This window comes from Collinsella sp. CLA-ER-H7, assembly GCF_040092345.1.
Lineage (GTDB): Bacteria > Actinomycetota > Coriobacteriia > Coriobacteriales > Coriobacteriaceae > Collinsella.
On sequence record NZ_JBBNLT010000014.1, the window covers coordinates 1 to 57671 of the forward strand.

The 57671-nt window shown below is 60.1% G+C and carries 45 protein-coding genes and 5 tRNA genes (1 of these 50 running past the window's edge); 17 read left to right on the top strand and 33 right to left on the bottom strand.

The features are described 5' to 3' along the window. Positions 1-380: 380 nt before the first annotated feature. From AAAX75_RS08485 to AAAX75_RS08510, 6 genes are all read right to left on the bottom strand, one after another. A complete protein-coding gene (locus tag AAAX75_RS08485) occupies positions 381-4856 on the bottom strand; it encodes a DNA-directed RNA polymerase subunit beta' (RefSeq protein ID WP_193221402.1) in 4476 nt (1491 codons plus the stop codon). Between the two features lie 6 nt (positions 4857-4862). After that, entirely contained in the window at positions 4863-8354 is a 3492-nt protein-coding gene (locus AAAX75_RS08490; RefSeq protein ID WP_349091875.1) for a DNA-directed RNA polymerase subunit beta, read from the bottom strand. Positions 8355-8861: 507 nt separating this feature from the next. Continuing rightward, positions 8862-9770, bottom strand: coding sequence for a UTP--glucose-1-phosphate uridylyltransferase (locus AAAX75_RS08495; protein WP_117745808.1), 909 nt, complete (start codon positions 9768-9770; stop codon positions 8862-8864). 314 nt (positions 9771-10084) lie between these two features. Continuing rightward, complete coding sequence (gene rplL / locus AAAX75_RS08500) at positions 10085-10462, bottom strand: 50S ribosomal protein L7/L12 (RefSeq protein WP_006235005.1); 378 nt, start codon at positions 10460-10462, stop codon at positions 10085-10087. A gap of 102 nt (positions 10463-10564) precedes the next feature. Beyond that, positions 10565-11086 (bottom strand): 50S ribosomal protein L10, encoded by a 522-nt coding sequence (gene rplJ / locus AAAX75_RS08505; protein WP_099432079.1) that lies wholly within the window; start codon positions 11084-11086, stop codon positions 10565-10567. Positions 11087-11591: 505 nt separating this feature from the next. Then, positions 11592-12728, bottom strand: a complete 1137-nt coding sequence (locus tag AAAX75_RS08510; RefSeq protein ID WP_349091876.1) for an aminotransferase class I/II-fold pyridoxal phosphate-dependent enzyme — start codon at positions 12726-12728, stop codon at positions 11592-11594. 93 nt (positions 12729-12821) lie between these two features. On the opposite strand from AAAX75_RS08510, the gene AAAX75_RS08515 reads away from it, so the two are divergent. Then, positions 12822-13478: a hypothetical protein gene (locus tag AAAX75_RS08515; protein WP_349091877.1), complete on the top strand. Its 657-nt coding sequence runs from the start codon at positions 12822-12824 to the stop codon at positions 13476-13478. Here the strand turns inward: AAAX75_RS08515 and AAAX75_RS08520 are convergent. The 5 genes from AAAX75_RS08520 to AAAX75_RS08540 form a co-directional block, all read right to left on the bottom strand. After that, positions 13475-14044 (bottom strand): uracil-DNA glycosylase family protein, encoded by a 570-nt coding sequence (locus AAAX75_RS08520; protein ID WP_349091878.1) that lies wholly within the window; start codon positions 14042-14044, stop codon positions 13475-13477. The two genes, AAAX75_RS08515 and AAAX75_RS08520, sit on opposite strands and share 4 nt — an antisense overlap. Positions 14045-14047: 3 nt before the next feature. After that, positions 14048-15424: an alpha-amylase family glycosyl hydrolase gene (locus AAAX75_RS08525; protein WP_349091879.1), complete on the bottom strand. Its 1377-nt coding sequence runs from the start codon at positions 15422-15424 to the stop codon at positions 14048-14050. 153 nt (positions 15425-15577) lie between these two features. Then, positions 15578-16774 (bottom strand): MFS transporter, encoded by a 1197-nt coding sequence (locus AAAX75_RS08530; protein WP_349091880.1) that lies wholly within the window; start codon positions 16772-16774, stop codon positions 15578-15580. 120 nt (positions 16775-16894) lie between these two features. After that, positions 16895-19306, bottom strand: a complete 2412-nt coding sequence (gene feoB, locus AAAX75_RS08535) for a ferrous iron transport protein B (RefSeq protein WP_196025767.1) — start codon at positions 19304-19306, stop codon at positions 16895-16897. Positions 19307-19620: 314 nt separating this feature from the next. Then, positions 19621-20523, bottom strand: a complete 903-nt coding sequence (locus tag AAAX75_RS08540; RefSeq protein ID WP_349091882.1) for an alpha/beta hydrolase — start codon at positions 20521-20523, stop codon at positions 19621-19623. A 242-nt stretch (positions 20524-20765) separates the two neighbouring features. Between AAAX75_RS08540 and AAAX75_RS08545 the strand changes: the two genes are divergently transcribed. The 10 genes from AAAX75_RS08545 (at position 20766) to AAAX75_RS08590 (ending at position 32812) form a co-directional block, all read left to right on the top strand. Beyond that, positions 20766-21329 carry a PTS glucose transporter subunit IIA gene (locus AAAX75_RS08545; protein WP_349091883.1) on the top strand — a complete coding sequence of 188 codons (564 nt, stop codon included), beginning with the start codon at positions 20766-20768 and terminating at the stop codon, positions 21327-21329. Between the two features lie 181 nt (positions 21330-21510). After that, entirely contained in the window at positions 21511-22914 is a 1404-nt protein-coding gene (asnS, locus tag AAAX75_RS08550; RefSeq protein ID WP_271745414.1) for an asparagine--tRNA ligase, read from the top strand. A 258-nt stretch (positions 22915-23172) separates the two neighbouring features. Continuing rightward, on the top strand, positions 23173-23961 hold the full coding sequence (locus AAAX75_RS08555; RefSeq protein ID WP_195568935.1) for a hypothetical protein: 789 nt from the start codon (positions 23173-23175) through the stop codon (positions 23959-23961). Between the two features lie 160 nt (positions 23962-24121). Next, a complete protein-coding gene (locus tag AAAX75_RS08560; protein WP_349091884.1) occupies positions 24122-25102 on the top strand; it encodes an ABC transporter substrate-binding protein in 981 nt (326 codons plus the stop codon). 203 nt (positions 25103-25305) lie between these two features. Next, positions 25306-26229, top strand: a complete 924-nt coding sequence (locus AAAX75_RS08565) for an ABC transporter permease (RefSeq protein ID WP_055309412.1) — start codon at positions 25306-25308, stop codon at positions 26227-26229. Next, positions 26222-27016 (top strand): ATP-binding cassette domain-containing protein, encoded by a 795-nt coding sequence (locus AAAX75_RS08570; RefSeq protein WP_055250279.1) that lies wholly within the window; start codon positions 26222-26224, stop codon positions 27014-27016. The genes AAAX75_RS08565 and AAAX75_RS08570 overlap by 8 nt, the downstream gene beginning before the upstream one ends. A gap of 158 nt (positions 27017-27174) precedes the next feature. Further along, positions 27175-29199, top strand: coding sequence for a 5'-nucleotidase C-terminal domain-containing protein (locus tag AAAX75_RS08575; RefSeq protein ID WP_349091885.1), 2025 nt, complete (start codon positions 27175-27177; stop codon positions 29197-29199). Positions 29200-29327: 128 nt separating this feature from the next. Beyond that, a complete protein-coding gene (locus AAAX75_RS08580) occupies positions 29328-30095 on the top strand; it encodes a mechanosensitive ion channel domain-containing protein (protein WP_349091886.1) in 768 nt (255 codons plus the stop codon). A 93-nt stretch (positions 30096-30188) separates the two neighbouring features. Beyond that, a complete protein-coding gene (locus tag AAAX75_RS08585) occupies positions 30189-32105 on the top strand; it encodes a BMP family ABC transporter substrate-binding protein (protein ID WP_349091888.1) in 1917 nt (638 codons plus the stop codon). Further along, positions 32102-32812, top strand: coding sequence for a metallophosphoesterase (locus AAAX75_RS08590; RefSeq protein ID WP_349091889.1), 711 nt, complete (start codon positions 32102-32104; stop codon positions 32810-32812). The genes AAAX75_RS08585 and AAAX75_RS08590 overlap by 4 nt, the downstream gene beginning before the upstream one ends. A gap of 125 nt (positions 32813-32937) precedes the next feature. On the opposite strand, the gene rplA is transcribed toward AAAX75_RS08590, so the two are convergent. The 11 genes from rplA to AAAX75_RS08645 form a co-directional block, all read right to left on the bottom strand. Next, a complete protein-coding gene (rplA, locus tag AAAX75_RS08595) occupies positions 32938-33645 on the bottom strand; it encodes a 50S ribosomal protein L1 (RefSeq protein WP_022093892.1) in 708 nt (235 codons plus the stop codon). A 117-nt stretch (positions 33646-33762) separates the two neighbouring features. Then, on the bottom strand, positions 33763-34191 hold the full coding sequence (gene rplK / locus AAAX75_RS08600; protein ID WP_022093893.1) for a 50S ribosomal protein L11: 429 nt from the start codon (positions 34189-34191) through the stop codon (positions 33763-33765). Positions 34192-34311: 120 nt separating this feature from the next. After that, positions 34312-34848, bottom strand: coding sequence for a transcription termination/antitermination protein NusG (nusG, locus tag AAAX75_RS08605; protein ID WP_349091890.1), 537 nt, complete (start codon positions 34846-34848; stop codon positions 34312-34314). 3 nt (positions 34849-34851) lie between these two features. Beyond that, a complete protein-coding gene (gene secE, locus AAAX75_RS08610; RefSeq protein WP_055285218.1) occupies positions 34852-35190 on the bottom strand; it encodes a preprotein translocase subunit SecE in 339 nt (112 codons plus the stop codon). A gap of 76 nt (positions 35191-35266) precedes the next feature. Further along, positions 35267-35342: transfer RNA gene (locus AAAX75_RS08615), tRNA-Trp, on the bottom strand. A 13-nt stretch (positions 35343-35355) separates the two neighbouring features. Then, the gene (gene rpmG / locus AAAX75_RS08620) at positions 35356-35505 is read right to left on the bottom strand and encodes a 50S ribosomal protein L33 (RefSeq protein ID WP_022093895.1); all 150 of its coding nucleotides are present in this window, start codon (positions 35503-35505) and stop codon (positions 35356-35358) included. Between the two features lie 279 nt (positions 35506-35784). Then, positions 35785-36975 carry an elongation factor Tu gene (tuf, locus tag AAAX75_RS08625; RefSeq protein ID WP_035137538.1) on the bottom strand — a complete coding sequence of 397 codons (1191 nt, stop codon included), beginning with the start codon at positions 36973-36975 and terminating at the stop codon, positions 35785-35787. Positions 36976-37071: 96 nt separating this feature from the next. Beyond that, a tRNA-Met gene (locus AAAX75_RS08630) sits at positions 37072-37148 on the bottom strand. A gap of 3 nt (positions 37149-37151) precedes the next feature. Beyond that, a tRNA-Thr gene (locus AAAX75_RS08635) sits at positions 37152-37227 on the bottom strand. A 10-nt stretch (positions 37228-37237) separates the two neighbouring features. Next, a tRNA-Tyr gene (locus AAAX75_RS08640) sits at positions 37238-37319 on the bottom strand. Positions 37320-37722: 403 nt separating this feature from the next. Then, positions 37723-38556 carry a hypothetical protein gene (locus AAAX75_RS08645; RefSeq protein WP_349091891.1) on the bottom strand — a complete coding sequence of 278 codons (834 nt, stop codon included), beginning with the start codon at positions 38554-38556 and terminating at the stop codon, positions 37723-37725. Positions 38557-38707: 151 nt separating this feature from the next. On the opposite strand from AAAX75_RS08645, the gene AAAX75_RS08650 reads away from it, so the two are divergent. Both AAAX75_RS08650 and AAAX75_RS08655 read left to right on the top strand, forming a co-directional pair. Beyond that, positions 38708-40126 carry a glycoside hydrolase family 1 protein gene (locus tag AAAX75_RS08650; RefSeq protein ID WP_349091892.1) on the top strand — a complete coding sequence of 473 codons (1419 nt, stop codon included), beginning with the start codon at positions 38708-38710 and terminating at the stop codon, positions 40124-40126. A 9-nt stretch (positions 40127-40135) separates the two neighbouring features. Further along, complete coding sequence (locus AAAX75_RS08655) at positions 40136-41536, top strand: PTS transporter subunit EIIC (protein ID WP_349091893.1); 1401 nt, start codon at positions 40136-40138, stop codon at positions 41534-41536. 532 nt (positions 41537-42068) lie between these two features. Here AAAX75_RS08655 and AAAX75_RS08660 read toward each other — a convergent pair. Next, positions 42069-42143: transfer RNA gene (locus AAAX75_RS08660), tRNA-Thr, on the bottom strand. Positions 42144-42367: 224 nt separating this feature from the next. On the opposite strand from AAAX75_RS08660, the gene AAAX75_RS08665 reads away from it, so the two are divergent. Next, the gene (locus tag AAAX75_RS08665; RefSeq protein WP_349091894.1) at positions 42368-43708 is read left to right on the top strand and encodes a DNA-binding protein; all 1341 of its coding nucleotides are present in this window, start codon (positions 42368-42370) and stop codon (positions 43706-43708) included. Between the two features lie 27 nt (positions 43709-43735). Here AAAX75_RS08665 and AAAX75_RS08670 read toward each other — a convergent pair whose 3' ends face one another. The 6 genes from AAAX75_RS08670 to disA all read right to left on the bottom strand — a co-directional run bounded on the left by AAAX75_RS08670 (position 43736) and on the right by disA (position 49224). Beyond that, a complete protein-coding gene (locus AAAX75_RS08670; RefSeq protein ID WP_349091895.1) occupies positions 43736-44413 on the bottom strand; it encodes an NYN domain-containing protein in 678 nt (225 codons plus the stop codon). A 3-nt stretch (positions 44414-44416) separates the two neighbouring features. Continuing rightward, positions 44417-45331 (bottom strand): 23S rRNA (guanosine(2251)-2'-O)-methyltransferase RlmB, encoded by a 915-nt coding sequence (gene rlmB / locus AAAX75_RS08675; protein ID WP_349091896.1) that lies wholly within the window; start codon positions 45329-45331, stop codon positions 44417-44419. A gap of 143 nt (positions 45332-45474) precedes the next feature. Next, positions 45475-46941 carry a cysteine--tRNA ligase gene (gene cysS, locus AAAX75_RS08680; protein ID WP_349091897.1) on the bottom strand — a complete coding sequence of 489 codons (1467 nt, stop codon included), beginning with the start codon at positions 46939-46941 and terminating at the stop codon, positions 45475-45477. Between the two features lie 3 nt (positions 46942-46944). Continuing rightward, positions 46945-47439, bottom strand: a complete 495-nt coding sequence (gene ispF / locus AAAX75_RS08685; protein ID WP_006234975.1) for a 2-C-methyl-D-erythritol 2,4-cyclodiphosphate synthase — start codon at positions 47437-47439, stop codon at positions 46945-46947. Then, a complete protein-coding gene (ispD, locus tag AAAX75_RS08690; protein WP_349091898.1) occupies positions 47429-48157 on the bottom strand; it encodes a 2-C-methyl-D-erythritol 4-phosphate cytidylyltransferase in 729 nt (242 codons plus the stop codon). Before ispD ends, ispF begins: the two co-directional genes overlap by 11 nt. Continuing rightward, positions 48157-49224: a DNA integrity scanning diadenylate cyclase DisA gene (gene disA, locus AAAX75_RS08695; RefSeq protein ID WP_022093923.1), complete on the bottom strand. Its 1068-nt coding sequence runs from the start codon at positions 49222-49224 to the stop codon at positions 48157-48159. The genes ispD and disA overlap by 1 nt, the downstream gene beginning before the upstream one ends. Before the next feature lie 346 nt (positions 49225-49570). Here disA and AAAX75_RS08700 point away from each other — a divergent pair, with 346 nt between their 5' ends. The 3 genes from AAAX75_RS08700 (at position 49571) to AAAX75_RS08710 (ending at position 52048) form a co-directional block, all read left to right on the top strand. Further along, positions 49571-50149, top strand: a complete 579-nt coding sequence (locus tag AAAX75_RS08700; protein ID WP_117745788.1) for a manganese efflux pump MntP family protein — start codon at positions 49571-49573, stop codon at positions 50147-50149. Between the two features lie 120 nt (positions 50150-50269). After that, positions 50270-50740: a helix-turn-helix domain-containing protein gene (locus tag AAAX75_RS08705; protein WP_158554567.1), complete on the top strand. Its 471-nt coding sequence runs from the start codon at positions 50270-50272 to the stop codon at positions 50738-50740. Positions 50741-50743: 3 nt separating this feature from the next. Further along, the gene (locus AAAX75_RS08710; protein WP_349091899.1) at positions 50744-52048 is read left to right on the top strand and encodes a type II toxin-antitoxin system HipA family toxin; all 1305 of its coding nucleotides are present in this window, start codon (positions 50744-50746) and stop codon (positions 52046-52048) included. A 126-nt stretch (positions 52049-52174) separates the two neighbouring features. On the opposite strand, the gene AAAX75_RS08715 is transcribed toward AAAX75_RS08710, so the two are convergent. From AAAX75_RS08715 to AAAX75_RS08730, 4 genes are all read right to left on the bottom strand, one after another. Then, on the bottom strand, positions 52175-53632 hold the full coding sequence (locus tag AAAX75_RS08715) for an aminoacyl-histidine dipeptidase (protein ID WP_349091900.1): 1458 nt from the start codon (positions 53630-53632) through the stop codon (positions 52175-52177). Positions 53633-53846: 214 nt separating this feature from the next. Then, positions 53847-56489, bottom strand: coding sequence for an ATP-dependent Clp protease ATP-binding subunit (locus tag AAAX75_RS08720; RefSeq protein ID WP_349091901.1), 2643 nt, complete (start codon positions 56487-56489; stop codon positions 53847-53849). Positions 56490-56681: 192 nt separating this feature from the next. Beyond that, complete coding sequence (locus tag AAAX75_RS08725) at positions 56682-57371, bottom strand: TetR/AcrR family transcriptional regulator (RefSeq protein WP_055309426.1); 690 nt, start codon at positions 57369-57371, stop codon at positions 56682-56684. Continuing rightward, positions 57355-57671, bottom strand: partial view of an acyl-CoA dehydratase activase gene (locus AAAX75_RS08730; RefSeq protein WP_349091902.1) — the 3' portion only. Its footprint extends 4123 nt past the window's final position; only the last 317 of its 4440 coding nucleotides appear in the window; the start codon falls outside the window, past its right edge; its stop codon occupies positions 57355-57357. The genes AAAX75_RS08725 and AAAX75_RS08730 overlap by 17 nt, the downstream gene beginning before the upstream one ends.

The window sequence follows — 57671 nt, forward strand, 5'->3', positions numbered from 1 at the left end:
ACGAGCGTCGGTAAGACACGCCGAGGTCGCCGCGGACGGGCTGATATAGGGAGAGGGCCTGACCCCATATCGTTGGGGCCAGGCCCGATTTTGCCTCTTGACAATGTCCTGCTCATATTAAAAGGAATCCCCTTCTGTGCGCGTGGGCGGATTCCCGGTCCGGGCGGCACAGGGGTTAAGTTTGCTGCTCTACAGTCCTGGCTCGCACGGAGGCCACATTAAGTGGCCTCCGGCTCGTGCGGAACTCGCGACAAACTTAACCCCTGTGCCGCCCGGCCCGGGAATCCGACGTGCTCTTCGGGGCAACGTTCCTCACCAAAAAAGACCCGCTCCCCTGTTGGGAAACGGGTCTTTGGAAGGGAGGTTAACGTACTAGGAAATTACTCCTCGTCGTTGTCCTTGGCCTCTTCGGCGTCGTCAGTGTCCACGAGCTGGTTGAGCAGCTCGTCGAGGGAAGCCATGTCCTCGTTGATCGCGCCGTTGGCGGGAGCCTTCTTGTCGTCGATCGGGGCGCCCAGGAGCTCCTCGTCGGCGTCGGCGTGATGCGTCGGAGCGGAGGTACCCAGCAGGATATCGTCCGGACCGTCGGGGCTAAAGACCATCTGCAGCAGCTGCGAGAGGTCTTCCTCGTCGGCAACGTCGTCGTTGTTCTCGAGGATGTAGAGCAGATCGTGGGCCTCCAGGCCGTCACGGAGCTCCTCGATCGCCTTGGCACCGATGCCATCGATGCGCAGCAGATCCTCCTCGGACTTGCCAACCAGGTCGCCAACCGTCTCGATGCCGACCTCGCTGAACTTGTTGGTCCAGCGCTGCGACACGCCCAGGTCGTCGAACAGGTACAGACGAGCCTTCTCGGCGGAGATGGTGTGGCCGTTGCGGGTGAACGAGCCGTCAGCACCACCGAACTCGTCGTAGCCGGCCCAGTCGAGCTGCTGCGGGAGCTGCTCGTCCAGGTCCTTGAGCTCCACAGGAGCCCACTCGGGCAGCGACTTGGCGTTGGGCGAAGCCGGGCCGTCGATGTCCACGTAGCCGTCGGCCGTGCGATACGTCAGCTTGGCGTTGGCGTACGGCTTGAGACCGGTACCAGCCGGGATCTTCTTACCGACAATGACGTTGGACTTAAGGTCGAGCAGGTGGTCGACCTTGCCCTCAATGGCAGCCTCGGTAAGGACGCCGGCGGTACGGATGAACGAAGCGCTCGACAGCCAGGAGTCGATGTTGGACGCGACCTTGAGCGTACCCAGGATGACGGGCTCGGCCACGGGAGCCTGACCGCCCAGACGGGCAACGCGCTCGACCTCGTCGGCGAACTCGTAGCGGTCGACGTACTGACCAAGCAGGTACTTGGAGTCGCCGGGGTTGGTGATCTGAACGCGACGCAGCATCTGACGTGCGAGCACCTCGATGTGCTTGTCATTCAGGTCGACGCCCTGGCTGGTGTAGACGTCCTTAACGCTCTCGACGAAGGTGTGCATCGTCGACTCGATGTCGGTCAGCTTGCGCAAGTTGCGGAAGTTGACGAAGCCCTTGGTGATCTGGTCGCCGGCGCGAACCTCGCAGCCGTCCTCGATCTCGGGCATAAAGCGCACCGAAGCGGGGACGCGACGCTCGTCGAGGACACGGGTGTGATCCTCGGAGTCGGTGAGCGTCAGCACGTACTCGGACTTCTCGGGCTTAATCGAGAGGTGGCCGGAGTACGGAGCCAGCTCGGCCTCGCGACCCAGGATCTTCTCGTTGACGTTGCCGACGATATCGAACATACGGCTGACCGTAGGCAGACCCTGCGTAATATCGTCGACGCCAGCGACGCCGCCGGAGTGAATGGTACGCATCGTAAGCTGCGTACCGGGCTCGCCGATGGACTGGGCGGCAATAATGCCGACGGCAGTACCGATGGCGACCGGACGACGGGTGGAAAGATCCCAGCCGTAGCACTTCTGGCACACGCCGTACTTGGAGCGGCAGGTGAGCAGCGCGCGAAGCTTGACCTTCTTGAGGCCCGCATCGACCATCTTCTGGATGTCGGCGACCTTCTCGATGTAGCCGTCCTGCTCAAAGAGCACGGTGCCATCGGGAGCCACGACGTCCTCAATGAAGCAACGGCCGACGAGGTCGGTGTTGAGGTCGGTGGTGCCGGGGATGATGAGGTTGTAGGTAACGCCCTCGTGCGTACCGCAGTCCTCCTCGCGGACAATGACGTCCTGGGCCACGTCGACCAGACGACGGGTCAGGTAACCAGAGTCCGAGGTGTGGGATGCGGTATCGACCAGGCCCTTACGGGCGCCGTAGGTCGAAATGAAGTACTCGAGCGGCAGCAGGCCCTCGCGGAAGTTCGCCTTAATGGGAAGGTCGATCGTCTCGCCGGACATGTCTGCCATCAGGCCACGCATGCCGCCGAGCTGACGCAGCTGGGTCTTAGAACCACGGGCGCCGGAGTCGGCCATCATGTACAGTGGGTTCTCCTCGTCGAACATGTCGAGCATGAGCGCTGCGACCTTGTCGGTACAAGCGGTCCACTCGTTAACGACTTCGATGTGGCGCTCCGTCTCGTTGATGAAGCCCTCCTCGAAGTACTCGTTGATCTGGTCGACGTTGGCCTGGGCGCGGTCGAGCAGCTCCTGCTTCTCGGCAGGGATGAGAGCGTCCCACACCGAGATGGTGAGGCCGGCGCGGGTAGCGTAGTGGAAGCCGGAGTACTTGATGGCGTCGAGGATCGGGCCGACCTTGGCCTCGGGGTAACGATCACAGCAGTCCGCAACCAGCTTGGCCACATCGCCCTTGACCATCTTGTAGTTCATGAACTCGTAGTCTTCGGGCAGGCACTGGCGGTTGAAGATGATGCGGCCGATAGAGGTCTCGAAGCGCGCGGTCTTATTGCCGGTGACATCGTAGTCGACAAACTCGTTCTTGCCGTTCTTGACGCGGAAGATACGGGTGCCGTCCTCATTGATGACGTTGGCATCGGCAGCGGACACGCGGACCTGGATCTTGGCCTGCATGTCGACCTCGGAGCGGCAGTCATAGGCGTGCAGCGCGTCGTCGAAGCTCGAGAACACGTGGTTCTCGCCCGGCAGACCCTCGCGGACCTGGGTCAGGTAGTACACACCGATGATCATGTCCTGCGAAGGGATGTTGACCGGCTTGCCGGATGCCGGCGAGCGCAGGTTGTTCGCAGAGAGCATGAGCACGCGGGCCTCGGCCTGAGCCTGGCTGGACAGCGGCACGTGGACAGACATCTGGTCGCCGTCGAAGTCGGCGTTGAAGGGCGAGCAGACCAGCGGGTGCAGGTGGATAGCCTTGCCCTCGACCAGCACCGGCTCAAAGGCCTGGATGGACAGACGGTGCAGGGTCGGTGCACGGTTGAGCAGCACGACGCGGCCGTCGATGACCTCTTCGAGGATATCCCACACAAAGGTGGCACCGCGGTCGATAGCGCGCTTGGCGCCCTTGATGTTCTCGACCTTGCCGAGCTCGACCAGGCGCTTCATAACGAAGGGCTTGAAGAGCTCCAGCGCCATGGTCTTGGGCAGACCGCACTGGTGCAGCAGCAGCTTGGGGTCGGTAACGATAACCGAACGGCCGGAGTAGTCGACACGCTTACCCAGCAGGTTCTGACGGAAACGACCCTGCTTGCCCTTGAGGGCCTCGGCGAGCGACTTGAGCGGGCGACCGCCACGGCCAGAGACCGGGCGACCACGACGGCCGTTGTCGAACAGGGCGTCCACGGACTCCTGGAGCATGCGCTTCTCGTTGTTCACGATAATCGCAGGGGCGTCCAGGTCGAGCAGGCGCTTGAGTCGGTTGTTACGGTTGATCACGCGACGATACAGGTCGTTGAGGTCGGACGCGGCGAAGCGGCCGCCATCGAGCTGGACCATCGGGCGCAGATCGGGCGGAATGACCGGGATGACGTCCAGGATCATGTTCGCGGGGCTGTTGCCGCCCTTCAGGAAGGCGTCAACGACCTCAAGGCGCTTGACGGCCTTCTCGCGCTTCTGCTTCTGGGAATCCTCGTCGGCGATGATGGCCTTGAGCTTCTCGGCCTCGGAGGGGAGGTCGATAGCAGCGAGCAGGTCGCGGACAGCCTCGGCACCCATACCACCCTTGAAGTACATGGAGTAGTAACGGGTCATCTCACGGAACAGCGGCTCATCGGAAATGAGGTCGCGCTCGGTGAGCTTCATGAAGGCGTTGAAGGCGTCCGTACGGAGCTGCTTCTCGTCCTTGCACTCTTCCTCGATGTCGACGATGCCGGAGGCGATCTCCTCGGGGGTCAGCGGCTCCTCGTCGGAGAACTCGTCAAAGTTCTCGGGGTCGCCCTGCTCCTTGAGGGACTCGATCTGGCGAGCGCACTCGGCATCGATCTCTTCCAGATCGGCGGCGAGCTCCTCGCGCAGGTCGTCGGCGTCGGCCTCGCGAGCCTCGTAGTCAACCTCGGTGATGATGTAGCTGGCAAAGTACAGAACCTTCTCGAGGTCCTTGGACTTGATGTCGAGCATACGGCTCATCGGGAAGCTCGTGGGGCTCTTGAAGTACCAGATGTGGGACACGGGAGCGGCGAGCTCGATGTGACCCATGCGGTCGCGACGCACCTTGGCCGAGGTGACCTCGACGCCGCAGCGCTCGCAGACGATGCCCTTAAAGCGGATGCCCTTGTACTTGCCGCAGGAGCACTCCCAGTCCTTGGCGGGACCGAAGATCTTCTCGCAGAACAGGCCGTCCTTCTCGGGCTTGAGGGTACGGTAATTGATGGTCTCCGGCTTCTTGACCTCACCGTGCGACCAGGAACGGATCTGGTCGGCGGAGGCAAGGGAGATCTTTACCGAGTCAAAATCAGTAGCTTCGAAATCTGCCACAGTCAACTACTCCTTATCAGTGGTCGTGGCGGCGACAGCCTCGGGTGCCTCGGCGGTCTCGGCATCCTGGGCCTCGACGTCGGCGTCAACGCCGGCGAGCGCAGCCAGGTCGTCGAGAGCAGAGGTCTCCTCGGCGGTCACAGGGGCGGAGGCGTCCTCGTCGGCATCGTGCATGGGCTCGATGTCCAGTGCGAGCGAACGAATCTCCTTGACGAGAACCTTGAAGGACTCGGGGATACCCGGAACCGGGACGTTCTCGCCCTTGACGATGGACTCGTAGGTCTTGACGCGGCCCACGGTATCGTCGGACTTGACGGTCAGGATCTCCTGCAGGACGTTGGAAGCACCGTAAGCGTACAGTGCCCAAACTTCCATCTCGCCGAAGCGCTGGCCGCCGAACTGGGCCTTGCCGCCCAGAGGCTGCTGGGTAACCAGGCTGTAAGGGCCAGTCGAACGGGCGTGGATCTTGTCGTCGACCATGTGGCCGAGCTTGAGAATGTAGGACGTACCCACGGTAATGGGCTCGCGGAACTCCTCGCCGGTGCGGCCGTCGAACAGGCGGGTCTTGCCGCGCTCGTCAAGCTGGGTGACGAACTCGGGACGCATGTGATTGCCAAAGGCAGCGGTGGCCTTGTTGAGCATGTTCTTGTTGGCACGACGAATGACCTCGGCGATCTCGTCCTCCTTGGCGCCGTCGAAGACGGGCGTGGCGGTGAAGAACGGACCGGGGACGTACTTGTCGGAGTCGGCCTGCTCGGTATCCCAACCGCAGGCAGCAGCCCAGCCAAGGTGGCACTCGAGCAGCTGGCCAACGTTCATACGCGAAGGAACGCCCAGCGGGTTGAGGATAACGTCGATCGGGGTACCGTCAGCCATGTAGGGCATGTCCTCGACCGGCAGAACGTTGCAGATAACACCCTTGTTGCCGTGGCGGCCGGCGATCTTATCGCCCTGCTGAATCTTACGACGCTGGGCGACGTAGACGCGCACCTGCTCGTTGACGCCGGGGGCCAGGTCGTCGCCGTTCTCGCGGCTAAAGCGGACGACGTCGATGACGCGGCCGTAAGCGCCGTGAGGCATCTTAAGGGAGGTGTCGCGGACGTCGTGGGCCTTGGCACCGAAGATGGCGCGCAGCAGGCGCTCCTCGGCGGTCAGAGCGCTCTCGCCCTTAGGCGTGACCTTGCCGACCAGGATGTCGCCAGGGCCGACCTCGGCGCCGATGCGGATAATGCCGTCCTCGTCGAGGTTGGCAAGCATGTCCTCGGAGAGGTTCGGGATCTCGCGGGTGATCTCCTCGGGGCCGAGCTTGGTGTCGCGGGCGTCGATCTCGTGACGGGTGATGTTGATGGTCGTCAGCAGGTCCTCGGCCACCAGGCGCTCGGACACGACGATACCGTCCTCGTAGTTGAAGCCTTCCCACGGCATGTATGCCACGGTGAGGTTCTGACCCAGTGCGAGCTCGCCATGATCGGTCGAAGGACCGTCAGCCAGGGGCTCGCCCTGCTCAACGGTGTCACCGACGCGCACGAGCGGACGGTGGTTGATGCAGGTGGACTGGTTGGAGCGCTGGTACTTGGCCAGGTGATACTCGTCCATGCCGCCGGCATGCTTGACGATGATCTTGGCGGCGTCGGCAAAGATGACCTCGCCGGCGTTCTTGGCCAGGGTGACCTCGCCAGAGTCCAGAGCGGCGCGACGCTCCATGCCGGTACCGACATAGGGAGCGGCGGGGTGAACCAGCGGCACGGCCTGACGCTGCATGTTAGCGCCCATCAGCGTACGCTTGGCGTCGTCGTGCTCGAGGAACGGGATCAGCGTGGCTGCGACGGAGAGCATCTGACGCGGCGAGACGTCCATGTAGTCGACGTCCTCGACAGGCACGTCGGCGGGAGCGCCGAAGGAGCCGTCGAAGTCGCGGGTACGGGCGATCACGGTGTGCGGACGGACCAGCTTGCCCTCGGCATCGGTCGTGATGAACTCGTTGGTCTTGGGATCGAGCGGCGTGTTGGCCGGCGCGATGACGTGCTTCTCTTCCTCGTCAGCGGTCATCCAGTCGATCTGGTCGGTGGCAACGCCGTTTTCGACGCGGCGGAACGGAGCCTCGATGAAGCCGTACTCGTTGACGCGGGCGTAGAGGGCGAGCGAGCCGATCAGGCCGATGTTGGGGCCTTCGGGAGTCTCGATCGGGCACATGCGGCTGTAGTGCGAGTTGTGGACGTCGCGGACGGCCGTCGGCACGTTGGTACGGCGGCTGGAGCCGGACTTGTGGCCGGCAAGACCGCCAGGGCCGAGTGCGGACAGACGGCGCTTGTGGGTCAAACCGGTCAGGGGGTTCGCCTGGTCCATGAACTGCGAGAGCTGCGAGGAACCGAAGAACTCCTTGATGGAGGCAACGATCGGGCGGATGTTGATGAGCGACTGCGGGGTGATCTCGTCGATGTCCTGGGAGCTCATGCGCTCACGGACGACGCGCTCCATACGGCTCATGCCGATACGGAACTGGTTGGCGACGAGCTCGCCGACGGTGCGGATGCGGCGGTTGCCGAAGTGGTCGATGTCGTCGACCTTGAAGCCCTGCTCGCCGGCAGCGAGGGACAGCAGGTAGCGCAGCGTCGCGACGATATCCTCGTCGGTGAGCACCGTGACCTCTTCCTCGGTGGTGAGGTTGAGCTTCTTGTTGACCTTGTAACGACCGACGCGGGCCAGATCGTAGCGCTGCGGGTTAAAGAGCAGGCCCTCGAGCAGGCTGCGGGAAGCGTCCACGGTGGGAGGCTCGCCCGGGCGCAGGCGACGGTAGATCTCGATGAGGGCGTCCTCGCGGGTGAGGGCGGTATCGCGCTCCAGGGTGCGCTTGATCACATCGGAGTTGCCGAGCAGCTCGATGATGTCGTCGTTGGTGACGGCAATGCCAAGGGCGCGCAGGAACATCGTGGCGCTCTGCTTACGCTTACGGTCGATGGAGACCATGAGCTGGTCGCGCTTGTCGACCTCAAACTCGAGCCAGGCACCGCGGGACGGGATGATCTGGGCCTTGTAGATCTGCTTGCCCGAATCCATCTCGGAGCTGTAGTACACGCCCGGGGAACGGACGAGCTGCGAGACGACGATACGCTCGGTACCGTTGATGATGAAGGTGCCCTGATCGGTCATCATGGGGAAGTCGCCCATAAAGACGAGCTGCTCCTTGATCTCGCCGGTCTCCTTGTTGGTGAGACGGACGTCGGTCAGAAGCGGGGCCTGATAGGTCATGTCCTTCTCGCGGCACTCCTCGACGGTGTGCGCGGGGTCGCCGAACTGATGCTCGCCGAAGGTAACCTCGAGAACATGGTTCTGGCTCTGGATGGGGCTGGATTCCTTGAACGCCTCACGAAGGCCCTCGTCCTTAAAACGCTCAAAGGATTCCCTTTGAACAGAGATAAGGTTGGGGAGCTCCATGGCCTCCGGGATTTTCCCGAAGCTGACGCGCTTGCGCTCAGTGGCAGTGTATGCGTAGGTCACCAGGTTTTTCCTCCTTCACGGAAATGCTCGGTGGGTTGGCGAGGCATAGCTTCGCCAGTTATCGCAACCTAATAGTTTATCAGGTACCGACCGTTGAGCAAGAAAAGCCTTGACGCGATTGAGTTTTTGGAGTAGCAAAGTTTTTCGACAGAAAACACGCAGGTAGATGTCTGCGTATCGAACATCTGTTCATATATTTTCTGTGAACGAGACCGTTGATGCGGGACGCTGAACGGCGGAATGGCGACGAGGGTTGGCCGGGCGGAAACTACGTCCCGTTTTGAGGCCTCAAACTGGGTCGCAGTTTCCGGTTGAGCCCTGTCTGGGAAACTGCATCCCGTTCTGAGCCGATATTCTGGGTCGTAGTTTCCGCTAGGGGCCCCAACCGGAAAGCGCATCCCAGAATTCAGTCAAATTGTGGGACGCACTTTCCGGAGCCAAGCCGTGGCGCGCATAAAAACGGGCGCAGACCGAAGTCCGCACCCGTAAATGTCGATGCCCGAAGGCTTATTTGCGCATCAAGCCGCCGCGCTCGTCGATGGCGTCCCAGAAGGCGCTGGCAAAGCGAGGATCGCTTGCGGCCATGAGGGCGTTGGTTGCCATCCAGCCAGAGGGAGTGCCGGTGTCGTAGCCCGACAGCGGGTCGATAACGACAGCGTACATAGCCTCGCGGTCGAGCGAGCGGGCCATGGCGTCGGTGAGCTGAATCTCGCCGCCCTTGCCGGCCTGCTGATCAGCGAGCAGGTCCATGACCAGCGGGCTCAGCAGATAACGGCCGACAATGTACAGGTTGGACGGAGCCGCCTCGGGAGCGGGCTTCTCGACCAGACCGCCGATGCGCCAGACAGCGCCCGGCTCTGCATCGGCAACGTCCTCGGCGCCCTCGAGCGAACCGACGCGCTCGCCGGCGATAACGCCGTAGCGGCTGACTTCCTCGGGCGAGCAAGCAGCGACGGCGATAACCGAAGCTCCACCGTGCTCCTTGGAAACGGCGAGCATCTTGTCGCAGATGTCGCGATTAGGCACAACGTAGTCGCCCAGAAGAACCAGGAAGTTCTCCCCTGCCACGGCGTCGGCAGCAGAGCGGATAGCATGGCCGAGGCCCTTGGGCTCGTACTGATAACGGAAGTCGACCGGCATACCGCCAGCGTGGGCGACGGCATCGGCATAGGCGTTCTTGCCGCGCTCGCGCAGCAGGTTCTCGAGCGAGCGATCGGGCTGGAAGTAGTTCAGCAGCTCGGGCTTACCGGGAGAAGTAACGATGATGGCGTCGTCGACTTCCTCGGGGTCGAGCGCCTCCTCGACAACGTACTGAATGACGGGCTTGTCGAGCACCGGCAGCATCTCTTTGGGCGTGCACTTGGTGCCAGGCAGAAAACGCGTGCCAAGACCGGCGGCGGGGATGATTGCCTTCATGTTATTCAAAGATCCTTTCGCAGGCGCAAAAGCGCCCCATGCGTGCGGCACACAGCCGCAGACCAAATTGCGATACCTAAGCATCTTACCGCTGGAACTATATGTCGCTACAAGGCAGAGACAATTCTTCAGCAGGTCAACGCAAATTATTGCTCGAATGGTGCAATTTTATTGCCCAACGGCAGGGCGCCCGATACGACGCAAATCACAGAACATGGCAGTTTGAGCTACCGATGTCGAGGGACCGAAAAACAAAAAAGACGGGACTCGCAATGCGAACCCCGTCTGCAAAGAAATCTGGCGAGAAAGCCTGATTACTTGAGGGTGACAGCAGCGCCAGCAGCCTCGAGCTTCTCCTTGGCAGCCTCGGCGTCCTCCTTCTTGGCACCCTCGAGAACAGCCTTGGGAGCGCCCTCGACGACCTCCTTGGCCTCCTTCAGGCCAAGGTTGGTGAGCTCACGGACGGCCTTGATGACCTGGATCTTGTTGTCGCCGAAGCCCTCGAGCACGACGTCAAACTCGGTCTTCTCCTCGGCCTCAGCAGCGCCAGCAGCGGGAGCGGCGACAACAGCGGCAGGAGCAGCGGCGGAAACGCCGAAGGTGTCCTCGATAGCCTTGACGAGCTCGGAAGCCTCGAGAAGGGTCATTTCCTTAAGAGCATCGATGATCTCATCGGTGGTAAGCTTAGCCATTTCTAAGTCCTTTCGGTTTCCGTGCGGATGCACGGAGATCAGTTAAAACACGACGCGAATGCGCCAGGGGTGCGGCGTTGCCGCCGCGGGTGAAAACAGCAACTAGGCTGCCTTCTGCTCGGAGACCTGCTGGATCGAACGAGCGAGACCAGAGGAAACGCCGTTGACGCAGACAGCGATGTCGCGAGCGAAACCGGAGATGAGACCGGCAATCTGGCCGAGAAGCTGATCCTTGGTGGGCAGCTCGGCGATAGCCTTAACATCATCAGCGGAAACGGCCTTGCCGTCGGAGATACCGCCCTTGATCTCAAGGACGCCCTTGGACTGAGCGGAGAAGTCCTTAAGGGCCTTAGCGGCCTCGACCGGCTCGGACTCGTAGAACACATAAGCGACGGGGCCGGCGAGGATCTCGTCGAGCTCGGGCTGCTCCTGGTTCTTGAGAGCGATCTTGACCAGGTTGTTCTTGTAGACCTTCATCTCGGCGCCGCACTCGCGAAGCTGATGACGCAGCTCCTGAGCCTGCTTAACCGTCAGACCGTTGTAGTTGACGACGAACAGACCGGCGTTCTCGGCGATACGGGACTCGATCTCTGCAACCTTGTCGATTTTGTACTGCTGGGGCATGAATTACACCTCCTCGAATTCTTTCCGGGCACGGTCCGCCACAAGGACGTGACGGGGGCATGTCCAAAAAGAAAGCCCCCGCGCTGCATGAGCGACGGGGGCGAGAAGACATATCTACTCGACCACCTCGGCTGGCGGGATATCCCATTAAGCTCGCGGGCGATGCCCGTTTGCACCGGCTGTCTCTGGCAGCGGATTCGTGCGTGAACCGAAAGTATTATGGCGGGGACCCCGGCGTCGGTCAACGGAAAACCGGGCTGCACACAATTCCACCATCCGGCCGCGCCGCCGAAGGCCAGGCGCAAGGTTTCCGCTCGGTCAGGTCCTGGGCTCGCTCGGAAAGCACATTAAGTGCTTTCCGGCTCGTGCGGAATCTACGGAAACCTTGCGCCTGGCCTTCGGCGGCGCGGCCTGCGGTGACTTTGGGGCAGCCCGGTTTCCCGTTGGCCGGCGCCCCCACTCATAATCCTTAAGTCGGTGGGCTGATGTGTTGCGTCCCTGGTGGCTATAGGTTTGAAACGAAGATGGACAGGCGGTGGAGGCCTTCGTCTAGGTCTTTGTCGGAGACGCAATAGCTAAGGCGGACGTGGCCTTCGGTGCCGAAGCAGTTTCCGGGAACTAGGGCTACGTTCGCCTCTTTGATGGCTTTGATGCAGAAGTCTTCGCTGGTTAGGCCGAACTTTTTGATGCTCGGGAAAGTGTAGAAGGCTCCTGCGGGCTCTACTACGTCGAGGCCCATGGCGTCTAAGGCTGCGAGTACGCGTTCGCGGCGGGCTCGGTAGACTTTGAGCATGGGGGTTGGGTCGACGGTCAGGGCTCGGGCTGCGGCGTCCATTTCGAAGGAGACGGCACTCGATACTAAGTATTGGTGAGCCTTGGCGATCTCGGCGATGACGGGTGCCGCTGCCGCGAGCCAGCCCAGGCGCCAGCCGGTCATGGACCAGGGCTTGGAGAAGCTCTCGATGATGACCGTCTGTTCACGCAGCTCCGGGTGACGCTGGGCAAAGCGCTCGTAGCCATCCACATAAACCAGGCGGTTGTATACGTCGTCGCAGACCACGTAGATGCCCGCCTGCTCTGCCACGCGCGCCACGGCGTCGAGCGATGCCGCGTCGAGGATGCAGCCCGTAGGATTGTTGGGCGTGCAGATGACGATGGCCTTGGTCGCCGGCGTCACGCAAGCACGAAGCGCATCCTCGTCAATCTGAAATTGCGCAGGCTCCGCATCCAAATAGACTGCTTTGGCGTGGTTGGCCACGACGATGCTTTCGTACAGGCCAAAGGCCGGCGTGGGGATAATGACCTCGTCGCCGGGGTTGAGCATAGCCATGAATGTTGCCGACAGTGCCTCGGTCGCACCGTCGGTCAGGATGACCTCATCGGCGGAAAACGCCAGGCCCGCGTCATCCATATATTTGGACAGTGCATCACGCAGGGCGGGGCGACCGTTGTTGGGCGGATAGTGCGTGTCACCGCGGTCCAGTGCGGCGGTCACCTCGGCGCTAATCACATCGGGCGTGGGAAAATCGGGCTCGCCAAGCGCAAGCGCGATGCACCCCGGGTGCTGGGCGGCGAGTGCGTTGATCCGGCGGATACCGGAGGGCTTAAGCGTGGCAAGCGAGGTATTCATGGGCAGACGCATGGCGTTCCTTTCGTAAGGGTTGCACTAGGATAGCGCGGCGGGGCGCCACCAGACGGTGTAACCTAAACGGAAACGAGCCGGAAAGGAGATGGCATGGAGACGACCGCGCGCGGCGACGTACCAAAAACACTGCACACCGTTGCGTATATCAGTATTCCCAATAGCGCCGATCTTGATTTTTTGCTCTGGGACCTGCAGGATGCCATCGCCGCCTATGCTCAACTTTCCGGCACCGCACTCCCCCGCCCGGTCGACTTGAAGGCAAATGACGCCGGCAGCGTTGCCGATGGCATCGTGCTGGCCATTGAAGATGTGGCTGACGATGAGACGTTGACAGCCATCGAGCAGGCGCTTGAGCGCTTTGGCGGTACGGGAACGCGCGTCTATGTCGCGATTCGAGCCGCACAAGAGGGCACTGAGCAGGCGCGTGGGACCGCCGTTCGCCTGCACAAGGCATGTGAGCGCCATGGCCAATTGTGGTGTGGCGGCGTTGCCATCTGCGCCGGCAGCGGCATTGCGGCGCTTCGTCGCTCTCCGCGCATGGGACTCTTGCGGCGACCGTTTTCTGAGGCCATGGACAAGCTCGTGGGCGCCGTTCGCATGGGATGTTCCGTCGAACACGCGCAAAAGCTCGGTGGTGCCGCAACGGGTGGCGTCGACACCGACGGCATGGTGCGCGCCACGTCTGCACTGCCCACACCGATCTGGCACGCCGTTATGAGGCATCTTGCCGAGCACTCAAACTGCTAAATCGAAAAAGCCTGCCAATCAGCGGCGCCGCTCCACCGCTCAACAAGCCGCTCCAGGCGCCAGGCGGCATTGGCAGGACTTGTCGAGGGCAGGACGACGGCGGGCAACCCCGTCCGATCTTGCAAGTAGCGTTTGTAGAGTCGCCCTGCCGTACCGCCGTTACAGACAACGACCTCGATCGACGCGGCATCGGTAATGCGCTCGATATGTGCCGGCACAACGTTGCGGATGCTCGCGTCGCTCGAGCCCTTAATGTCGCAGCTCTCGACCACATCCCACAGGGCCACGCCGCCGTTCAGCAGCATGGCCCGCTTGGCGGCAATGGAGGCATCGAGCGTCGCGGGCTCACCGCTTGCCAAAGGATCGCCCTCGTTGGGCGGCACAGGCATACCGAGGCACGTGGCCATCACACGCCAAAAGCGATTCTGAGGGTTGCCGTAATAAAAGGCATTGGCGCGCGAAAGCACCGAGGGAAACGACCCGAGCACCAAAACGCGCGAGTGCTCGTCAAACACGGGCTCAAACCCATCCTCAATATGTTGATAGTCCTCGTCAGATACGGCCATGGGCTAGGCTCTCAACAGATAGCGCACCTCGTAGGGTGCAAGCTCAAGGGCACCCGTCAGCTCGACCGTGGGCGCATCGTCGGCAAGCAGGTCGACGAAGGACCCGTTGAGCTCGCCGGCGCCAAAGGTGTAAGGCTCACCCACGGCATTCACCGCCACGAGTACCGTCGCGCCGTCACAGGCGCGCTCGAACAGCAGCTGCTTGTTCTGGATCACCACGTTGCGATAGGCACCGTAGTTGAGAGCACGGGCAGCCGCGTCGTCGGCCGAGCGAAGGTGCGCAAGCTGCGTGATGAACGCCGTCAGCTCGTTGGGCGCAGGCTCATTGAGCGCAGGTCGCAGCGCCCAGTCGCCATCGGGGCCACCCTTTTCGCCGGCAATTCCCCACTCGCTGCCATAGTAGACGCACGGGATGCCCGGCATGCCAAAGAGCATGCCGTAGGCGGGACGCAGACACGACTTGTCGGTGAGGATACTTGCCAGGCGCGGCACATCGTGGTTGTCGACAAACGACAGCAGATGTTTGCCGCGGTAGATGCACCACGGATCGCCGCCAAACTGGCGGTGCAGCGAATGGGCGATCTCGAACATGTTGACCGAGTTAAAGCTGGAGTACAGGCCCTTGTAGCACTCGTAGTTGGTGCAGGAGTCGAGCATCTCGTCGTTGACGATTTGGTTGTAGTCGCCGTGGAGCGTCTCGCCGATCAGCACAAAGTCGGGCTTGAGCTCACGGGTAAAGGCGTGCAGGCGGCGCATAAAGTCGCGGTCGAGCATATAGGCAACGTCCAGGCGCAGGCCGTCGACGCCAAAGACCTCGGCCCAGCGGCGCACGGACTCTAGCAGGTAATCGACCACAGCGGGATTTTGCAGGTTGAGCTTCACAAGCTCAAAATGGCCTTCCCAGCCCTCGTACCAAAAGCCATCGCCATAGCAGGAATCGCCGTCAAAGCTAATGTGGAACCAGTCCTTGTACGGCGAGTCCCACTTGCGCTCCTGCACATCGCGGAAGGCCCAAAAACCGCGGCCGACGTGGTTGAAGACGGCATCGAGCACCACGCGGATGCCATGGGCATGCAGCGTGTCGCATACGGCGGCAAAGTCGGCGTCCCCACCCAGGCGACGGTCGATATGGCGCAGGCTGCGTGTATCGTAGCCGTGGCTATCAGATTCGAGCGGTGGGTTGATGAGCACAGCGCCAACGCCGAGTTCCTGCATGTAGTCGGCCCATTGGGCGACCTTCATGATAGGAGCATCGGGGTTGGGCGCGGCGTTGGCAGCCTGGGCGAGCTCACCCTCGGCAACGGGCGCGGCGTTTTCGCGCGGAGCCCCGCAAAAGCCCAGCGGATAGATCTGATAGAACGTCGTCTCGTATGCCCACATAACAGCCTCCCGGTAAGCTCAACACAACGACATCCATTGTATGCCCAGCTTGTATCCTCTCCCCCAAAATAAGTTGCGGTGGAATAGTTCCTGTCTGGGCCTTCAGAAGCCTTAAACAGGAACTATTCCACCGCAACTGATGAGGGAACGTGATTAGGCGACGGGCTTGGCGCGGCGGATGGCCGGGAACATTACCGTGATAGCGAGGATGACGCCCACGACGGCGATCGCACCGCCCGCGAAGCCGATCCAAGCGATACCGGGACCCGAAACCACGGCGCCGCCGATCGCCGTACCGGTGCCGATCCCCAGGTTGAACAGGCCCGAGAAGATCGACATGGCGACGGCCGACGAATCTGCCGGCGTGTGCTTGATGAGCTCGGCCTGAAACGCCACGTTAAAGGCCGTGGCGCAGCAACCCCACAGTGCGCAGACGGCAAGCACTGTCACGAGCGACGATGCGGCTGGCCCCATGAGCAGCAGGGCCACCGGCACGCCGGAGAGCGTGATAGCCAAGAACGGGAAGCGATGCCCATCGAACAGGCGGCCAAACAGCCAGCTTCCGAGCAAACCAGAGCAGCCAAACGCCGTCAGCGTCATGGTAATGGCGCCCGCATCGACGTGCGCGACCTGCGCCAGGAAGGGCTCGATATAGCTGTAGCTTGCGTAATAGCCGGTCGCCATGAAGACCGTGACTGCGTAGAGCGCGATGAGGAGCGGGTTCTTGAGCAGCTCGGGCAGCTGTTTGAACGTAAAACGCTCGCCCGCTGGCATGGCAGGAAACACCGTGGCCTGGTAGACGACCGCGACAGCAGACAGCGCTCCGACCACGGCAAACGTCATACGCCAGCCCACGGCCAGGCCAATGGCGCGACCGAGAGGCAGGCCAAAGATCTGCGCGATGGACGAGCCCGTAGCGATCATGCTGATGGCGAGCGCCCCATGGCGCGTGTCAACCAGACGCGACGCCATGATCGAGGCGACCGACCAGAACACGGCATGCGCGCAGGCAACCACCAGGCGTGCGCAGACCAGGATGAGATAGGTGGGCGCCACGGCGGACAGGAACTGGCCCAGCGAGAACACGGCAAGCACGCCCAGCAGCATCCGCTTGAACTCAAAACGCGAGGCAAACACCATGAGTGGCAACGACAGCAGCATGACGCCCCAGGCATAGACCGAGATCATGATGCCAGCTTGGGCCTCGGTGAGCGAAAACGATGCGGCGATGTCGGTCAGCAGGCCGATGGGCATAAACTCCGACGTGTTGAACACGAACGCACAGCAGGTGAGCCCGACGAGTGGGAGCCACTGCTTGAGCGTGATGCCGTCTTGCCTTGTCTGAGTCATATATAACGTCTCCAATCGTTTTGAGCGGAGGCGATTATATAGCAACGGCCCCGCATCCGTCAGTACAGATGCGGGGCCGAAAACAATTCGATACACAGAGGTTGCGCCGTCAATTCATAACTAAGCCAACCCCAGCAATATGCCCGCCGAATGCACGACAAACGCCACGATCCAGGCAACGGCGACCTGAAACGCGAATACGGCCACGGCATAGCGCGCGCCCAACTCGCTCTTGACGGCGCCGATTGCCGCCACACAAGGCGGGTACAGCAACGTAAAGACCAAGAACACGTAGGCGGTAAACGGCGAAAACATGGTCGACAGCGCCGCGGGCGACGTTGCGCCCAAAAGCACCGTGAGCGTCGAGATGACGCTCTCCTTGGCAATGAGCCCCGTGACGAGCGCCGTCGAGGCGCGCCAGTCGCCAAAGCCGAGCGGGGCCAACACCGGCGCGATGATGCTACCCAGACCGGCAAGCAGGCTTTGCGACTGGTCGGCGACCACGTTAAAGCGGATGTCGAACGTCTGAAGGAACCAGATGACCACGGTCGCGGCAAAGATAATGGTAAAGGCCTTGGTGATGAAGTCCTTGGCCTTATCCCATGCCAGCATCACCGTCGTCTTGACGCTCGGCAGGCGGTAATTGGGGAGCTCCATGATAAACGGCACCGGGTCGCCCTTAAATGCCGTGCGGTTGAGCACCAAAGCCGCGACGCAGCCGACCACGATACCGATCAGATAGAGCGAGACCATGGCGGGAACCGTCGCCTGCGGGAAAAACGCCCCGCACAGCAAGCCGTAAACCGGCAGCTTGGCTGAGCAGCTCATAAACGGCGTGAGCATGACCGTCATCTTGCGGTCGTGCTCGGATGGGAGCGTACGGGTCGACATGATAGCCGGCACGGTGCAGCCAAAACCGACGAGCATGGGCACGAAACTGCGGCCCGACAGGCCAAAGCGACGCAACACCTTATCCATGACAAAGGCCACGCGCGCCATGTATCCGGAGTCTTCCAGAATGGAGAGGAACAAAAAGAGCACGACGATAATCGGCAGGAAGGTCAGCACACTGCCCACGCCCGTAAGCACGCCGTCGACAGCCAGCGAGCGCACCACGTCGTTGGTACCGAACGCCTTGAGGCCCGCATCGGCCGAGGCGATGATGGCAGCGATACCGTCCTCCATGAGTCCCTGCAACGCCGCGCCGATCACGCCAAACGTCAGCCAAAAGACGAGGCCCATGATCACCAGAAACGCCGGAATGGCTGTGTAACGACCTGTCAGGATGCGGTCAATCTTGACGGAGCGCACGTGCTCGCGGCTCTCGTGCGGCTTGACGACGCAACGCCCGCACACGTCGCCGATAAAGCTAAAACGCATATCGGCCAGCGCAGATAGGCGGTCGGTGCCGGCCTCGCCCTCCATCTGGGTGATGATGTGCTCGATAGCGTCGAGCTCATTGCGATCCAGGTGAAGCGCCTCGGTTACCAGCTCATCGCCCTCGACCAGCTTGGTCGCCGCAAAGCGCACCGGGATGTGCGCCGTCACGGCATGGTCCTCGATCAGGTTAGCAATACCGTGGATGCAGCGATGCAGCGCACCGCCGTCCGGACCGTCGGGCGCGCAAAAGTCCAGGCGACCAGGGCGCTCGCGGAACCGCGCCACGTGCAGGGCGTGGTCCACCAGCTCGCCGATGCCCTCGTTGCGGGCAGCGCTAATGGGGACAACGGGCACGCCCAACAGGCTCTCGAGCAAGTTGACGTCTACGGCGCCGCCGTTGGCGGTCACCTCGTCCATCATGTTGAGCGCGATGACCATAGGACGGTCAAGCTCCATGAGCTGCAGTGTCAGGTACAGGTTACGCTCGATGTTGGTGGCGTCAATGATGTCGATGATGGCGTCCGGACGCTCGTCGAGGATGAACTGACGGCTCACGACCTCCTCGCCTGTGTACGGCGACAGGGAGTAAATGCCGGGCAGGTCGGTAACGCTCGCCTCGGGATGGTTACGGATGGTGCCATCTTTGCGGTCGACCGTCACGCCGGGAAAGTTACCGACGTGCTGGTTGGAGCCCGTCAGCTGGTTGAATAACGTGGTCTTGCCGCAGTTTTGGTTGCCGGCGAGGGCAAAGTGCAGCGGCGCGCCCTCGGGCACGGCCGTCTTTGCCGCACGGGGCGAATACGTCCCCTCGCCCAGGGCCGGATGCTCCGTCGTGCCGATTGCGGCGTTAGCGCGCGGACCTGTATCGGTGTCGTGAATACCCACGAGCTCGATGCGAGCGGCATCGTCCTTACGCAGTGTCAACTCGTAGCCACGCAGGCGGATCTCGAGCGGATCGCCCATGGGGGCGTACTTCATCATGGTGACTTCGGTGCCCGGCGTTAGGCCCATGTCCAAAATATGCTGTCGGAGTGCCTGATCGTCCGATGCCACCGATGCGACAACGGCGTCCTTTCCAATCTCGAGTGTATCGAGCTTCACGTCCGTGTTCCTCCCCCGGCGCCCGCAGGGCGTTGTATTTATGTTCACCATGGCTAACCGTTTGCCATGGCTAACCAATTTTAAACTTACATGATAGCGTGAACACACAACGACGTTCAATCGACAGATTGCTGCAAGGAACGTCCCCAAGTGCCGGCACAAAAGGAACGTCCCCAAGTGCCGCATCTGGGCCATGGCAACGCCGATGTTTTGGCGCGGACAGCGAAAGCCCGCCAGAGCGAGCAAGGTGCCTTGAAACGAGGCGGCATTGACCTTCTGGTCATGCCGCCGAAGTTGAAAGGCAGATTGCCGCCCTGGCGGGCTTGCAGCGTCAAGTGGTTACGGCGTTTGGTAAAACGCCGTAACTAAAACCCGTGGCGCTCCAGGAAGCGGAAGGCTAGGCGAATCCAGGGGCGGACTGCCACCTGCTTGTCCTCGTTGTCGACCGCGGTGTTGGCGTTGCCGAGCGAAAGGCCGTGACCACCCTGGTCGAAGACGTGCATCTCGCATGCAACGCCCTCCTCGGCCATGCGCTGCGCAAACGGGTAGACCTGCGCGATCGGCGCCGTCTTGTCGTCGGACACGCCCCATACAAAGGTCGGTGGCATCTGACGCGAAACATGCGTGGTGGGGCAGATGTCGGCCAGATGCTCGTCAGTTGCCTCGCCGCCCGTCACCATCGACAGGTAGTCGTTGAGCAAATCGCGCCCCGTCTTGCCGCCCGTCTTGGGCACACGCAAGTCAATGCGCGGATCGCGCGTCTGCATGTCGCGCACATAGGCAAAGTCGAGCAATGGATAGCCCAGCACCACGGCATCGGGACGAATGTCGTCCGGACGCGCCCCTGCCAGGCCCGCGAAGGGACCAGTCTTCCATTGCGTTGCCAGCGAGGCACAGATCATGCCGCCCGCCGAGAATCCCACGACGCACACGCGCTTAGGATCGACATGCCACTCGTCGGCGTTGGCGCGCACCGTGGCGACCATCTTGGCAAGATCTGCCTGGGGGTGCGGAAAGCTCACGTCACCCGTAGAACTCGTGACATAGTTGAGCACAAAGGCCTGGTAGCCGCGATCCAAAAATGCAAACGCCACCGGGTCCTGCTCGTGCGGAGCGATATGCGTAAACCCGCCTCCGCCGCAGATGATCACCGCGGGGCGGCGGCCATTCGGTTTATCGGGCAGCGGCTCGGCACCCAAATACGTAAACGTCGCCGGATAATCCTCGGTCGGCTCCTCGCCCCACAGCGCATGGTTCTCGACAATCATATGTGCTCCCTTCGCGCAAATTATGCGCCCTTGTTTTTCGCCTTCAAGCGTACCCCACTTGAACCCGTGGCGCAGAAACACTCCGGCAATAAGTTTCCCTTCAACTGATATATCACATAATCCCAGTTCAGAGGTATCGCGAGCAGCGTAGAATAGGGGCGTTGACCAAGCCGCGAAACACATGTGAAACGTTTCCGGCAAACCAAACGCGCGATATGCGCCTATTTAAGTTGGAGGCAACTATGGGTCTGCTCGATTCGCTTAAGTCCACCTTCACCTCGACCGGCGAGGCGTCCGTTCCGCCCGCAGCAAGCTTCGCTACCCGCGAAGGCGTCATCTATGCCCCCGTCAACGGCGTGCTCGTCAACCTGAACGAGGTTCCCGACGAGACGATCGCCTCGGGCATGCTTGGCCAGGGCTATGGCATCGAGCCCATTACCAGCACCATCTATGCGCCCGCCAACGGCCGCATCGGTGCCACCACTGTCACCAACCACTCCATCGGCATGATCACCGAGGACGGCCTGCGCGTGTTCATCCATGTTGGCCTGGGCACCGTGGAAATGAACGGCAAGGGTTTTGCCCGCTTTGTCGAGATGGGCGATGTGGTCAAGGCAGGCCAGCCGCTCATCAGCTTCGACCGCGAGGCCATTAAGGCCGCTGGTCACGAGGACATCGTGACCGTCATCGTCTCCGAGCTCGATCGTCTTAAGAGCATCGACCATGTCGGCGAGTCTGGAACGCTTATCGGCGGCAACCCGCTCGTCAAGCTTGGCGACCCGCTGCTGGTTGCCAAGACCAAGTAGCCAGGCCCCACGCCACACAGCCAAAAGGCACCTCGTCAAGCGCCCGCGACCATTTGGCCGCGGGCGCTTTTCGTTTGAAAAACCATCCCGCCAATGCTTTATCTGTATAGCTCAAATGAGCCGAGCTGCTAGAATATCGAACTGTATGGATAACTATCATTCAACCGTTATGGGAGGATACGTGAACCGCACCAAAATCGCGCAGCTCTATGCCGATGCCGAGTCGCTCGGCGGCCAGACCGTCACCGTCGCCGGCTGGGTCAAGTCCGTCCGCGACATGAAGAACTTTGGCTTTGTTACGCTCAACGACGGCAGCTGCTTCCGCGACCTGCAGGTCGTCATGAACCGCGAGGCACTCGACAACTACGACGAGATCGCCCATCAAAACGTCTCGGCCGCACTCATTTGCACCGGCACCGTCAAGCTGACCCCCGATGCGCCCCAGCCTTTCGAGCTTTCTGCCACCTCCATCGAGGTCGAGGGCACGAGCGCCCCGGATTACCCGCTGCAGAAGAAGCGCGCAACCGTCGAGTTCCTGCGCACCCAGCAGCACCTGCGCCCGCGCACCAACCTGTTCCGCGCCGTGTTCCGCATCCGCTCTGTCGCGGCTGCCGCCATCCACCGCTTCTTCCAGGAGCAGGGCTTTGTCTACGTCAACACCCCCATCATCACCACGAGTGACTGCGAGGGCGCCGGCGAGATGTTCCGCGTGACCACGCTCGACCCCAAAAATCCGCCCCTCACCGAGTCCGGCGAGGTCGACTGGAGCCAGGACTTCTTTGGCAAGCATGCAAGCCTCACCGTGTCCGGCCAGCTCAATGCCGAGAACTTTGCCATGGCCTTTGGCGACGTGTACACCTTTGGCCCCACCTTCCGTGCCGAGAACTCCAACACCACGCGCCACGCCGCCGAGTTTTGGATGATCGAGCCCGAGATGGCCTTTGCCGACCTGAACGACTACATGGATAACGCCGAGGCCATGCTCAAGTACGTCCTCAAGGACGTTATGGCAACCTGCCCCGACGAGCTCAATATGCTCAACAAGTTTGTGGACAAGGGTCTGCTCGAGCGCCTGGACCATGTCGCCAACTCCGACTTTGCCCGCGTTACCTACACCGAGGCCGTCGAGATCCTGGAGCAGGCAGTCGCCGACGGCCACAAGTTCGACTACCCCGTGAGCTGGGGCATCGACCTGCAAACCGAGCACGAACGCTTCCTGACCGAGGAGCACTTTAAGCGCCCGACCTTCGTGACCGACTACCCGGCTGAGATCAAGGCATTCTACATGCGCATGAACGAGGACGGCAAGACCGTCGCCGCCGCCGACTGCCTGGTTCCCGGTATCGGCGAGATTATCGGCGGCTCCCAGCGCGAGGAGCGCCTGGATCTGCTCGAGGCCCGCATCAAGGACCTGGGCATGAATCCCGAGCAGTACAAGTACTACCTTGACCTGCGCCGCTACGGTTCCTGCAAGCACGCCGGCTACGGTCTGGGCTTCGAGCGCTTGGTCATGTATCTGACCGGCGTGGGCAACATCCGCGACGTCCTGCCGCACCCGCGCACCGTGGGCAACGCCGACTTCTAATCGTCGGACGCTAGCTCGCGTCGCCACACGCCAACGCTCATCGCACAAGCGTCTCTCGACATCGGTCGAGAGACGCTTTTTTCAACAGCATCCGTCAAGCTTCTGGCAAGTTTTTGGTCAGTTGAGCAGGGCTGTTGAAAACTCGACCCGCCGTTTGCCGACGACTACCGACCGCCCAGAGCGCCCTGCGCCCCTGGGAAAGCCCCACGTCCTAGGCTCCATACCGTCGCCACCCAAAACGGAAAGGACGTGGGCACGATGACCGAAGCCGCTGTTGAAACCTACGACACCACGACGAGGGGCGCCGCCTCGATGGCAGCCTATCGCGCCGTTCGCATCCTGCAGCTCTTGAGCGAAAACACCGGCGAAGACAAGGCCATACTTTCCGATGAGCTGATCCGGCGCCTCTCCCATCCCGACGACCCCGCCCGCATGCCCATCTCGGCGGCGCGGCGCAGCATCTACACCGCCATCTCCGCGCTTCGCCATGCCGGATACGAAATTGAGTACAAACGCGGCGTGGGCTACAAACTTCTTACCCGCCCGCTCACCGATGAAGAGATCATCCGGCTCCACGGTATGGTCATGCGCAACCGCTCCACGCCTATCGCTATCCGCAAGAGCATGGCGCAGCACTTAGTTGCCATGGCGAGTGCCGACGTTCGCGGCTACCTCGATACACCCGAACCCGTTCCGAGCGCAGGCAGCAAGGCTACCAAGGCAACACGCACGCCCATCAAGCGCATCGACACGTGCGAGCTCGTCGAGCAGGCCATCGACCATGGAACCACGGTGAGTTTTGATATTTCGAGCGTCACGGCACGTGGCGAAACCGAAGTAGCACGGATGACACTCCGCCCCTTTGCCATCAGGCAGCGCGATGGCATCTCGTATTTGCTGGGAACGGTCTATGACGCCCGAGGTGCCGATGACACGCTGCGCACCGTAGAGATTGGCCGCATGAGAAACGTCACCACACGTCTCCTCGACGGCAAGAAGCTCTTCGCCGCCCTCGACGAGGAGGACGACGCCTCCTCCGCCGCATAAGACCCTCCGCCGCCCATTCGACTACCCGTACCGCCCATCCGATTCTGTATTAAAAAACCCGCCAGGCTGTTGTAAAAATGGACATCAGCGCTACTATAGTTCCACTTGCACTTTGTCCCAGTGCAGTGTTTCCAGCCATTTTTATACTGGGGGTAATGATATGAAGGACATCACCATCAGTCGCAGGAGCCTTCTGGTCTCCGCCGGCCTGCTCGCGCTCGCCCCGCTCGCCGGATGCGGCGGCAACTCTGGTTCCGGCTCTGCTGCCGCCGGTTCCGACTACACCATCGGCGTTCTGCAACTCACCGAGCATTCCGCACTCGATGCCGCCAACGACGGCTTCGTCAAGGCCATCAAGGAGAGCGGCCTTAAGGTCAAGATCGACCAGAAGAACGCCCAGAACGACCAGTCCACGTGTAAGTCCATTGCCGACAAGTTTGTGGGCGACAACGTCAACCTGATTTATGCCATCGCCACGCCCGCCGCGCAGGCTGCCGCCGGCGCCACGGCCGATATCCCCATCGTGGGCTGCGCCATCACCGACTACGCCGCCTCCGGCCTGGTCCAGGACAACGACAAGCCCGGCACCAACGTCACGGGCGCTTCCGACCTCACCCCGGTCGCCGAGCAGCTCGAGATGATGCAGAAGGTCCTGCCCGACATTAAAAAGGTCGGCCTACTCTACTGCACCGCCGAGTCCAACTCCGACGTCCAGATCAAGGCCGCCAAGAAGGAGCTCGACAAGCTGGGGCTCGAGTACACCGATTTCACCGTCTCGAGCTCCAACGAGATTCAGTCCGTCGTCGAGTCTGCCGTGGGCAAGGTCGACGCGCTGTACTCCCCCACCGACAACACCATCGCCGCGGGTGCCTCGCAGGTCGGCCAGATCTGCAAGGAAAACAAGCTTCCCTTCGTGACTGGCGAGGAGGGTATGTGCATGGCCGGCGGCCTGTTCACCCTCTCCATCAACTATGAGGACCTGGGCTACGCCGCGGGCGAGATGGCCGTTAAGATCCTGAAGGGCGAGGCCAAGCCCAAGGATATGCCGATCAAGCACCTCTCGAGCAAGGACCTGGTCGTCGTCAAGAACGACGAAATGGCCGAGGCCCTGGGCATCGACCTTTCCGCCCTGGACGCGTAATGCCATACGCGGCATGCGTCTAGAGCCCGTGCTCGCGCTTTAGCCGCGTTATTCAATATCTGAGCCACAGGGGCGGGCGCTGTAGACCGGCGTCCGCCCTGCTTGTTTCAGGTAAAACAAAACGTCTGTCCGTAACTCTTCTATGCATTGTTACCGCTATTATGGTGAATCACGTGTCCACCCTATCCTAGGAGGTATGAAGCATGCTCATTGCATTGCAGGGCGCCGTTTCGCAGGGCGTCCTCTGGGGCATTATGGTGCTTGGCGTGTTTATCACGTTCCGCCTGCTCGACATTCCCGATATGACCTGCGACGGCAGCTTTGCCCTCGGCGGCTGCGTCTGCGCTGTGCTCATCGTCAATAACAACGTCGACCCGCTGTTCGCCGTGCTGGCCGGTATGTGCGCCGGCGCCATCGCGGGCGCCGTCACGGGCATTTTGACCACCGTCTTTGAGATTCCTGCGATCCTCGCCGGAATCCTCACCCAGATCAGCCTGTGGTCCATCAACCTGCGCATCATGGGCAAGTCCAATACGCCCATTCTTGCCAAGGGCACCGTGTTCTCCGCCGTCAGCAATATGACCGGTCTGCCGCAGTCCACCGTTGCCATCATCTTGGGCATCCTGCTCGCCGTGGCTATCGTTGCCATCCTGTATTGGTTCTTTGGCACCGAGATCGGCTCGGCGCTGCGAGCCACCGGCAACAACGAGTACATGATCCGCGCTCTGGGCGTCAACACCAACTCCACCAAGATGATCGCCCTCGTGCTCTCCAACGCCCTCATCGGCCTTTCGGGCGCGCTCATCTGCCAGAGCCAAAAGTATGCCGACATTGGTATGGGCACCGGTGCCATCGTTATCGGTCTTGCCGCCATTGTTATCGGCGAGGTGCTCGGCCGTCTGCTGCCCGGCGGCCTCACGCAGTTTAGCGTCCGTCTTGCCTCCGCCGTCTTTGGCTCCGTGGTGTACTTCCTTATCCGCGCCATCGTGCTGCAGTTGGGCATGGACGCCAACGACATGAAGCTGCTCTCCGCCGTGATTGTCGCTGTGGCCCTGTGCGTGCCCGTGGTTTGGGAGCGCTATAAGCTCCGCAGCTCCTACACGAAGGGGGATGAGGCAGATGCTTAAGCTCTCGCACGTCAAGAAGACCTTTAACAAGGGCACCGTCACCGAGAAGCGCGCGCTCACCGGCGTCGACCTCACCCTGAATGACGGCGACTTTGTAACCGTGATCGGCGGCAACGGCGCCGGCAAGTCCACGCTGCTCAACATGATCGCCGGCGTGTACCCGCTCGATTCGGGTGTTATTGAGCTCGACGGCACCGACATCTCGCGCCTGAGCGAGTCGCAGCGCGCCAAGTACCTGGGCCGCGTGTTTCAGGACCCCATGCGCGGTACCGCTGCCGACATGCAGATCGCCGAGAACCTGGCCCTCGCCAAGCGTCGCGGCCAGCGTCGCGGCCTTTCGTGGGGCGTCACCAAGGCCGAGAAAGATGAGTACGTCGAGCTGCTCAAGCGCCTGGACCTTGGTCTGGACACGCGTCTCAACGCCAAGGTCGGCCTGCTCTCGGGTGGCCAGCGCCAGGCACTCACCCTGCTGATGGCCACGCTCACCAGGCCGCGCCTGCTGCTGCTCGACGAGCACACCGCGGCCCTCGACCCCAAGACGGCCTCTAAGGTGCTTAACCTGACCGAGGAGATCGTCGACGAGAACCACCTGACCACGCTCATGGTCACGCACAACATGAACGACGCCATCCGTCTGGGCAACCGTCTGATCATGATGCACGAAGGCCACGTGATCTACGACGTGGCGGGCGATGAGAAGAAGTCGCTCACCGTAGCCGACCTGCTGCAGAAGTTCGAGGAGGTCTCGGGAGGCGAGCTCGCCAACGACCGCATGCTGCTGAGCTAAAACCTGCCAAAAAGGGACAGGTTTATTTTGGTAGGTTTTATCTGCGCAAACGTCAAAACCGCCGCAAAGGGACAGACGCCCTTGCGGCGGTTTTCGCATATTATGTCGATAATCCGATATTCAACCAGACATTCTGGCTAAGGACTAAGGAAACTGCCATGAAAAGACTCCCCCGCTTTGCGTTGGCCGCCGCGTTGTTTGCCGGCGCGCTCGCAGGCATCCCAAGCCTCGCTTTCGCGGGAAACCTGCCCGCCGCTATTGACGGCTCCGTGGCCGTCATGCACACCAACGATATCCACGGCAGCTACAAGTACAGCTACAACGCAAGCAAGGGCACCGGCACTGTGGGCTTTGATGGGCTGGCGGTTCTCTATAGCGCCCAAAACAGCGCCCCCGATCTTTTGCTCGATGCGGGCGACACCTTCCACGGGCAGTCCTTCGCCACCATGAGCGAGGGCAAGAGCATCGCCGAGCTCATGGACACCTTCTATGTAGACGGCTACGACGCGACCACGCCGGGCAACCACGACTGGAGCTACGGCGCGGACAAGCTCCGCACCATGACCGGCTACAGCACCACCGGCACGCCCTTCGCCATGCTCTGCGCGAACGCGAAGTCTACGAGCGGCGTATGGAGCTCGAGCATCACGAAGACGCTCGATCGCACCTGGGAGGATAGCGAGGATCACTCCACATTCGACTACAAAATCAAGGTCGGCGTCGTGGGTGCCATGGATGAGTCGCTGGGATCCTCGCTGCGCGCGGACCTGGTCGCGGGCACGTCGTTCTCGAGTGCCACGAACGCCATCAATGCCGAGGCAGAGCAGCTGCGCAAGGAGGGCTGCGATGTTGTTGTGTGTATCGCGCACACGCTCGACGCCAAGACCTTTGCCACGCGACTCCGTGGCGTCGATGCCCTTATCGCAGGCCACGAGCACATCAACCTTAACGAGAAGGTGACGGGAGCCGACGGCAAGACGATCCATGTTGTTGAGGCAGGCAGCGCCTTTGCCGAGGTGGGGCTGCTTTCCATTCCGTACAAGTACGACACGAATGGCACCGAGACGACCGACGATGACACGGTCACGGTCCCTGCAGACGGCAGCGACGAGAAGCTCTACACCGCCAAGAACGTCAACGACCTTTTGGCAGACCCCGACAAGGGCTCCGACTACCAAAGCCGCCTTGAGGCCGTCCGCAACAAGATCAAGCCGCTCGACGAGGCCTTTGAAAACGAATCGAACAAGGTACTCGGCACATCCACCACCAACTATTTCTACGGCGAGGACGCCGCAGGCACGCATGGTTGGGAAATGGTGCGCACCACCGATTTCCGCCCCAGCAAGGAGGGCGACACCACCAAGGCCCAGACCATCGGCCATGTGATTTGCGGCTCCTATCTTGCCCTGACGGGCGCGGACCTCGCTATCGAAAACGCTGGCGGCATCCGCGGCGGCATCGCGGCGGGCAACGTGACCGCCGGCAACGTCATCGCCATCTCGCCCTACGGCAACACCGTGGAGACCTGGACCATGACCGGCGCGGACTTCCTCGCAGCGCTCGAGCACTCGCTACAAATCAGCGACGATTGCAACGACAGCTACGAGCTTCAGCAGGCTTATGTGGCGGCCGGTCACACCGAGCAGGAGGCGCAAGACAAGTACAAGTGGCGCGATGACTCTGGCAGCGTTCTCTCCTTTGGCGGCATCAACGTGACGATTGATTGGACGCAGCCCGAAGGCAAGCGCATTGTGAGTGCCACACTCACCAAAGACGGCAGCACGCTCGACCCCGCCAAGACCTATACCGTCGCCACCAACAACTACATCATTACCAACACGACCGATTTTCCCACCTTTGCACACGCCACCAAGTACACCGAGTGGGGCACGTGCGAGGCGGCGCTGAGGGCACTGATCGGGCAGGACAGCTGGGAGAGCAAGATGGCCTCGCTCGCGGGCACCATCAGCTTTGGCTCCGCTGCCGTGGACCCCACGCCCACACCGGCCCCGACGCCTAAGCCCTCGCCTAAGACGGACACGACGGCCACGAAGGTCAGCACCAAGAAGACGACCGGTAAGCTTGCCACAACGGGAGACCGCACGCTGGCAGTAGTTGGCGCGTGCCTTATCGGCGGCATCATCGTCATCATGCTCGGCATTATCTGGAAGCGTCGACGCTAAACTACACCGCCGGGCCTTACAGCCCCGCCGCGTAAACCTTATATCGAGCACAGAAGCCCGTCCGAATTTGATCGGACGGGCTTCTTGGTGGGTATCATGGTTGGACGATCATGAGGAGGTTTCCCTATATGGAATTGTTTGAGCCAATTCTTCATTTCTTTGCACAACGATGGGTCCACAACATCATCTGGGCAGGTATCTTGGCCATCGGCACCGCCGTTGCCGCCAAGGTCGCGTCCAAGACCCTGCACCACCTGCTTAGCCGCGATGATAACCCACTCCCTTCATCAAGCATCTTCATCAATATCGCGCGCGCTATCATCTGGATGATCGGCGGCAGCTTTATCCTCGACAACTGCTTTGGCATTAACGCAAACGCCCTCGTCGCCGCTCTTGGCGTCGGCGGCATCGCCATCTCGTTGGGCTTTCAGGACACGCTGTCAAACCTTATCGGTGGCATGCAGGTGACCTTTATGGGCATCATCAAGCCCGGCGACAATATCGAGGTCGACGGCGTGTCGGGCGTGGTCCAGGACATCACCTGGCGCCACACGACCATCGAGGACGCCTCCGGGCAGACCATCATCGTTCCCAACTCAAATATCTCCAAGAACACGCTCGTGCATTTGATGCCCTTTGGGCGCGTGGCCGTCCCTGTCGCGGTCAAGGACACGTCCAAGTGGGCTTCACTGGACGCGCTGGCAGATGAGCTCACCGACGCCACCAAGGCCGCCGTGCTTCCCATCTCGGGCTTTGACAAGGAGCCCTACGTGCTCTTTAGCGAGATCGGCGACTTTGGCATCAAGGGCAAGATCATCTTTATCGTCAGTGACGACAGCACTACTTTCACGGCAGCCGACGCCTGCATCCGCGCCATCGCCCCCATCATCGCCTAAACCACCGCAAAGGGGACAGGCATCTTTGTAGTGGTTTTCATTCGTGGTACCATGGTTCATATCGTTGTTTAAACGACTAAGGGAGTAGACACCATGGAAGAGGCCTATCGTCAAGCACGTAAGCGCGGCGAGCAGGGACGCCGTCGCGCCATCAGCCAAAGCGAGCATCCATACCTTACGGACCTCGATAGCTTGGTTGCTCAGCTCCCCTTAGGTCAGCGAGAGAATGTCGGCCTGTGGGATATTCCGCTCGAAATGGTCGTCGGCACGGTCACCAAAGGCCGTCAGTCCGCCTTTTCGTGTAACTTTATGCCCCTGCTTCCGTTTAGCACCGAGTTTGCCCGCAAGTGGTCCAACCTCTACGACATCCAGGTAACCGAGGGCTATCGCGACCCCATCATCGTCACCGAGTTCATGCATCGGTTCTATGTCCAGGAAGGCAACAAACGCGTCAGTGTCCTCAAATTCCTAGACGCCCCGACGGTTTCGGCCAGGGTCACCCGTCTCTACCCCAGCACATGTGATTCCGTCGAAAGCCGCCTGTACGGCGAATTCTGCGCGTTTTGGCGCGTCTGCCCCCTATACGAGATCGACTTCTCGCGTGAGGGAAGCTACGAAACGCTCGCCAAGATGCTCGGTCAGAACGTTATCGAAAAATGGCCGCAGAAAAAGGTCGACTACCTGCGCCACACCTTCCTGCTCTTTAAGCGCGCCTACCTTCGCGCAGGCGGCGACCACCTGGACATTACGTCTGCCGACGCCATGCTCGTGTACCTCAATGTGTACAACCAGGACCGCCTGCTGGATACGCCGACGGATATCGTCGTAAACCGCCTGTGCAAGATTTGGCGCGAGCTGGTCATTGCCGGCAAAAATGACGAGGACAAGGTCGATCTTGTCGAAGCACCGAGCGTCGACGAGGAGGAAACGCCCGCCAAGTCCACCGCTGGCGTGCTCAACTTCTTTATGGGCAAGACCGTCTACTCGACGGCCAACCCCCTGCGCATCGCCTTTATCCATGAGTTCCCCTGTGCGACGTCGAGCTGGGACAGCCTGCACGACCAAGGGCGTCAGTATCTCGATGAGCACTTTGACGGTATCGTGCGCACCGAGGCGTTCGAGGACTGTCACGATCCGGATGTGTTCTACGCCGCCGTGGAAACAGCTGTCAAACATGGAGCAAACGTCATCTTCTCGACCTCGCACCGCCTGATGGAATACACGCTCAGGGCTGCCGTTGAGTATCCCCGGGTTCGGTTCCTCAACTGCTCTATCGGCCTTCCCCATCAAAGCGTCCGTTCGTACTTTGGCAAGATGTACGAGGCCAAGTTTCTCCTGGGCGCCCTTGCCGCCAGCATGGCGGACAACCACCGCATCGGCTACCACGCGTCGGTCTTCGCCTCGGGCGCACTCAGCGAGATCAACGCCTTTGCGATTGGCGCCTCGCTGCTCGACCCGCGCGCGCAGGTCATCCTCACCTGGGGCGATGTTCCCGCCGGTGGTCTTGCCGAAGCCATGTGCCGCGAAGGCGTAAGCGTCATGACCGGCGCTGACATGTCAAAGTCGCTCGAAGACCCCACGGCCTACGGGCTTCACCGCTTGGTCGACGGCAAAGTCACCGGCATCGCCATGCCCGTATGGAACTGGGGCCGTTACTACGAGCTCATCGTTCGCAGCCTTCTGCACGGCACGTGGGACGAGACCAGCGACGACAACCAAGTGCGTGCCGTCAACTACTGGTACGGCATGAGCTCCGGCGTTATCGACATCCGTTACGCTCCGGGCCTACCCTACCAGACGCGCAAACTCGTGCAGTTGCTCCGCAACGGCATTGTTGAGGGATCCATCAACCCCTTTGGCGGCGAGCTCCATAGCCAGAACGGCGTGGTACAGATCGAAGGCTTCCCTCCGCTGCCGAGCACGCAGATTGTCGAGATGGATTGGCTGGCGGACAACGTGGTAGGCACCATTCCGCAGCTCGACGATGAGCCGAAAGTCCCTGCCCTATGAAAATCCTTGCCATAGCCGATACCGAAGAACGATGCCTTTGGGAGTGCTTTCGCAAGGAACGCTTTGAGGGAGTCGACCTGATTTTGTCCGCCGGCGATCTGGACCCGGACTATCTTGAGTTTTTGGTCACGGTCATCAACAAACCGCTCATCTACGTGCGCGGCAATCACGATGACCGCTACGCACGTCATGCACCGGGCGGATGTATCTGCGTGGAAGACAGCGTGTACACGTACCGAGGGATTCGCATTGCAGGCCTTGGCGGGTCCATGCGTTATCGCGACGGCGCCAACATGTACACCGAACGCGAGATGTCCAAGCGCATGCGTAAGTTGTCGCGTAAGGTTAGGATGGTCGGCGGGTGCGACATTCTGCTTACCCATGCACCCGCCGCCGGTATGGGTGATCTGGACGATCTGCCGCATCGAGGGTTTGAGTGCTTTAACACGGCGCTTGAGTCCTGGGGGCCCGACTATATGGTGCATGGGCATGTACACCAAAGCTACGGTTACGATTTTCAGCGCGAGCGGCAGCATGTGTGTGGAACAACGATCATCAACGCCTGCGGCTATACACAGTTTGAGCTCGACCAGACGCGCTACCCCATCCGTGGCTGGCAGGCAGCCTGGCTCAATTCGCAAACCATGCGCCGCGAGCTCAAACGCCACGATGCCATCGAGTCCTCAACAGCCAGAACACCCTGGTAACCACCTCAAAGAGGACACAGTCCCCTTTGAGGTGGTTTTGACGCGATAGCAAGAAACCCGGTCCTGCGCAGGGCAGAACCGGGTTTCTTTAGCAATGCTTGCTTTGCTCAGGCAGTAACTAGCAGTTACTCAGCCAGGAAGTCACGCTGGACAGCGGGATCGACCTTGACGCCAGGGCCCATGGTGGAAGACACGGAGATGGACTTGACGTACTTGCCCTTAGCAGAAGAGGGCTTGACGCGCAGGATCTCGGTGTACAGGGCAGCGTAGTTCTCGACGAGCTGCTGCTCAGAGAAGGACTTCTTGCCCAGGGGCACGTGGCAAATGCCGTAGCGGTCGGCACGATACTCAACGCGGCCGGCCTTGAGCTCGGAGACCATCTTGGCGACGTCCATGGTCACGGTGCCGAGCTTAGGGTTCGGCATGAGGCCACGGGGACCAAGGATCTTACCGATGCGGCCAACCTTGGCCATCATGTTCGGCGTAGCGATAGCGGCGTCGAAGTTGATCTCGCCCTTCTGAATCTGGGCGACGAGCTCGTCGGAACCGATGATATCGGCGCCGGCAGCCTCGGCCTCGCGGGCCTTCTCGCCCTCGGCGAAGACGGCAACACGAACGGTCTTGCCGGTGCCGTGGGGCAGGGAGATGGAACCACGGATGTTCTGGTCAGCCTTACGAGTATCGATGCCCAGACGGAAGTGGGCCTCGACGGTCTCGTCGAACTTGGCGGTGTCGAGCTCCTTGATGAGCTTGGCAGCCTGAAGGGGGGTGTAGAGCGTGGCGCGGTCGATCTTCTCGGCAGCGGCGTTATAGCTCTTACCATGCTTAGCCATGTGCATTACCTCCTGTGGTTAAACGGGCGTGAGCCCTCCCACATCGTATCGTGTGCCCTATTGCACACATTTAACGGGCGCCCCGGTCGGAGCACCCGTCGTTACCATAAGAAATCGCTACTCAGCGATGGTGACGCCCATGGAACGGGCGGTACCGGCGATGATCTTCTTGGCGGCGTCAATGTCGTTGGCATTGAGGTCCGGCATCTTGATCTCGGCGATCTTGGTGAGCTGCTCCTGGGAGAGCTGACCAACCTTGTCGGCCTGGGGCTTAGCGGAACCAGACTTGAGGTTCAGCTCCTTCTTGATGAGGTGAGCCGCCGGCGGGGTCTTGGTGATGAAGGAGAAGGACTTATCCTCGTAGACAGAGATCTCAACGGGGATGATGTCGCCCTTCTTGTCCTGCGTCTCGGCGTTAAAGGCCTGGCAGAACTGCATGATGTTCACGCCAGCAGCACCCAGGGCGGGGCCGACGGGAGGAGCGGGGTTAGCTGCACCAGCAGGAATCTGGAGCTTAATGACGTTGGCAACCTTCTTCTCAGCCATGGTCATTCCTTTCGAATCACGAGTGTGAAGTACTTGCTATATCGTAAGCACGCACGTGTTAGAAGCACTCCTGAGATGAGCAGTCACAGAAGAAGCACGCTCGCGCGAACGGACGAAAACTTAAGCGATGACAGCGACCTGGTTAAAGTCAAGCTCGACCGGCGTCTCGCGGCCAAAGATCATCAGCGTGACCTTGAGCTTGCCAGCCTCGGTGTTAACCTCGGAGACCTTGCCATCAAAGTCGGTAAGCGGGCCATCGGTGACGCGGACGGACGTGCCGACCTGAATATCAACCGAGGTGCGCTTGGGCGAATCGCCCTTACCGGGACTACGAGTCATCTTATTGTACTCATCGCGGGAAAGCGGTGCGGGCTTACCGTTGCCGCCCAGGAAACCGGTGACGCCGGGCGTGTTGCGAACACACGTCCAAGCATCGTCATCCATCTCCATGCGGACCAGGACATAACCCGGGAAAATCTTGGAATCCTTGGTCTCGCGCTTGCCACCCTCTTTAATCTCGGTGACGCGCTCCATAGGAATCTCGATATCAAAGATACGGTCCTGCATGCCCATGGTCTCGATGCGATGCTCGAGATCGGACTTAACGCGGTTCTCGTATCCAGAGTAAGTGTGAACGACGTACCAACGCTTAGACATGGTTTAGCCCCTCAATCCAGAGAACAGAGCAAGAGCCTCGCCAAAGCCAGCATCGAGCAGAGCGATGACGACGCCGACGACGACCAGAGAAGCGCAGACGACGACCGAGTAGTTCACGAGCTCCTTCTTATCGGGCCACGTGACACGCTTCATCTCGGACTTGACCGAAGCGAAATACTTCTTGGTGCGGGCGAAGAAACCAGGCTTCTCGTTCTTCTTGGACTTCGCAGCCTTCTCGTTCTTCTTGGCAACGGCCTTCTTGGCCTCAACCTTGGAGTTGGCGGCAGCTTTGTTGGCAGGTGCCGGCTGCTGAGCCTTCTTCTTGTTCTTCTTGTTGGCCATTTGGGTTACCTCCGCGCAATGCGCTTATACATGAGTAAACCGTAAGCCCCCAAGTGGGAGCTTACGGAATAATGACTGGCACGCCAGGAAGGACTCGAACCCTCAACACTCGGTTTTGGAGACCGATGCTCTACCAATTGAACTACTGGCGTATGTGACTAGAGACTAGCGAGTCTCTTTGTGCAGCGTGTGGTGACGGCACCAGGGGCAATACTTCTTGATCTCCATACGATCAGGCATGGTCGACTTGTTCTTGGTGGTCGTATAGTTGCGGCGCTTGCACTCAGTGCACGCAAGAGTAACTAGAGTACGCATGTATCCTGAACCTTTCATTTCCGCCCCGTACGGGCACGAGTTGTTACTTTATCAGCTCCACGTAAGTGCTGTCAATGAAAACCTCGAGTCAATTGGTTCTCGGTGGATCCATTCATATTTGGAACACATCAATGAAGCCATCGAGAGCTAATCGACGGTGCATCCAGGACCATTATCGATCCTCTCGACACCAGCAACGGCTCAATATCCATTGCAGAAAAGAACCCGGCACCCATATAAGTGCCGGGTTCTCTAAGTCAGCTATATCAAAGAGCTAATTTACTCAATGATCGTGGAGACGATGCCCGAACCGACGGTGTGGCCACCCTCGCGGATAGCGAAGCGCAGGCCCTCCTCCATGGCGATCGGGTGGATGAGGTCGCCCTCGATGGTGATGTGGTCACCAGGCATAGCCATCTCGGTGCCCTCGGGGAGCTTGACCGTACCGGTAACGTCGGTGGTACGGAAGTAGAACTGAGGACGATAACCATCGAAGAACGGGGTGTGACGGCCGCCCTCCTCCTTGGTCAGAACGTAGATCTCGCCGGTGAACTTGGTGTGCGGGGTAACCGAACCGGGCTTGCAGAGAACCTGGCCGCGCTCGATGTCCTCGCGCTTGATGCCGCGGAGCAGCAGACCGACGTTGTCACCAGCCTCGCAGAAGTCCATGGACTTACGGAACATCTCGATACCGGTAACGACGGTGTTCTGGGTATCCTTGATGCCGACGATCTCGACGGGCTCGTTGAGCTTGAGCTCACCGCGCTCGACACGGCCGGTAGCAACGGTACCACGGCCGGAGATGGTCATAACGTCCTCAACGGCCATCAGGAACGGGAGGTCGTTGTTACGAGCAGGCGTCGGGATGTACTCGTCGACGGCCTTCATGAGCTCGCGGATAGCGTCCATCCACTTGGCGTCGCCCTCGAGAGCGCCCAGAGCGGAACCACGGATGACGGGGATGTCGTCGCCGGGGAAATCGTACTCGGAGAGGAGCTCACGGGTCTCCATCTCGACGAGGTCGATGAGCTCGTCATCGTCGACCATGTCGCACTTGTTCAGGAAGACGACGATGTAGGGAACGCCGACCTGACGGGCGAGCAGGATGTGCTCGCGGGTCTGAGCCATGGGGCCGTCGGTAGCGGCGATGACCAGGATAGCGCCGTCCATCTGAGCAGCACCGGAGATCATGTTCTTGACGTAGTCAGCGTGGCCCGGGCAGTCAACGTGAGCGTAGTGACGGGCAGCGGTCTCGTACTCAACGTGGGAGACGGAGATCGTGATGCCGCGCTCGCGCTCCTCGGGAGCCTTGTCGATGTTCTCGAACGCAGTGAAGTCAGCCTTGCAGCCCTCGGTCTCGGAGAGAACCTTGGTGATGGCAGCGGTCAGCGTGGTCTTGCCGTGGTCGACGTGACCAATGGTGCCGATGTTAACATGCGGCTTAGTGCGCTCAAACTTCTCTTTGGCCATAAAGCCCTCCTCTTAACAGGTCGTCCCCGGACGGGACTTTGCCTTTATACCATAGTGGCCTCTCAACATACTATTGAGAAGCCACCGTGTTACCTATGGTAGCGGTGACTGGATTCGAACCAGTGACGCCACGGGTATGAACCGTGTGCTCTAACCAACTGAGCTACACCGCCGGATGGAGCCTGCAACCAGACTTGAACTGGTGACCTCTTCGTTACCAACGAAGTGCTCTACCGACTGAGCTATACAGGCACTTGACGGGTGGGAGCTATAGGATTCGAACCTATGTAGGCAGAGCCAACGGGTTTACAGCCCGTCCCCATTAACCACTCGGGCAAACTCCCAATCGTTCAAGTATCCGCAGGTCCTTTGGTCTTTTGGACCGCCGCCCCCGCGAACGAAGAAGATAATACGATGCCACCTTGGGGGCTGTCAACGAAAACCTCAAGATACACGGTGCCGGGCGTATCTATATGCTTTTGACCTGCGGTTTTGCTGAGTTTGGATATGAAGGGAGGTGGATTTGCATGTGACGGTGACATTTCACGAGGGAACACTTTGGCGTAGTGGAGTGAGCCTGCAGAATATTGCTTCGATAACGACTCATTTGCACCTATATATAGGTCGGGATCGGGCTTCCACGCCACGATCGAGCGTGGATTATCTCCCACTTTTAGCGCGGCTCTAAGGCCAAAGTGGCAGATTATCCACGTTCATTCTCCAGGCGAGAGAACTGTAAAGCCGCAACTACTCGGGCCAGGCCAAAGTAGACCCATAGAGCGGCTCCCCCTTGGTGCAGGGGTAGCGACTCAAGTAACACGACGATAGCAAGTCGAAAAAATAAGTCATGGCGTATTTCGAATAAACGCCGAGTCGGTCAATTCCGTTTCCCGCATTACCAAGACGATATACACGGTCAAAAGACCTCGATTTGTCATCGTTGCTAAACGCAGCAATTAGAATCTTCCTGCCCGAACGGCAATCAAGATACTCACGCGCCTGTGACGCAAATAGCCCGGAGACCGATACGAGAATTATCAATGACTGCGAAGCGTCTCCCATGTTTTTCAATTCCGCGACGTTAGCCCCAGCAACTATGCGAACTATCTTGCCCGCATAAAACATTTCCTGCTGAAATCGTACGAGATTGGCGCTCACATTATTGGTGCACCAGATTTCAACGTTTTTATGGCCATCAATTTCGTCGACAAGATGCTTAATAGCGATATCGGACACGCCGCTTTCAACCTCAGCGAACATCTCGATCATGCGAACGTCGAGCTCTGCCCTGTACTCCTCGTAGCCAAATTCCTCCTCTCGATGGCTTAAGTCGCTTGGAAAGACTGACTGAGTAAATGATTCTTTCAAATCGCTAAGAGACTGGTAGCCCAATCGATTGCAGAAACGACGAACAGCGGAACGGGTCACGAATGCATCGCGGGTTATTGCGGCAACATTGATTTCGCTCGAACGCCTAATGTGAGCGATGAGATATCGAGCGATGGCGGCATCGTTTGACCCAAACTCGCTGTTGATGATGGAGCTAATGCGATTGAGCACATCGAAGTCATTGATATTCACGTGATCCCTCTTTCCGCTCTCCTCGAAATCATAGTTCATTTATTGAATCAAACAGCTTTGGTCGTTCTCCTATGATTCAAATCAGTTGACGTCATCTTAATCGTAATTCCGCCACACGTATCCACCGTGTTGAATGATGGAAAGGGGATTCATGGGCAACGTGAACAACATCCCGTTTCTCTGGGGTTCCGCCACGGCGTCTTATCAGTGCGAGGGTGCCTGGAACGAAGACGGCAAAGGCCTTGGCGAGTGGGATTTCTTTAACCACACAAGCAATAAGAACATCAACCATGTTGACGGTGATGTATCTTGCGACTTCTACCATCGCTATGAAGAAGATATCCGCATGATGAAAGAAGGCGGACAAAACACCTATCGCTTCTCTCTTTCATGGAGTCGAATCATCCCCACGGGTATCGGCGAAGTGAATGAAAAGGGTATCGATTTTTATAATCGGGTCATTGATTGCCGCCTCGAAAATGGCATAGAACCCAACGTTACGCTGTTCCATTACGATCTGCCATTCACGCTTGCTTGCAAAGGCGGATGGCTGAACAACGATATGGCAGAGTGGTTCTGCAAATACGCCAAGATTTGCTTTGAGCGCTTTGGAGACCGCGTCAAAATCTGGGCTACCGTTAACGAGCCGCATTTCTACAGCTACTGCGTAAACATGTTGGGCAACTATCCCCCCAATCGATCGCTCGACGTTCAGTCGTACATGCAGTTTCAGTACAACCTGATGCGCGCAAGCGCACTCGCAGTCCGAGCATATCGTCAAATGGGCTACGACGGCATCATCGGCGCCGTCCACGATGGCGGCGTTGTCGAACTCGACCCGGCAACCGAGCACCCCGATGACGTATTTCGATACGCAGACTTTTTCGCCAATCGCATGATTCTGGCACCAGCACTTCAGGGTCAACTGCCGCCAGAAATGGACGAAATCCTTGAAAAACTTGGCGTCTCGCTCTATCGATCCCCAAATGACGTAGAAGAATTCAGAGACGGTAAAGTCGATTTTATTGGACTCAACGTGTATTGCCGAGAGTATGTAACCGACTGGCACGGTGGAGAGCTTGCCGTTTCGGCGAACAATAAGGGCGGTTCGAGCAAAAAGGTCGAAGGAAAATGCATTGCGCCCTTGTTTGAAAGCGCCCGCGACAGCAATGTTCCCCGCAATAAATGGGGCCGCGAAATACTCCCAAGTTGCATGTATTCAACCATCATGGATGTCCACGAGCGCTATGACGCGCCCCACATCTTTATTACGGAAAACGGACATGGCGCCTATGAGCAACCAGACGCAGACGGAATGATCCACGATGATGACCGCATCGAGCTTCTGGGCCAGTTCATCGAGCACATGATGAGGGCTAAGCGCGACGGCGCGCGCGTTGAGGGCTACTACCTCTGGTCGACGATGGATCTGTATAGCTGGATCAACGGCTACGAAAAACGATACGGACTTGTCCATATCGACTTCGAGAACAATCTGGAGCGCACCCCCAAAAAGAGCTGGTATTGGTACCGAGACCTTATCTCGAAGTATCAGGAGCAGGAAGGTTAGGAGAAAGAGATGAAATATCAGGCAATGTCCGAAACAGTCCTAAAGGCTGTTGGCGGCAAAGAGAACATTACATCGGTAACTCATTGTGCGACGCGCCTTCGCATCGACGCACGAGACACCTCGATCATCGATCTCCAGCTCGCCAAATCGGCCGACCAGGCGCTCGGGGCAGTAGTCAGCGGTGGCCAGCTTCAGGTGATCATCGGCCCCAACGTCACCGAGGCTTACAACGACTTCCTCGACTTCGCGGGAATCGAAGTCGGCGGTGGCACGGTTGCCGACGATGCCCAAACCGCCAAAGACCTTGCAGAAGGCATTAAAAGCGGTAACACCGCCATGGGCTTGATTGAGAAATTCGGGAACGTCTCTGCACAGGTATTCATGCCCATCGTCCCGGCGCTCATCGTTGGCGGACTCATTCTTTCGATCAAGAATCTCCTGGTCAATTATTGTGGATTGAACACCGATAGCGGAACCGCCCAGGTTCTGCTGGCGATCTTCAGCGCCTCATTTAGCTTCCTGCCCGTTTACCTCGGCTATCAGCTCGCCGCCGTCATGAAGATGCAGCCTATCATGGGCGCACTGCTGGGCGCAATCATGATTAGCTCGTCTATTAGCGGTGCTGAGGGTCTCGACTTTCTTGGCATCCCCATCCCGACGAATGACTACTCGAGCACGGTGGTGCCAATCGTACTGGGCGTTGTGTTCATGTACTTTGTTGATCGCGGTCTTCAGAAAATCATCCCCGACATTACCAAACTGTTCTTGAAGCCGCTGCTCACCATGTTCATCGTCGTGCCTGTTGAGCTGATTATCCTCGGCCCCGCCGGCAGCATGATGGGCTACGCGCTGAGTGATGCCGCCACGTGGCTCATGGATAACGTGGCATTTATCGCTACTCCAGTCCTTGCAGCCCTTAACCCCTATTTTGTCATGCTCGGTCTTGATAAGGCCTACATCGCGATCGAAGTTACGAGCTTGGCGCAGCTCGGCTGGGCACCCATCATCTTTGGCTTCATCTCAAACCTCTGCATTGGCGGCACGAGTCTCGCCTTGGCAACTGCAATGAAAGGCAACAAGGAGAAGAGAGGTATGGTCACCACGGTTGCCGTCACCGCACTCTGTGGCGTAACTGAGCCCGCATTTTACGGCTGCCTCATCGAGCGTCCCCGCCTGCTTGTCGGCACGGCAATCGGCGCGCTCTGCGCGGGACTCCCTGCAGGTATCTTCGTCCTGAAGGAGTATGTTGCGGGAGCATGCCCCGGTCTTCTTTCTGCGCTGATCTTTATCGCTCCCGATGGATCCATGGGCAACTTCGTACTGGCGTGCGTTGTCGCCGTCATCGCCATCGTTGTCTCGTTCATCGCTGCACGCGTGATCATCAAGAAGAATCCCAACTATATTGAGTAGATGCCCGCTGCTTGCATTGGGGACATCCTCGGCAGACCATTAGCAAGAACCCAAGAGTCCCTTAGGAGCTCGATTAATCCATTCGGATTCCTCAGGCACAAACGACCCCGATTCCACAATGAAATCGGGGTCGTTGTTTCTAAAGCCTTCGATAGACAATCGGTGTTTACCTTAGCTCCCTATCCAAGTTAATTATCCACGCTCGTTCTCCGGTCGGAAGATTTTCTTCTCTCGCGTGTCCAGAAATCCACGCTCGAGCAGAACATCCAGGTCCGTACCCGCCCTTGTCTCGATCTGTAACAGCAAGAGGCCTATTCCGCTTCTACATGTTACAGATCAAGATATTCCTAAAACACCCTAAGTTTCATCTCAATCTGTAACAGTTAGATGCCAAATATCGGTCTTGGTGTTACAGATTTAGACAAACTGGAGGACGAGACAAACCAAAAACGGGATGGGCGCTAACCCGATGGCGCACCACCTAAATAGAAACGGGCCCTGTCCCACAAGGGAACAGAGCCCGAAACTCTCATGGAGCCAGTGACAGGAATCGAACCTGCAACCCACTGATTACAAATCAGTTGCGCTACCGTTGCGCCACACTGGCACACTTGGCGCTTTCGCGCGAAGCCAGTTAAGAATAAAGGAATTGCGGACGAGGCGCAACAGGCCACACGGCGTTATACAAATATGCAAAATCCAGCAACAACAGGTACCAGGCCCGTTCATTTCTGTCGGTTCGCCCTCAATCTCAAAACCATTCGTTAGAACGAATAGTTTTAATTACAATTGCTATATATAAAACTATTCGTTCTAACGAAGGGTTTCGCGATGCTTACTACCAAAGAAGCCGCCGAGCTGCTCGGCATCACTCCGCGCAGGGTGCAGGAGCTCATAAAAAACGGAGCACTTGAGGCCCGCAAGGCTTCTGGTGTATGGCTCATCGACAAAGACAGCGTCGACACGCGACTCCGCTCTGTGACCAAAACGGGGGGACGTCCCCGCCGCGGCCACGGTAAGAGCGAGATCGCGTTCACCCTCATGAACCGCACGTACGAAGTCGCTCAGCTGGTCTACAGCACATCGCGAAAAGACTTTACCCACATCGGTGCCGACATCGATTACGCCCACGCCCCTATTGGAGTATTTGGCCCTAATAGCCCCATATCGCTAGACTCCTTCCGCATCTGGTGGCGCGGCCGCGGTATCCCGCTCGCACGCATTGGGCTAGCCTCCCTGCTTGCAGAAGCCGCAGTCGATGTTCCCGATGAACTCGTCCAGCGAAATCTCGGCCTCTCCTTATCCGACCAGTATTGGATTAGGCCCCAAGGTTCCGGTCTCACCTGGGAGGATATCAACTTCTTCAATAACGCCTTTGATGACGTCTCGCTAACCATTGCACCCTTTGCCCCAGAGGGAAAAGCGGCTGCCGCAAAGCCCGATAACACCTCGGACGGCAATCTTCAAAAGTACTGGACGTGCGAGGGCGAACGTCGAATTCTGCATAAGGCAGGAGCGCACCTGGACCAGGAACCTTATAACGAGCTGGTGGCGACCGCGCTCCACCGTCGCATCCTAAACGCCTGCGATTATGTGCCTTACTCGCTCGAGGGCACGGGCACTTCCGCCCTGAGCACATGCGATGTCTTCTTAACTGATGAAGAAGAGTATGTCCCTGCGTTCTATGTAAACCAGCACGCAAACGCAGATGAACGGCTAACCGACTACGAGCGATATGTAGCAAACTGCGAGGAGCTCGGGGTGACAGGCGTCAAGGATGCCCTTGACCGCATGATCGTATGTGACGACATCATTGCCAACTACGATCGTCATTGGCGCAACTTCGGCCTCGTGCGAAACGTAAACACGCAAGCTTGCAGACCTGCCCCCATCTTCGATTCGGGCTCATCGCTCTGGTGCAACATATCACTAGAGGAGCTTAGGGCGGGAGAGCACAGTTTTACCAGCGCACAATTTCATTCAAGCCCCGCCAAACAAATGTTGCTCGTCGAGGACATGGGCTGGTTTGACGGCGACAAACTCGAAGGCTTCGTTGACGAGGCAATCGAGATTCTTTCCAGAAACGACGCGCTCACGGCAAGGCTGCCATATCTAAAAAAGGCGCTAACGTGGCGCCTCGAAAGAATGATCGACATCGCTGAATGGAGTTAGCGAGGCAGCATTGCCCCGCCAACTTCCCTACCTCCCGCGCAGGGCCTTGAGCTTGGCCAGGGCATCGGGGCTCAGGCGACTGCCCAGAGTCATCTTGATCTGCGGAGCTTCCTCTGCCTCGTGAACGTCGTTATCGATCTGTTTGATCTCGTCCACCAGCATACGGCTCGAGATGCGCGTGACACCCTTGCCCATGACGACGGCCTGGATCGTGCCGTCGCTCGATACCACGGAGCATGCGCGGCCTTCCTCGCGCGCCTCGATGCAGAGCTTTTGCACCACGGTATCGGCTGAAACACCCGTCGGCGAGAACTCGATGCGCACGCCGCGGGCCGGCAGGTTGGGACGTTCACTGGAGATATTGCCCGCGCCGTCAAACACGATCACGGCCTCGTAACGGCCCTGGGCAAAGGCAGCAACGTCGTTAATGAGGGCGGTGCGCGCCATATCGTGAACGTCGCTGGAATACGGATCGTCGGAATGGTCGTACACGAGCTTTTCGTAGCGCGGCGTGCAGTGGATCACGTTGTAACCGTCGACCACCAGCAGCTCGGGCTTGGTGGAGTGCACCGTCGAGACTGGGTCGGCGATAGCCTGCGCAAACGCATTGCCGCCCACGCCGTAGGTCGCGGCCGAAACAATCGGCTTGGCCGAGCCCTCGCCAAAGCGCTTGGCCTTGGACTTGGCACGGTTCTTTTTGGACATGCGCTACTCCTCCCCCATGAGCTCGCCGGCGTTGCGGCGCAGCCACTCAAAGCAGAGGGCCGTAGTCGCCTGGGCAACATTGAGGCTCTCGGTCATGCCGCGCTGGGGAAGCTTGGTCAAAAAGTCGCATTTCTCGAGCACCAGACGCGAGATGCCGTCGCCCTCGGAACCCATGACGAGTGCCACGCGGCCCTCGAAGGGGGCATCCCAGCAGCTGCCCTCGGCGTGCTCAGAGGCACCGCCCACCCAAAAACCGGCGGCTTTGAGGTCATCGAGCGCACGAGCGATATTGGGGACCTGCGCGATGGGCAGATGCATAACGGCGCCGGCAGAAGTCTTGTAGCTACCCACCGTTACGCCGGCGGCTCGTTTGTTGGCGATGATGACGCCCGCTGCGCCCACAACCTCGGCAGAGCGCACGATGGCGCCAAAGTTACCGTCGTCGGTCACATGGTCGAGCACAACGACAAGCGCCGGACCGTCGCCCGCGCGGTCGAGGATGTCGGCGACATCGGCATAGGGGAAGTTGCCAACCTCGAGCGCGATGCCCTGGTGAGCGCCATGGCTCGACAGTGCGTCGAGCTGCGCGCGCGGCACATACTTAATGCGGACGCCCGCGGCGTTGAGGTCATCGACCAGACGCGACAGGGCGGCATCGCGCTCCCCGCCCTCGGCAATGAGCGCGCACTTGATGGGAAAACCGGTACGCAGCGCCTCGGCGGCAGCACGACGGCCTTCGATAAACTCACCCTTGGGAGCCTGGACAGCGTCGCGGCCACGCTCGCGCTGCGGACGTGCAGCCTGGGTACGATCTCGCTGGCCCTTGGGAGCGGCAGCGCGGTCGTTGCGGTGAATCGGACGCGAGCCAGAAGCGGCCTGCTTGCCGCCACGAGGCGCACGCTTGCGATTGTCGGCCATAAAGCGGCCTCCTTAAATAGATAACGAACAAGAATCGACCGTCCGAGCCACGGCACCTTGCCTTTCAATCGTCAGGCATGACCACCAGGTCGATGCCCTCCTCTTTCAAGGCAATCCGCCGCACCTCGAACGGTCGACAAATACTAGAGGGTCTTAATACGAGTACCCGCGGCCGTATCCTCAATGGTGAGGCCCAGGTCTTTGAGCTGGTCGCGGATGGCGTCGGCCAGATCCCAGTTCTTGGCGGCACGGGCCTCGGCGCGGGCCTCGAGAATCTTGGCAGCAGCCTCGTCCACGTCGTCGCCCGTGTAGGCGACCAGGCCGGCGGCAACGCCCAGCAGGCCCAGCGGCAGCTCGACCTTGGGCTCGGGAAGCTCGACGCCAAACGTATCGAGCAACTCGGCCAGCGTGTCGGCGGCGGCAAGCGCGGCGGCCTTGTCGGCAGCGTCGCCCGCCTGCTCCAGGTACTGGTTGCATTCAGTGACAAAGCCAAAGACGGCACCCATGGCACCGGCGGTGTTAAAGTCGTCGTCCATGCACTCCTTAAAGGCGGCGCGGGTCTCGGCGGCCTTGGCGGCAAACGCCTCGGATGCTGCCTCATCGGCATCGGCCGTCGCATGGTTCGCGGCCCAGCGCAGGTTCTCGACCGTACCGGCGATACGCGTGAGCGAGTTCTCGGCACCCTCCAGGCGCTCCCAAGAAAAGTCGAGCGGCGAGCGATAGCTCGTCTGCAGCATCAGCAGGCGCAGGGCCGCGGCAGAGTGCTGCTCGAGCACCTCGGCCAGCGTAAAGAAGTTTCCGAGCGACTTGGACATCTTCTCGCCGTCTACCAGCAGCATGCCCGTGTGCATCCAGGTGTTGGAGAAGCCCTGGTGCCAGGCGCAGGTGGCCTGGGCGCACTCGTTCTCGTGATGCGGGAAGGCAAGGTCGGAGCCGCCGCCGTGGATGTCAATCGGGGTGCCCAGGTAGCGGTGCACCATGGCGGCGCACTCGGTGTGCCAACCGGGACGGCCCTCGCCCCAGGGGCTCGGCCAGCTGGGCTCGCCGGGCTTGGCGGCCTTCCACAGGGCAAAGTCGAGCGGGTCGTTCTTGTCCTCGTTCTCCTCGATGCGCGCGCCAACCATAAGGTCGTCGATGTTGCGGCCCGAGACCTGACCATAGTTGGGATCGCTGCGCACGGCAAAGTACACATCGCCGTTATCGGCTGCGTAAGCGTGGCCCTGCTCGATAAGCGTCTTGATCATGGCGATCATGGGGCCGATCTCCTTGGTGGCGCGGGGGCGCACATCGGGATCGAGCACGTTGGCGGCGCGCATGACGCCGATGAACTTGTCGGAGAACTCCGTCGCGACCTCGGCGGCCGTACGACCCTGCTCGTTGGCGCGCTTGATGATCTTGTCGTCGACATCGGTGAGGTTCTGGGCGAACGTGACCTCGTAGCCGCTCGCGATGAGCCAGCGGCGGATCACGTCAAAGCTGATGAACGTGCGGGCATTGCCGATGTGGATGTTGTCGTAGACCGTGGGGCCGCACACGTACATGCGGACCTTGCCGGACTCGATGGGCTGGAACTCTTCCTTTTTATGGGTAGCGCTGTTGTAGATACGCATTCGTTACTCCTTAACGGTTTTCTGTAGCAGGCAGACGGCCCAGGCGCCGATTCCCTCGCCCTGACCTTCCCAACCGAGCTTTTCGGTCGTAGTGGCGGCGACGCCCACGTTTTCGACGTCAACGCCCAGGGCATGGGCAAGGTTGGCGCGCATGGCATCGCGGTGCGGGGTGATCTTGGGTTGCTGACAGGCAATGGTGCAATCGGCATCGACAAACTCAAAGCCCAGCTCGCGCGCATAGTCCATCACGCGAGCGAGCAGCACCATCGAATCGGCGCCCTCATAGGCGGGGTCGGTATCGGGGAATAGCTTGCCGATGTCTCCCCCGCGGCAGGCGCCCAGAATGGCGTCGGCCAAGGCGTGCGCGAGCACATCGGCATCCGAGTGGCCCAGCAGGCCGCGCTCGTAGGGAATGTCGACACCGCCGATGATACATCGACGCCCCTCCACCAGACGGTGGACGTCGTAGCCATGGCCAATGCGCAGGTTACTGAACATGGGGAAGGTCCTCTCCCTCGGCCATGCGGCCAAGCAGAATCGCGGTTACGGGACGCAAGTCCTCGGGCACCGTCACCTTAAGGTTATCGCGCGGGCTCTGGACGCAGCGGACGAGCCCACCCATGCGCTCGACCAGCGACGAATCATCGGTGCCGATAAAGCCCTCGGCAATGGCTGCAGCGTGGGCGCGCTTCATAGCATCGACGCTAAAGATCTGCGGCGTCTGCGCGGCCCAATAGAGCTCACGCGGCGGCGTCTCGACGATATTGTCGCCATCGACGATCTTGAGCGTGTCGATCGCGGGTTGGCCGCACACGACACCGTCGAGCGAGCGGTCGCCTACAAGCACGTCGATCGCATGGTCGATGGCCTCGGTCGTGATGAGCGGACGGGCGCCGTCGTGGATAGCGACATATTCGAAACCCGCCGGCACCGCGTGCACGCCGGCGCGGGTGGAATCCTGACGAGTATCGCCGGCATCGGCAAAGCTGATGGGCGTGTCATAGTCAAACGGGTCGATAGCCAAGCGGCGCATCTCGGCACGGCGCTCGGCAGGGCAAACCACGACGATATGGCCGACCTTGTCGCTACGATCGAACGCGCGGATGGACCAGCTCATGAGCGGACGGCCCGCCACGTTAACGAGCTGCTTGCCGCCGGGATTTCCAAAGCGCTGGCCGCTGCCGCCGGCAACGACCACGGCGCATACGGGCGCCATTATGCGTTCCCCTGTTTGGTGCCCTTCATGCGGTACAGCGAGTCCGCAAGAATGGCAGGGTTGTTGACGCCAAAGTCGCCCAAGCGCTCCGGATCCTCGCTGATGTCGTCCATGAGCTCCTGCAGCGAGCCATACTCGTCGACGATCTTCTCGGCCACGCCGTCGCGCACGACGGACACGCGCGAAAGCGTGCGCAGGCCCAGCGGCGTCATGACGGAGTCCTCGTCCAAGTCGTCATAGCCCAGAACTGCCGCCACGTGCTGCGGGTCGGACAGGTCCTTAGGCGTCATACGGCTCAGCTCGGCGCGAATCTTCTCGGCGTTGGCCTCAGAGGAATCGCTCGCGTAGTCGCGGATCATCAAGTCGTATTCGGTATCCATGCTGGAGCCCGCGAGCTGCTCGAGCTGCATCTGCACGAGCTTACCCTGGTTACCCAGCTTGACAATGCAATCCTTAAGCTCGGTCTTTGCCTGCTGCATGATCTCGAAGCTCGAGAAAATACCGGTAATGTCGGCGAGTGTGACGTAGTCGTCGAGCTCGAGGGCCGTCAGGCGCAGCAGGGAGCGATCGAGCGACTGACGGGTAGTCTGGAGCGTGGCGACGAGCTGGTTGACCGAGCTCATGATGGTAGTGACGGGCTGGATCTCGTAGCTCTTGCCGTGGACGTACACGTTGACGACGGCGCGACGAGCCGAAACCGAGATCACGATGGCATCGGTGAGCACCGACATGCGAGCGGCAGTACGGTGACGCATGCCCGTCTCACTCGTGGCGAGCGAGGGATCGGGATTGAGGTGGAAGTTGGCGCGCAGGATCTGGGTGAGGTCGCCATCGATAACGATGGCGCCGTCCATCTTGGAAAGCTCGAACAGGCGGTTCGAGGTAAACGAAATGTTGAGCGGGAAGCCGTCGTTACCGGCAGCGAGCACGTTTTCGGTGTCGCCGACGCAGATAAGGGCGCCCAGGTGACCGGCGATGATCATGTCGAGGGCGGTGCGGATCGGCTGACCAGGTGCCGTCAGGCGGATGGCCTGTTCCATACGCTTTTGCAGCTCGTTCTTATCCAAGGCATCGCTCCCATCGTATACGCTCCATAAACGCTAAATAGTTTCTCACGGTTTGTCCCTGCGGCGCTTGCGAAATCCGATGCTTACAGAATGAGCGAACACAGCTGAGAGCCCAACCCAAATCAGCTGTTCATGTGGTAGCATCGGGATTCGCATAAATGAGGAAGTAGTCGCGTGATCGGGTTCGCCTCCGGTGGCGCGGCAAGTCAACACACTGGCCGATGCGGCCTGGCTTGCCTTAATGAACGAGACTCGTGGCTGTGCGCGCAACGCGTACGCCACGGGTCTTTTTTGTTACTCCCCCAAGAGGTACACGCGGGCCCGCCCGCAGAGAGGGAGCCAGACTATGGGACTCGCAGAGCTTGTGTTGCTCGCTATCGGCCTTTCTATGGACGCTTTTGCCGTATCCATCTGCAAGGGCCTTGGCATGAAAAGGATCAACCTTAAGGTCGCCGTGATACTCGGCCTGTTCTTTGGCGGTTTCCAGGCCGGCATGCCCGTAATTGGGTGGGCCCTTGGTAGCCAGTTCATGGGCATCATCAGCCCCATCGACCACTGGATCGCCTTTATCCTGCTCGCCTTTATCGGCGGCAAGATGCTGTGGGAAGCCTTTACTGAGGACGAGAACGAAGGCGACGGCAAGGATGCCGAAAAGATCGACCTGGGCGAATATCTAATCCTTGCCATCGCCACCTCGATTGACGCGCTTGCCGTGGGCATCTCGTTTGCCGCGCTCTCGGTCGATATCGTTCCCGCCGTGTCGCTCATTGGCATCACGACCTTTGTCTTCTCCGTTGCCGGCGTAGCGATCGGCCACACCTTTGGCGCGCGCTACGAAAAGCCCGCCACCATCGTGGGTGGCGTCGTGCTCGTCCTCATCGGCCTCAAGATTTTGCTGGAGCATCTGGGGATTTTGGCGCTGTAAAACACCCTTCAAAACTAAACGTCCGGATGAGGCCTAATGCAGAGTTTTGCATGAGGCCTTTTCATGCAGACTTTTGCATGTCATACTATGATGCAAAAGTCTGCACGTTAGGAGATCGCCGTGGATACCCTTCCCATCACCACACCGCGCCAAGCTGGCATCTACGTGCGCCAGGCACGCGAGGCTCAGGGTCTCACCCGTGCCGCCCTCGCTAATAAGGCCGGTGTTTCGGAGCGCCTGCTCGCATCGCTCGAGCTGGGAGATGCCACGGGCATTCGGCTCGACAAGCTGTTGGCAATCTTCAATGCTCTCGGACTGGCGCTCGCCGCTCAAGGGGATATCGCCAAAACGAATAACGAGCAACCAGTCGACGCCCCGCATGCCGATTTGCAACCTTGTAGCACCCCCAGGTGCCATCACGCTCAACGTCCCTCTCATAGCCACCGTCGCTGCGCCGCCATTCCGGTTCTTGCAGACGCCCCCTTTACGTCCGAGCTCTACGACAAGGCCTTCGCCGATTTCGCCATGTCCAATCTCGGAGTCTCGATTGCCACAAGCGCATCTGCCCAAACCAAGCCCGAAGGGAGATAGCCAATGGCCAGAAAAACGCTTCGGACTATTATTTGCGGCGTACCCGCAGGAACGCTCATGCAAGATGAGAGCGGTCTAGTCAGTTTTGTCTACGATCAAGATTATGACGGGCCAGCCCTATCGACCAACATTCCCATATCAAATCGCACATACGGCCAACAGGTCATGAATCCGTACTTGTTTGGTCTTCTACCCGACAGCGAGGATCAGCGAAAGGCGATTGCTGCCGAATTCGACGTTAGACCCAACAATGCCGTTGCGCTACTCAGCCATATCGGACTTGACTGTCCGGGTGGAGTGCAGTTTTGCGCCGAAGAAGACGTCAACGCCGTCTTGCATCGCACCAGCGAATACCGCCCTATAGGCGATCACGAGATTGCACTGCGACTCAAGTCAATCAGAGATGACCGCAATGCATCGTGGATGGGCCTAGATGAAAGTTGGTCACTTGGAGGCAATCAGGGCAAGTTCGCTCTCGCACTCATAGACGGTCGCTGGTGCGAATGCGTGGGCTCCTCGCCCACGACGCATATTTTCAAAAATGGCGTCATCGGATTTAAACTTGAGGCTCTTAATGAGTTTGTCTGCATGAAAAGCGCCCAGCGCGCGGGTATCGCAACGGCGAACGTTGAGTATCGCTTATTTGAGGACGAACCCGCCCTCATTGTTGAGCGATATGACCGCGTGAAAGTCAAAGACGGAACAATCATGCGTCTACACCAAGAAGACCTCTGTCAGGCTCTTGGAGTGATGCCCGCTCAAAAGTACACGGCAGACGGCGGCCCGACCGCACGCGATATTCAGGAACTCCTCGTCAATACGAGCCACCATCAACTTAACCTGTATCTGTTTACGCAGATACTTTTCTTTAACGCCATCATCGGCGCACCGGACGCGCATGCGAAGAACTATTCCCTGCTTCTTGGAAACGGCGGCACAGCTATGATGGCTCGTATGTATGACGTTGCATCGGGGCTGGCATACGAACGTATGCGCCGCCGAGCGCGCCTTGCCATGAGCGTTGGCGGCGAAAATCGTGTGGGGCGCATCGGCCCAGGCGCTATCCGCCGATACTACGGTATGGGCGACCCCGCGCTGGAGGCGGCGCTCACCGATGCCGGGCTATCCGAGAAGTTTTGCTTTGCGACCATGATGGACCTCGCCTACGAGGTACCCATTTGCATGGAAGAGGTCATGGACGAATACGCCGACCTGCCCGGCATGGCGGACCTGCGCGAGCATATGCTCGGCCCCGTCTGCGAAAACTGCCAGCGCACCCTCGACCTCATCAAGGCGGATATGGGCTAGGTGTCCGTAATCTCCCATTTCCCAAAAGAAGAGAGGGGGCACCCGTCGCAAAAGCTCGGGTGCCCCCTCTCATAATGTCATTTGCAATCCACCAGCACGTGGCTCGGACTGCTGCTAGCGCAACCTTTACGCAGCGAGGCGCTTGAGGACGTCGATGAGCAGCTCGTAGAAGCGCTCGGCAGAAGCGAGCTCCATGCTCTCGTCCGGGGTGTGGACATCGGAGAGCGTCGGGCCCACGGCGATGGCGTCCAGGCCGTGCAGGGCCTCGGCAAACAGGCCGCACTCAAGGCCGGCGTGAATGGACTCGATTCGTAGCTCGGAGCCAAAGAGCTCGCGATAGCTCTCGACAAAGATGTCGCGGACCGGCGAATGCTCGGCATAGCTCCAGCCGGGATACTCGAACTCAAACTTGGCGTCGAATCCCAGGACATCGGCCAGCGTCTGCAGGCGGTCCTTGAACTCGTTCTGCAGCGAGGTGATCGAGGAGCGCGGGGACAGCATGATCTTGACCTGGTCGTCAGAGGTGGCAACCACGCCGATGTTGGAGGAAACCTCGACGGAGCCGTCGGTGGCGACGTTGCGGCGGATCACACCGTTGGGGGCAAGACGCAGAGCGCGAATAAGGGCAAGTGCGGACTTCTCGTCCATGGCCTCGACCTCAGCGTTGTCGGCAATCTCAACCGTGCAGGTAAAGCCGGGGTCGAAGACCTCGAGCTCGGCAGTAACGTCGGCGATGATGCCCTTTGCGATCTGGGCCGCGGCCTCGGCGGCAGCGTGGTCGGCGTAGACCAGAACAGCCTTGCACTCACGGTTGATGGCGTTGTCCTTGGTGCCGCCGTTAAAGCTAACGATGGCGGGCTCGCCGGCAACCATCAGGCGGTCGATGATGCGGGCCATGATGAGGTTGCCGTTGCCGCGCTCCAGGTTGATATCGCTGCCGGAGTGACCGCCCAGCAGGCCGGAGATGTCGAGCGTGAGGGTGCTACCGGTCTTGTGCTCGCGCACGATGGGGCAGGTGTAGGTAACGACGACGCCGCCGGCGCAGCTGACGGTGGCAACGCCCTCTTCCTCGGAGTCAAGGTTAATCATGGTGCGGGCGCTAATCTGGGACTTGTCGAGCGTCTCGGCGCCGACCAGGCCAGTCTCCTCGTCGGTGGTGAATACGCACTCGAGGGCGGGGTGAACGATCGAATCATCATCGAGAACAGTGAGCATCAGAGCGACGGCAATACCGTTGTCGGCGCCCAGAGTGGTGCCGTTAGCGGTGAGGACGCCGTCCTTGACGACCAGGTCGATACCATCGGTCGTAAAGTCGTGCTCAACGGAGCCCAGCTTGTCGCACACCATGTCGATGTGGCCCTGCAGCATCACGGTCGGGGCATTCTCGGCGCCGGCAGATGCGGGCTTGCGAATGATGACGTTGTAGACCTCGTCCTGATACACATCGAGACCGCGCTCCTTGGCAAACGCGACCAGGAAATCGCTGATGCCTTTCTCGTTGCCAGACCCACGGGGGATCGCGCTGACCTCCTCAAAGAAATGGAACAGCTGGGCGGGCTCGTAGCCGGTAATCTTGTAGTCCATGGTGCCTCCTTGGCGCAACTGGTTAGACAGTAAGACATGCGACTTGTATATTCCCAGACTTTGCGTGCATAAACCAGTCGAAAACGCCGAGCGCCCTCGCATCATCGGCTAACGGTGGACCGTATAGCGTAACGGCCACAACTTCCGCAGCTCTACAAATCGAGGCGCCCTTTCCGGAGCGCCTCGATTGCGCGTATCAAATTGTCGCCACGCCCTACAGCGCGCCGGAACCGGCTTGCATCATGCCGCCGGGGCCCGAGGTCACGCCGCCGCTCACGGGCGCGGCGTTGCCGGTGTGCGGTGCCGCCGGGGCGGTATCGCCACCGAGCGTGCCCACCGGACGCGGTGCCGGGATCTCGCCCGTGCCGTGGCTAAAGACAAACTTGCCATCGGCCACGTCGCACAGGACGGTATCGCCCTCGCCCCACTCGCCAGCCAGCAGTTCCTCGGACAGCGGATCCTCGATGAGCTTTTGGATAGCACGACGCAGCGGACGCGCGCCGTTGGTGAGGTCGGTACCCTCCGCCACAATCTTGTCGTAGGCCGCATCGGTAAGCTTGATGTTCATGCCGTTTGCGATCAAGCGCTGGCGCAGATCGTCCACCAGCAGGTGCGCAATCTTGGTCAGGTTCTCGCCCGAGAGCTTCTGGAACACCACGATGTCGTCGATACGGTTGAGCAGCTCGGGGCGGAACAGGCGCTTGAGCTCGCCCATCGCGCGGCCGCGGATCTCACTCGAGGTGAGGCCCTGCTCGCCGGTGGTGCCAAAGCCAACGCTCGCATCCTGCGCGATCTCGCGGGCGCCCACGTTGGACGTCATGATGATCACGGTGTTGCGGAAGTCGACCGTCTTGCCCTGGCTATCGGTCAGGCGGCCCTCCTCCAGCACCTGCAGCAGGATATTGAAGATGTCGGGGTGCGCCTTCTCGATCTCGTCGAACAGCACGACCGAGTACGGATGACGGCGAACGGCCTTGGTGAGCTGGCCGCCCTCGTCGTGGCCCACATAGCCCGGAGGGCTACCAATGAGCTTGGAGACCTCGAACTCACTACCAAACTCCGACATATCGAAGCTGATGAGCGCGTCCTTGCTGCCAAAGAGATACTCGGCGAGCGTCTTGGCGAGCTCGGTTTTGCCCGTGCCGGTGGGGCCCAGGAAGATAAAGCTGCCGCCGGGGCGACGCGGGTCCTTGAGCGGCGAGCGGCTGCGGCGCACGGCCTTGGCAACGGCCTCGACGGCCTCGTCCTGACCGATGATGCGCGTCTTGAGCACGCTTTCGGCCTGCAGCAGGCGGCGGCTCTCGCTCTCGGTGAGCGAGGACACCGGCACGCCCGAGGTCACGGACACGATGTCGGCAATCTGGGAGACATCGATGGTGAGCGGGCTGGCGTCGAGCTCGGCCGTCCAGGCAGCCTTGGCCTCGGCGAGCTCAATCTCGGCAGCCTTTTGCTGCTCGGTGATCTCGGCGGCCTTGTTCATGTCGTCGCTCTCGGTGGCCTCCTGCGCGGCGGCCTTAAGCTCCTCCACGCGATGCTCGGCCTCGCGCACCGGCTCGGGCGCGCGGTTGGCGGCGATGCGGGCGCGGGCGCCGGCCTCGTCAATGAGGTCGATGGCCTTATCGGGCAGGAAGCGATCCTGGATGTAGCGGTCGGAGAGGTTCGCGGCGGCCTCGATAGCACCCTGCGTATAGCGCACATGGTGGTGCTCCTCGTAGCGCGGCTTGAGCGCGGTCAGGATCTTGACCGTGTCCTCGACGCTCGGCTCCTCGACATCGATGGTCTGGAAGCGACGCTCGAAGGCCGGGTCCTTGGTGAGGTACTTGCGGAATTCCTCGGCCGTGGTGGCGCCGATAATCTGGAAGGCACCGCGCGCGAGCACGGGCTTGAGCATGGAGCTCGCGTCGATGGAGCCCTCGGCAGAGCCGGCACCGATGATGGTGTGCATCTCGTCAATAAACAGGATGACGTCGTCAGCTTCGGTGGCCTCCTGGATCACGTTCTTGAGGCGCTCCTCAAACTCACCGCGATACTTGGCGCCCGCAACGAGGCCCGGCAGGTCGAGCGTCCAGATGTTCTGGTTCATAAGGTTCTCGGGCACGTTGCCAGCTGCAATCTGCTGAGCCAGACCCTCGACGATGGCCGTCTTGCCCACGCCGGGGTCGCCCAAGATAAGCGGATTGTTCTTGGTGCGACGCGAAAGGATCTCCATCATACGCTGGACTTCCTTTTCGCGACCAATTACAGGGTCGAGCTCGCCGTCGCGCGCCTTCTGCGTAAGGTTGGTGGCGAACTGCTTAAGCGTATCGGTGCCGCTCCCCTTTTGCTGCGACGCGTCCGAGCCGCTAAAGAACGGCAGGCCCGCACCGGGACGCCCGGCACCGGCGCCGGCGAGCGGACGCTTCTTGTCCTGGTCCTTGGCGGTAAGTTTCTCGATAGCCTTTTTGATGGAGGCGGACGACACACCCAGGCGCATGAGGATGTCCATGGCCATGCCGTTACCCTCTTCGACGATGCCAATCAGCAAGTGCTCGGTCGACACGTAGGTCTGGTTGTTCTCACGTGCCACGCGGAAGGAGCGCTCCATCACGCTAATGACGAGCGGCGTAAAGGCAAGCTTGGCAGCCTCGGTCTCCTCGCTGGGCTCGGGAACCGTGGTCTGGACCTCCTTGAGGGTGTCCATGATGTCGTCGTAGGAGATATCAAGCGAGCGCAGCGCCTCGGCAGCGATGCCCTCGTCCTCCTTGGCGAGTGCGAGCAGCAGGTGCTCGGTGCCCACCTTATTTGAGTGCAGATCGAGCGCCTCCTGTTTGGCCATCGACATGACCTTGCGCGCTCGATCGGTAAATCTATCTAACATGCTCGTTTCCTTACATGAGTTCATCGAAATCAAAACGCCCGCCCGTCGGCGGCGCTTTTGTCTCTTTACCCACAGGCTGTCTATGTTAACAGCTGGAGGAATATCTATAAACCCGGCTCACATGAATGCAGGTTATGACCGCATCGCGGGACTCACCGCGCGATGCGCGACAGGCGCCCCGCAAGAGAAACCCTAGGCGTCTTTCACCACGTCGGGACTCGTCGCACGCGATGCGCGATAGGCATCGGCCTCCTTGGAGACGCGTTCGAGCAGCTCGGATGTATCGACGCCCTCGACTTGCGCGACCGTTTCCACCGTCTGCATGGCGACCGCCCTCAGGTACGCGCACGCGCTGTCCCCCGGCTGCTCGAGGTCTATCTCCTCGCCGCCCTCCCGGGCAAAGCCGACCGCCATCACAAAGCCCATGATGCCCGAGACCAGAAAGCCCACCGCAAAGCTCGAATCTGCCTTGAGCTCTTCTCCGTCGGGGTGGACGATCTCTCTCACGCGGTCGATGATGATCGTATGGATGCCCTGCACAACCTGCTCGGCGGCACCCGCCCTCATGGTGATGACGATGCGCCGCAGCAGGCAGCGGACGTCGCGCCGGTCGAACGCCGAAAGGTCGCCCTCGCTCGAAAAATGCCAGAGGGCATCGGTGATGAGCTCGTTATCCTGCAGCAGCTGGGCTATGGCGATGGCGACGAGTTCATCGAAATCGTGAAAATAGTAGTAAAACGTTCCGCGATTGCACTGGGCGGCGCGGGTCACCTCGCCAACCGACAGCTCGAAGATGCTGTTGTTCTCGATGAGCTCCCAAAACGCCTCGATGATACGGGTGCGTGCATCGGGCGCATCGGCGTCCTTACGCGGTCTCGCCATGCGCCTCACCGCACCCCTGCGCCTTGGCGTTCATGATGAGCATCTGAAGACGGTTCTCCACGTTGGCGAAGCTCACGTCGGGATCGTAGTCGAGCGGCAGGAACTGCGCCGTGGGATACTGCTCCTTGAGCGCATGGATGAGCCCGCGCCCCACGACATGGTTGGGCAGACACCCGAACGGCTGCAGGATCACGAAGTTGCGGCAGCCGCGCTTGGCGTGCTCGAGGATCTCCGCCGGAATCAGCACGCCCTCGCCCGCATCGAACGTATGGTGCAGGATCTTATCGCTCGCGCGCACGA

What these genes read in the sequence shown, in the direction of transcription:
- AAAX75_RS08495 (WP_117745808.1), bottom strand. Translation starts at nt 9,770, where the DNA reads ATGAAGGCAATCATCCCCGCCGCCGGTCTTGGCACGCGTTTTCTGCCT.
- rplL (WP_006235005.1), bottom strand. Translation starts at nt 10,462, where the DNA reads ATGGCTAAGCTTACCACCGATGAGATCATCGATGCTCTTAAGGAAATG.
- rplJ (WP_099432079.1), bottom strand. Translation starts at nt 11,086, where the DNA reads ATGCCCCAGCAGTACAAAATCGACAAGGTTGCAGAGATCGAGTCCCGT.
- AAAX75_RS08510 (WP_349091876.1), bottom strand. Translation starts at nt 12,728, where the DNA reads ATGCGTCTGCCCATGAATACCTCGCTTGCCACGCTTAAGCCCTCCGGT.
- AAAX75_RS08515 (WP_349091877.1), top strand. Translation starts at nt 12,822, where the DNA reads ATGGAGACGACCGCGCGCGGCGACGTACCAAAAACACTGCACACCGTT.
- AAAX75_RS08520 (WP_349091878.1), bottom strand. Translation starts at nt 14,044, where the DNA reads ATGGCCGTATCTGACGAGGACTATCAACATATTGAGGATGGGTTTGAG.
- AAAX75_RS08525 (WP_349091879.1), bottom strand. Translation starts at nt 15,424, where the DNA reads ATGTGGGCATACGAGACGACGTTCTATCAGATCTATCCGCTGGGCTTT.
- AAAX75_RS08530 (WP_349091880.1), bottom strand. Translation starts at nt 16,774, where the DNA reads ATGACTCAGACAAGGCAAGACGGCATCACGCTCAAGCAGTGGCTCCCA.
- feoB (WP_196025767.1), bottom strand. Translation starts at nt 19,306, where the DNA reads ATGGTGAACATAAATACAACGCCCTGCGGGCGCCGGGGGAGGAACACG.
- AAAX75_RS08540 (WP_349091882.1), bottom strand. Translation starts at nt 20,523, where the DNA reads ATGATTGTCGAGAACCATGCGCTGTGGGGCGAGGAGCCGACCGAGGAT.
- AAAX75_RS08545 (WP_349091883.1), top strand. Translation starts at nt 20,766, where the DNA reads ATGGGTCTGCTCGATTCGCTTAAGTCCACCTTCACCTCGACCGGCGAG.
- AAAX75_RS08555 (WP_195568935.1), top strand. Translation starts at nt 23,173, where the DNA reads ATGACCGAAGCCGCTGTTGAAACCTACGACACCACGACGAGGGGCGCC.
- AAAX75_RS08560 (WP_349091884.1), top strand. Translation starts at nt 24,122, where the DNA reads ATGAAGGACATCACCATCAGTCGCAGGAGCCTTCTGGTCTCCGCCGGC.
- AAAX75_RS08565 (WP_055309412.1), top strand. Translation starts at nt 25,306, where the DNA reads ATGCTCATTGCATTGCAGGGCGCCGTTTCGCAGGGCGTCCTCTGGGGC.
- AAAX75_RS08570 (WP_055250279.1), top strand. Translation starts at nt 26,222, where the DNA reads ATGCTTAAGCTCTCGCACGTCAAGAAGACCTTTAACAAGGGCACCGTC.
- AAAX75_RS08575 (WP_349091885.1), top strand. Translation starts at nt 27,175, where the DNA reads ATGAAAAGACTCCCCCGCTTTGCGTTGGCCGCCGCGTTGTTTGCCGGC.
- AAAX75_RS08580 (WP_349091886.1), top strand. Translation starts at nt 29,328, where the DNA reads ATGGAATTGTTTGAGCCAATTCTTCATTTCTTTGCACAACGATGGGTC.
- AAAX75_RS08585 (WP_349091888.1), top strand. Translation starts at nt 30,189, where the DNA reads ATGGAAGAGGCCTATCGTCAAGCACGTAAGCGCGGCGAGCAGGGACGC.
- AAAX75_RS08590 (WP_349091889.1), top strand. Translation starts at nt 32,102, where the DNA reads ATGAAAATCCTTGCCATAGCCGATACCGAAGAACGATGCCTTTGGGAG.
- rplA (WP_022093892.1), bottom strand. Translation starts at nt 33,645, where the DNA reads ATGGCTAAGCATGGTAAGAGCTATAACGCCGCTGCCGAGAAGATCGAC.
- rplK (WP_022093893.1), bottom strand. Translation starts at nt 34,191, where the DNA reads ATGGCTGAGAAGAAGGTTGCCAACGTCATTAAGCTCCAGATTCCTGCT.
- nusG (WP_349091890.1), bottom strand. Translation starts at nt 34,848, where the DNA reads ATGTCTAAGCGTTGGTACGTCGTTCACACTTACTCTGGATACGAGAAC.
- secE (WP_055285218.1), bottom strand. Translation starts at nt 35,190, where the DNA reads ATGGCCAACAAGAAGAACAAGAAGAAGGCTCAGCAGCCGGCACCTGCC.
- rpmG (WP_022093895.1), bottom strand. Translation starts at nt 35,505, where the DNA reads ATGCGTACTCTAGTTACTCTTGCGTGCACTGAGTGCAAGCGCCGCAAC.
- tuf (WP_035137538.1), bottom strand. Translation starts at nt 36,975, where the DNA reads ATGGCCAAAGAGAAGTTTGAGCGCACTAAGCCGCATGTTAACATCGGC.
- AAAX75_RS08650 (WP_349091892.1), top strand. Translation starts at nt 38,708, where the DNA reads ATGGGCAACGTGAACAACATCCCGTTTCTCTGGGGTTCCGCCACGGCG.
- AAAX75_RS08655 (WP_349091893.1), top strand. Translation starts at nt 40,136, where the DNA reads ATGAAATATCAGGCAATGTCCGAAACAGTCCTAAAGGCTGTTGGCGGC.
- AAAX75_RS08665 (WP_349091894.1), top strand. Translation starts at nt 42,368, where the DNA reads ATGCTTACTACCAAAGAAGCCGCCGAGCTGCTCGGCATCACTCCGCGC.
- AAAX75_RS08670 (WP_349091895.1), bottom strand. Translation starts at nt 44,413, where the DNA reads ATGTCCAAAAAGAACCGTGCCAAGTCCAAGGCCAAGCGCTTTGGCGAG.
- rlmB (WP_349091896.1), bottom strand. Translation starts at nt 45,331, where the DNA reads ATGGCCGACAATCGCAAGCGTGCGCCTCGTGGCGGCAAGCAGGCCGCT.
- cysS (WP_349091897.1), bottom strand. Translation starts at nt 46,941, where the DNA reads ATGCGTATCTACAACAGCGCTACCCATAAAAAGGAAGAGTTCCAGCCC.
- ispF (WP_006234975.1), bottom strand. Translation starts at nt 47,439, where the DNA reads ATGTTCAGTAACCTGCGCATTGGCCATGGCTACGACGTCCACCGTCTG.
- ispD (WP_349091898.1), bottom strand. Translation starts at nt 48,157, where the DNA reads ATGGCGCCCGTATGCGCCGTGGTCGTTGCCGGCGGCAGCGGCCAGCGC.
- AAAX75_RS08700 (WP_117745788.1), top strand. Translation starts at nt 49,571, where the DNA reads ATGGGACTCGCAGAGCTTGTGTTGCTCGCTATCGGCCTTTCTATGGAC.
- AAAX75_RS08710 (WP_349091899.1), top strand. Translation starts at nt 50,744, where the DNA reads ATGGCCAGAAAAACGCTTCGGACTATTATTTGCGGCGTACCCGCAGGA.
- AAAX75_RS08715 (WP_349091900.1), bottom strand. Translation starts at nt 53,632, where the DNA reads ATGGACTACAAGATTACCGGCTACGAGCCCGCCCAGCTGTTCCATTTC.
- AAAX75_RS08720 (WP_349091901.1), bottom strand. Translation starts at nt 56,489, where the DNA reads ATGTTAGATAGATTTACCGATCGAGCGCGCAAGGTCATGTCGATGGCC.
- AAAX75_RS08725 (WP_055309426.1), bottom strand. Translation starts at nt 57,371, where the DNA reads ATGGCGAGACCGCGTAAGGACGCCGATGCGCCCGATGCACGCACCCGT.